Raw genomic sequence first — 57,149 nt, 5'->3', positions numbered from 1 at the left:
CGGGCACGATCTGCTCCGGGTCGCGGGCAGGCCCGACCGGCTCTGGGTGACCACCGGATCCGCCGTGCTCCAGTACTCCACGACCCGGCGGGCGTTCGTGCAGGACTTCGCGGGCGCCCGGGAGGTCAGCCGCGCGAACGTCAAAGCGGTCGGCAACGATCCGCTGACGGGGGGCGTGGTGTCCACCGCGCCCGAGAGGGGGCTGGCCGAGACGTGGTGGACGCAGAGGGTGACCGTCCACCGGCCCGACGGCAGTCGGCACTTCTTCCGGCTGGTCGACGGCGGGGTCTACAAGGCCCGGTGGTGGCTACCGGCACCCGTGTGACGGGCCGGCCCGTCGCCGGCCGGACCCGCCCGTGACGGGCCGGCCCGTCACGCCGACGCGGTGCGGCGGCGCACATCGGGTCGTGGGGTCCCGCAGGGGTTCTGCGCAGCCCGTCCGTCAGGCCGTGGGTCCCGCCGCCGTCCCCCTCAGCCGTCGGTCCAGCGCCATCGACAGTTCCGCGTCCACGACGCTCTTGGCGAGGGGGCGCAGCCGGGTGATGTCCTCCCCTGCGGCGTGTGCGTGCAGCAGATCGGCGAACAGGTCGGCCAGTGCCTCCGCGTGGTCGCGCACCTGCCGGCCCGCCGCCAGTACGGCCGAGAGCGGCACGCCTTCCTTGACCAGCACGGCGGACACGTCCAACAGTCTCCGGCTGATGTGGACGATCTCGTCTCCGTCGGTGGCGACGTAGCCGAGTTCGAGCGCGGCAGTGAGGTTCCCGGGGGTGACCTCGCCCTCGAAGTAGTCGGCGAGCGCCTCCGGGGTCAGACGGACCGGGGTCTCCTCCGACGGTTCGCCGAGCCCCAGCACTTCGCCGACGTCCCGGCCGCTGTCGAAGGCGGACGCGAGGTCGGCGATGCCGCTGAGGGTGTGCCCGCGTTCCAGCAGGGCGGCGATGGTGCGCAGCCGGGCGAGGTGGTGGTCGTCGTACCAGGCGATGCGACCCTCCCGGCGCGGTGGCGGGATCAGACCGCGCTCGCGGTAGAAGCGCAGTGTGCGCACGGTGATGCCGGCCTCCTTCGCCAGTTCCTCCATGCGGTACTCGCGGCCCCTGCTGCGTTCGTCCGTCACGTCCGCAAGCCTATGGTGTACCGCCGGTAACTTGTGGGGTCGGACCTCTATCGCTCGGTTGGTGGAGGCTCTACCCTCCCAACCGTGCCAGTGTTTGCTGGCAATGTCTGGTCGTCCGGTACGGGGCGCCCGGCAGGAGTCTGCGAAAGGCGGCGTCATGGGCCGGCAGCACGAGCACGTGCGGGTGGCGGTGATCGGATCCGGGTTCGGCGGCCTCGGCGCTGCGGTCCGGCTGCGCCGTGAGGGGATCACCGACTTCGTCGTCCTGGAACGGGCCGACTCGGTCGGCGGGACCTGGCGGGACAACAGCTACCCCGGGTGCGCCTGTGACGTGCCGTCCCACCTCTACTCCTTCTCCTTCGCCCCCAATCCCGACTGGCCGCGCACCTTCTCGGGCCACGAACACATCCGTGCCTACTTGGAGCACGTCACCGACACCTTCGGGATCCGTCCGCACGTCCGCTTCCGGCACGAGGTACGGATGATGCGCTGGGACGCGGAGTCGCTGTACTGGCGGATCGAGACCTCCCAGGGCACGCTCACCGCCGACGTGGTGGTGTCCGCGGTAGGACCGCTCTCCGACCCGAAGGTCCCCGAGGTGCCCGGGCTCGCCGGATTCCCCGGCAAGGTCTTCCACTCCGCCCGCTGGGACCACGAGTACGACCTGCGCGGCAAGCGGGTCGCGATGATCGGGACCGGTGCGTCCGCGATCCAGATCGTGCCGGCGATCCAGCCCGAGGCCGGTCGGCTGACCCTGTTCCAGCGGACCCCGCCGTGGGTGATGCCCCGTACGGACCGTCGGATCACCGCGCTCGAGCGCCGCCTGCACCGTCACCTGCCGTTCACCCAGGCGGTGCGGCGCGGGGTGCTCTGGGGCATCAGGGAGCTGCAGGTCAGCGCCTTCACCAAACGCCCGGGCCGGCTCGGGCTGGTGGAGTCCCTCGCGAAGGCCAACATGGCGAAGTCCGTCAAGGACCCGGCGCTGCGGGCCAAGCTGACGCCCTCGTACCGCATCGGCTGCAAGCGGATCCTGCTGTCCAGCGACTACTACCCGGCACTGGTCGAGCCCAACGTGGACGTGATCGCCTCGGGGCTGGCAGAGGTACGCGGCTCGACCCTCGTCGCCGACGACGGTACCGAGACCGAGGCAGACGCCATCGTCTTCGGCACCGGGTTCCACGTCACCGACTCGCCGATCGGCGAGCGGGTGGTGGGCGCGGAGGGCACCACGCTCGCCGAGGCGTGGAAGGACGGCATGGAGGGACTGCGCGGGGCGACGGTCGCGGGCTTCCCCAACTGGATGACGATCATCGGCCCCAATACCGGCCTCGGGAACAGCTCGATGATCCTCATGATCGAGTCCCAGCTGAACTACATGGCCGACTACCTGCGGCAGTTGCACGTGCTCGGGGGCAGGGTCGCGCTGGGCGCGCGGCCCTCGGCCGTGGCGGCCTGGAACAGGCGGGTGCAGGACCGCATGCGGCGCACGGTCTGGAACACCGGCGGCTGCACCAGCTGGTACCTGGACGCGAGCGGCCGCAACACGGTCGTCTGGCCGGGGACGACGGGCGAGTTCCGGCGCGAGACGCGCGCGGTCGACCTCGCCGAGTACGAGGTGGTCCGCCCGCCGCGCGGCCCTCGGGCGGCTCCTGCGGCCGGCAACGGGGCGGCAGCGACGGCAGCGACGGCGGGACCGGGTACCTCGGCGGGGGCCGGCACCACCACGCCCACGACGACGGACACGCCATCGGACGGGGGCACGGAGCTGCCGCCGGAGGCCGCTGCGGAGGAGACAGCCGGCGCGACGCGGCGGGCGAAGGCCGCGCCGAGGGAGCAGCCCGCGCAGAACGCGGCAGAGCCACCGGGGCCCACTCCCGGGGCATCGGCCGGGACCGCCGCCGCGACCGGCGGGGCACCCGCTCAGGGGACCGCCCGGGAGGTGGGCGCGTGAGCCGCCTGATGAAGCGCTCCGGGCGCTCCGTCGCACCTCCCGTAGCCCTGCACGAGCTCACCGCCGTCTCCGCCGACGGCACGCGCCTCCACGTCGAACTGCACGGTCCAAAGGACGCGCCCGCCGTGGTCCTCGCCCACGGTTGGACCTGCTCCACCCAGTTCTGGGCGGCCCAGATACGCGATCTGGCCGCCGATCACCGCGTGATCGCGTACGACCAGCGCGGCCACGGGCGCACCTCCGCAGCCGCGAAGGCCGGTCACAGCACCCGCGCCCTCGCCGACGACCTGGAGGCGGTGCTCACCGCCGCCTTGGAGCCGGGCCGGAAGGCCGTGCTCGCCGGGCACTCCATGGGCGGGATGACGCTCATGGCCGCCTCCGCGCGACCGGCGTTCACGGAGCACGCGGCGGCCGTACTGCTGTGCAGTACCGGAAGCTCCCGGCTCATCGACCGGTCGCTGGTGGTGCCCGTGCGGCCCGGGCGGGCAAGGACCCGGATCACCCGGGCCGTCCTGGCCTCCCGGGCCCCGCTCGGACCGGTGACGGCGCTCTCGAAGCAGATCCTCCGCTACGCCACGATGGGGCCGGGCTCGGCGCCGGAGAAGGTCGCGGAGTGCGCCCGCATCGTGCACGCCTGCCCGCGCGCGACCAGGGTGGCCTGGGCGCACGTGCTCGCCGCGCTGGACCTCGACTCCGGCGTGAAGGAGCTGGCCGTTCCCGCCGCGGTGCTCTCGGGCACCGCGGACCGGCTCACCCCGATCGTGCACGCACGTGTGCTCGCCGCCGCGCTACCCGACTGCGTGGACCTCGTGGAGCTGACCGGCGCGGGGCACATGACCCCCGTCGAGGCCCCTGAGGCGGTCACCGGTCGGATCCGGTGGCTGGCGGACGTATACCTGAAGACGGAGAAGGAACAGCAGAAGGAGGGTGTGGCGTGAGCAGGGTCGGACTCGAAGGACAGGTCGCCGTGGTCACGGGAGCGGCACGCGGTGTCGGGGAACTGCTGGCCCGCAAGCTGTCGGCGCGCGGCGCGAAGGTCGCGCTCGTCGGCCTCGAGCCCGACGAGCTCAAGCGGGTGGCCGACAGGTTGCACGCCGACTGCGACCACTGGCACGCCGACGTGACCGACCACGAGGCGATGGCGCAGGTCGCGCGGGAGGTCAAGGAACGCTTCGGCAAGGTCGACATCGTCGTCGCCAACGCGGGCGTCGCCTCGGGCGGGCCGTTCGCCGACTCAGACCCGGACGCCTGGCGGCGCGTGATCGAGGTCAACCTGATCGGCAGTGCCGTGACCTGCCGTGCGTTCCTGCCCGTCCTGATGGAGAGCCGGGGCTACTTCCTGCAGATCGCCTCGCTGGCCGCGGTCACCCCCGCACCGATGATGACCGCCTACTGCGCTTCCAAATCGGGCGTGGAGGCATTCGCACACAGCCTGCGCGCCGAAGTCGGTTACCGGGGCGTCACCGTGGGCGTCGGGTATCTGTCCTGGACGGACACCGACATGGTCCGCGGCGCCGACCAGGACGACGTGATGAGGGAGTTGAGGCAGCGGCTGCCCTGGCCGGGGAACCGCACGTACCCGCTCGGGCCCGCCGTGGACCGGATCGTCGCGGGCATCGAACGGCGCTCCGCGCACGTGTACGCCCAGTGGTGGCTGCGCGGGATGCAGCCGCTGCGTGGAGCCCTGCCGGGTCTCGTCGCGCTCGCGGGACAGCGGGAGATGCGGCGCGTTGCACCGCGTCTCGGGAAGGTGGCCAGGGGGCTGGTCGGCGCGGGCGGCGCGGCCGACGAGAAGGAGCGCGCCAGGCACCTCTGATCGAAGTGTGGGTGATGTCCTTGCGTGCCGGGCTGGTCGGGGCTTGGCCCCGGGGCCGGTGATCCGGCGGCCCCGGGACCGGGACGACCACCCGTCCGTCCCGCAGTGACCCGGGCCGCGGTGCCGGACACCCGCGGTCCGCGGGAAGGGGCGCACTCCGCACACGGGCTGCGCGCCCTTCGGTGTTCGGCCGGTCCTCGACGGCGGGCCGGTCGTGTTCAGGTCCGGGGTGGCAGTTTCGGGCGCCGCAGGTCCGGGACGTCGTCGTAGCAGGGAGAGGTCGCCGGGGGCTGCTCGTCGAGCCGGTCGAGGGCGACCTGGACCGCGGCCTCCAGGTCGGTGCGTTTGCCCTCGGCCCAGTGGAGCGGCGGCCGCTCGGCGAAGATGTCGGGTTCGACGCCGTGGTTCTCGATCGACCAGCCGTAGGCCTCGAACCAGGCGGCGTTCATCGGCACGGTGATCACCGTGCCGTCGCCGAGTCGGTGCCGTCCCGTCATCCCGACCACGCCGCCCCAGGTGCGCTGGCCCACCACCGGGCCGAGCTGAAGCAGTTTGAACGCGGCCGTGATCATGTCGCCGTCGGACGATGTGGCTTCGTCGGCGAGCGCCACCACCGGCCCGCGCGGGGCGTTCGACATGTACGAAACCGCCTGGGCGTTGCGGGTCAGGTCCCAGCCCAGGATCGTGCGGGTCAACTGCTCGATCACCAGCTCGCTGATGTGTCCGCCCGCGTTGCCGCGGACGTCGACGATCAGGGCGGGACGGGACATCTCCATCCGCAGGTCGCGGTTGAACTGCGCCCAACCGGATCCGCCCATGTCCGGGATGTGGAGGTAGCCGCACGTGCCGCCGCTCAACTCCCGTACGACGGCTCGGCGTTTGGCGACCCAGTCCTGGTACCGCAGCGGGCGTTCGTCCACGAGGGGCACGATCGCGACCCGGCGGGCGTGCCCTCCGGCCGCACCCGCGTCGTCGGCAGGGCCGGCCGGGTCGTTCCCGGACGTACCGGGCGGCAGGAAGGTCAGCTCCACCGTCGTGCCACCCGCCGCCGACAGCAGCGGGTACGGGCCGGCCACCGGGTCCACCGGCCGGCCGTCCACGTGGGTGAGGACGGACCCGTCGCGGATTCCGGTACCGGCGAGCGGCGAACGGGCCTTGGAGTCCGAGGAATCGCCCAGCAGGATCCGTTGGACGGCCCAACCCTCCTCCCTGTGAACGAAGTTGGTGCCCAGTAGGCCGATGGCGCGCTGGTAGTGCGGCGGCCCCTCGTTGCGTCGGGCGGGTGTGACGTAGGCATGGGAGGTGCCGAGCTCGCCGAGCACTTCCCGGAGCAGGTCGGCGAACTCGTCGGGGGAGGCGACCCGTTCGACCAGGGGGCGGTACTGCTGCAGCACCGCGTCCCAGTCGATGCCGCACATGTCCGGCTCCCAGAAGTACGCGCGGATGAGGCGGCCCGCCTCCTCGTACGCCCCGCGCCACTCGGCGGCGGGATCCACCTCGTGCAGGATCCGGCGCAGGTCGAGGTAGACGGTCGAGTCGCTGTCGCCCGATTCGGTCGCGGGGAGCGCGCGCAGCTCGCCCTCGTCCACGACCACCAGCCGGGTCCCGTCGCCGCTGACGGCGAACCCGTCGAGGTGCTGGACGAGTTCGGTCTTGCGGGCCTTGGTGATGTCGAAGTGCTCCAGCGTGGGCCGCGGTGACGGGTCGGCGGGGTTGGCGAACGTCTCCCCGAGGGCTCCCGAGATCGGCCAGCGCAGCCAGACGAGGCCGCCGCCGCTGACCGGGTACAGCGCGGAGTACTTGGACGCCGCCACGGGGAACGGGGTGACGCGGTTCTCCAGCCCTTCCACCTCGACCATGGCGGTGCCTTCCCCGGGGTCCGTCTCGTCGGGGTCGAGACCGCCGGCCGCCGGCCGTCCGTCCGGCAGCAGTGCGAACGGCGAGGGGATCGCCGACGTCAGCGGTACGAGATAGGGGCGGCACCCCAGCGGGAACGAGAGGTCCCCGGTGTGCACGTCGTACACCGGGTCGAAGCCGCGCCAGGAGAGGAAGGCCAGATATCGGCCGTCGCGGGTGAAGACGGGATTCTCGTCCTCGAAGCGGCCGTTGGTGACGTCGATGACCGTGCGGGGCTCCGGACCGGTGATCCGGGCCATCTTGATCTGCCGCAGTGAGCGTCCGATGCCGGGGTGCGACCAGGTCAGCCAGTTCCCGTGCGGGGAGAAGGCGAGGTCGCGCACCGGCCCGTTGTCGGAACGGGCCACTTCCGTCACGTCGTTGTCGGAGTCCTCGGTCGCGTCGAGCAGGAGCAGCCTTCCGTCGTGCGAGGCGATCGCGAGGCGTTCGCCCCTCGGATCCGACTTCAGCTCCAGGACCCGTCCGAGCCGTCCGGAGGCGAGCCGCCGGGGCTCCCGTTCGCCGGTCGCCCGCGGCAGGTACGCGACCTCGACCGCGTCGTCGCCGTCGGCGTCCGTGACGTAGGCGACCTGCCCGCTGCCACCGAGCATTTCCGGCAGCCGCACCCGCACCCCCGGCGTGTCCGCGATGGTCCGTGCAGGGCCGTCGCGGTGCGTGAGCCAGTACAGGCTGCCGCGTACGGAGACGGCGCTGGCACGGCCCGTCGTGTCGACGCTGAGTCCCGCGACGTGGTTGGAGGCGGGAACCTGGTAGGGGCGCCGCCCGGCGCGCGGGCCGCCGAGCCTCACCTGCAGCTTGCGCGGCTCAGCGCCCGGCGCCAGGTCCTCGACGATCCACAGGTCGCCGGCGCACTGGTACACGACCCGGCGCCCGTCGCTCGACGCGTGCCGGGCGTAGAACGCGTCGTGGTCGGTGTGGCGGCGCAGGTCGGTGCCGTCGGGAAGGCAGGAGTAGAGGTTGCCCACGCCTTCGTGGTCGGACAGGAAGGCGATGCGGTCGCCCACGAACATGCAGCAGTCCAGATGGCCGCCGATGTCCGGCAGCAGCCGTTCGCCGTGCAGGTAGAGCCGCCCCGTCGCACCGCCCCTGTACCGCTTCCACCCGGCCGGTTCGTGCGGTGGCTTCCCGGTGAGCAGAAGCGTGCGGTGCTGCCCGTCCGCGTCGGCCACCGCGATGTCCGAGACGGGCCCCCAGGGCAGGCGCTTGCCGGGGTCTCCCTCCGTGCCCACCTTGTAGGCCCAGGAGAAGTAGGAGAACGGCTGGCCGTGCGAGGAGACCGCGAGGATGTTGCCGTCCGGGTCCCAGCCGCAGACCCGGGTGTCGGTCGATCCCCAGTAGCTGAGCCGCCGACCGGGACCGCCGTCCACGGGCGCCAGGTGGATCTCGGGATCGAGGCTGCGCCAGGTCGTGTACGCGATGTGATGCCCGTCGGGCGAGAAGCGGGGGTGGCCGACCCGGGTCCGGTCGACGGTCAGGCGCCAGGCGCGGCCCGGCTGGTGGCCTTCGGGAACGAGCGGCGCGATCCACAGGTCGTCTTCGGAGGCGAAGCACAGCAAGTCGTCGTGCAGATGCGGAAATCGGAGGTACGCGACGTCTTCACTCACCTTCCAATGCTTTCCGGGTCGGGAGGGCGTGGCAACTCGTGGGAGGGGGCGCCTCGGAGCGGAGGCTCCACACTGTGGCCCAAGCCACGTACGAAACGGTTTCGTTTCGCTGGAGCGGGGGGTATCTTCGTACTGTACGAAACCGTTTCGTTCGGGAGGTCGGTATGGCAATGGCACGCACCAGGCTCACGCCGGAGCGCGAGGCCGAGCTGTACAACGCGGTGCTCGACCTGCTGCGCGAGGTCGGCTACGACGCCCTGACCATGGACGCCGTGGCTGCACGGACCCGCTCCAGCAAAGCCACCCTCTACCGCCAGTGGGGGAGCAAGCCGGAGCTGGTCGCCATGTCGCTGCGCCACAGCAAGCCGGTTGACGTCTCCCAGATCGACACCGGCAGCCTGCGCGGCGACTTCCACGAGATGGTGAGGCTCTCCGACGACTGCCAGATGGAACGGGACACCGCGCTGATGCGGGGCCTCGCCCGGGCGGTCCACGAGAACGACGATCTGCTGCAGGCGCTGCGCGAGCTGTTCATCGAGCCGGAGATCACCGGTCTCGACGCCCTGCTGCAGCGGGCGATCGCCCGCGGTGAGATCGCCGCGGACAACCCCGCGCTGAAGTTCCTGTCGCACATGCTGGTCGGCGCGTTCGTGGCCCACCCGCTGATCCAGGACGAGCCCTTGAGCCAGGGCTTCCTGGGCGACTACCTGGACGCCGTCGTGCTCCCCGCGCTGGGTCTCCCCGCCCACGGCGCCTGATCTCCCCGTACCGCCGACCGTCTCCCCGTACCACCCCAGAGAAGCCCCCACCTGACGCGCACCGCTCACGTCGTCGGGCTGGTCCTGCCTGCCCCAAATCGTCCCAACGACCTGACCGGGAGTCCGTACTCGTGGCTACGTTCCTGTACAAACTCGGGCGGTTCGCCTTCCGGCGCCGCCGATTCGTCGCCCTCGTGTGGGTGGCCCTGCTGGCGCTGGCCGGTGTCGCCGCGTCCTCCGCGTCCACCGCCACCTCCAACTCCTTCTCCATCCCCGGGACCGAGGCCCAGAAGGCCTTCGACCTGCTGGACGAGCGCTTCCCCGGCACGAGTGCCCACGGCGCCACCGCGCGCGTCGTGTTCAAGGCGCCGGCTGGTCAGAAGATGACCGACCCGGCGAACAAGGCCGAGGTGCAGAAGGTCGTCGCCGAGCTGAAGTCCGGCTCGAAGCAGGTCGCCTCGGTCGTCGACCCGTACGCCGCAAAGGCCGTCAGCCGGGACGGCTCCGTCGCCTACACCCAGGTCTCGTACAAGGTCAGCGGCATGGAGCTGACCGACGAGGACCGCGAGGCATTGACCGGCGCCGGCGAGAAGGCCGAGGGCTCCGGGCTCACCGTCGAGATCGGCGGCGACGCGCTGCAGGCCGCGCCCGAAACCGGTGCCTCCGAGGTCATCGGCGTCGCCATCGCCGCCGTCGTGCTGCTGATCACCTTCGGTTCGCTGGTGGCGGCAGGGCTGCCGCTGGTCACCGCCATCATCGGCGTCGGCATCGGCGTCTCCACCATCACCGCCCTCGCGAACGTCCTCGACCTCGGCTCCACCACCGCCACGCTGGCGACGATGATCGGTCTCGCGGTCGGCATCGACTACGCCCTGTTCATCGTCTCCCGCTACCGTGCCGAACTCGCCGAGGGGCGCGAGCGCGAGGACGCGGCGGGGCGGGCCGTCGGCACCGCCGGCTCTGCCGTGGTCTTCGCCGGGTTGACCGTCGTCATCGCCCTCGTCGGCCTCGCCGTCGTCAACATCCCGATGCTCAGCAAGATGGGCTTCGCCGCGGCGGGGACGGTCGCGATCGCCGTGCTCATCGCGCTCACCCTGATACCGGCGCTGCTCGGCTTCGCAGGTAGGCAGGTCCTCGGCCGCAAGGTCCGCAAGGACAAGGCCGTCGACGGCGACAAGCCCAACATGGGCACCCGCTGGGCGGGCTTCGTGCTGCGCCGGCCGGTCGTCGTGCTGCTCCTCGGGGTCCTCGGCCTCGGTGCGGTCGCCGTCCCCGCCGCGTCGCTGGAGATGGGCCTGCCGGACGACGGCTCCCAGCCCACCAGCACCACCCAGCGCAAGGCGTACGACCTCCTGTCCGACGGGTTCGGCCCGGGCTTCAACGGCCCCCTGCTCATCGTCGTCGACGGCGGCAAGGCTGCGGCGGACCGTACGACCAAGGACATCCGGAAGCTCGACGACGTCGCGGCAGTGATGCCCGCGACGATGAACCGGGCCGGCGACACGGCGATGATCACCGTGATCCCGAAGGACCGGCCGAGTTCCACGGAGACCGAGGACCTCGTCCACACCATCAGGGACACCAGCGGCGACGACGTCTACGTCACCGGCACCACGGCGATGAACATCGACTTCTCGCAGCGCATGAACGACGCCCTCGTGCCCTACCTGGCACTCGTCGTCGGGCTCGCCTTCCTGCTGCTCATGGTCGTCTTCCGTTCGGTGCTCGTCCCGCTCAAGGCGGCGCTCGGCTTCCTGCTGTCGGTGGTCGCCGCCCTCGGTGCGGTCGTCGCGGTCTTCCAGTGGGGCTGGCTCGGCTCCCTGTTCGGCGTCGAGCAGACCGGCCCGATCATGTCGATGATGCCGATCTTCATGGTCGGCGTGGTCTTCGGGCTGGCCATGGACTACGAGGTCTTCCTGGTCACGCGGATGCGTGAGGCATTCGTCCACGGTGAGGGGTCGGGCCAGGCGATCGTCACCGGCTTCCGGCATGGTGCCCGGGTGGTCACCGCCGCCGCGGTGATCATGATCGCGGTCTTCTCCGGCTTCATCGGCTCCAGCGAGCAGATGGTGAAGATGATCGGCTTCGGTCTGGCGATCGCGGTCTTCTTCGACGCCTTCGTGGTGCGGATGGCGATCGTGCCGGCGGTGCTGGCGCTGCTGGGCAAGCGGGCCTGGTGGCTGCCGCGCTGGCTGGACCGGGTGCTGCCGAGCGTGGACGTCGAGGGGGAGGCGTTGCAGGCGAAGGACCTGGCCGCGGACCACGCGGAAGGGGAGCGCGAACTCGTGCGCGCTTGACCGCGCCTCACCGCCGGGGGAGCCCCTGGCGGACCGGTGGCCGTGCCCGTCAGCTCTTCGTGGCGGGCGCGGCCGCTTCCGTGTACGTGCGGCGCAGGAAGCGGACGAGGACGCGGGCGTCGAACTGGACCACGGCGACGCTGTCAGGATCGTGGCACTCGAACACGACCTGGGCCCGTCCGCACGGCCAGACCGTGATCCTGCCGCTGCGGGCGGGGACGCGCAGTCCCGTCTCCAGCAGCTCACGGGGGAACGACCACACGGTGCCGCTCGGGTAGACGAAACGGACGGTCCCGGTGCCCTCGTCGGGCTCGTAGCGCAGGGCCACCGGCACGGACCGGAAATGAGGGGCGTCGTTGACGATCCGGGCCTTCGCGTGCTCTTCGACGGAGGGGCTTTCGACTGCTGGGGACATCGGCCAGCTCCTCACATTTGGTGCTGTTTGTTATCTAATGTCGCATATTTTCGGCGGTGGCCCCCAGCGGGTGGCTCGCTCCTGGCAGAGGAGCGCTCTTGCAACTTGTTCGCAACAAGGAGCATCATCGGACGGTTGCCAGCCGAGGCCCGAGCGGGGCCTGACCCCGGAAGCGGAGCCGCCATGCACGTCCCCGACGGATTCATCGACCTGACCGTGTCCGCAGCTGCCGGAGTTGTCGCCGCAGGTGCGGTGGCGGTCAGCCTGCGGGGCGCGCGACGGGAACTCGGGGGCGACACCCACGCCGGTGGCCTCGGCGGAGACCGCACGGCCCCGCTCGCGGGTCTCGTCGCCGCCTTCATCTTCGCCGTCCAGATGCTCAACTTCCCGGTCGCGGCCGGCACCAGCGGGCACCTCCTGGGCGGCGCGCTCGCGGCGATACTCGTCGGGCCCTATACGGGCGTCCTGTGCATGGCCGTCGTCCTGCTGCTCCAGGGCGTCCTCTTCGCGGACGGCGGGCTCACCGCGCTGGGCGTGAACATCACCGTCATGGGCGTGGTCACGGTCGTCGTCGCCTACACGGTCTTCCGCGGCCTGGTGAAGGTCCTGCCCCGGCGCCGACGCTCGGTGTCCGTTGCCTCCTTCGTCGCGGCGCTGGTGTCCGTGCCGGCCGCAGCAGTCGCCTTCACCCTCATCTACGCGGTCGGCGGCACCACCGACGTCCCGGTCCGCACGGTCCTCGGCGCGATGGTCGGCGTGCACGTCCTGATCGGCATCGGCGAGGCCGTCATCACCGCCGCGACGGTCACCGCCGTGATCGCCGTGCGGCCGGACCTGGTCCACGGGGCCCGCGGGCTGTCCGCACCGCTCAAGCTCCGTGTCGGCGGCGAGCTGGTGGACGCCGCCCCCGCCGCCGCGCCCGCTCCCGTCTCGTCCCGCCCGGTCTGGATCGCGGGCCTGGTCACCTCGCTCGTACTGGCCGGATTCGTTTCCTTCTACGCCTCCGCCAGCCCCGACGGGCTGGAGAAGGTCGCCGCCGACAAGGGCATCGACCAAAGGGTCGAGGAGCACGCGGCAGCCGACTCCCCGCTCGCCGACTACGGCGTCAAGGACGTCCAGAACGTCCGGCTCTCCGGCGGCCTCGCCGGAGTGATCGGCGTCGGCGCCACCGCCGTGGTGGGCAGCGGTGTCTTCTGGACGGTCAAGCGCCGCCGCCGCGACGAGCCCGCGACCCCGACCGCCGTCCCCGAGGAGACCGTCTGACATGGGCGCGGGTCACTCCCACAAGCTCTACCGGGACGAGAGGTCGCCGGTCCACGCGCTGCCCCCGCACTGCAAGATCGCCGCGACGCTCTGCTTCGTGCTCGTGGTGGTCTCCACCCCGAGGGAGGCGGTCTGGGCCTTCGGCCTCTACGCCGCGCTGCTGGCCGCCGTCGCCGCGGTGGCGCGCATCCCCGCGGGCTTTCTGCTGCGCCGCATGCTGATCGAGATCCCGTTCGTGGCGTTCGCGCTGATCATGCCGTTCGTGGTGCCGGGCGGGCGGATCGAACTGCTCGGGATCTCCCTCTCCGTCCCCGGGCTCTGGGGCGCCTGGAACATCCTCGCCAAGGGGACGCTGGGCGTCGCCGCGTCCGTCCTGCTCGCCTCGACGACCGAGCTGCGCTCCTTGCTGCTCGGTCTGCAACGCCTCAAACTGCCACCGCTGATGGTGCAGATCGCTTCCTTCATGATCCGCTACGGAGACGTCATCACGGACGAGATGCGACGGATGTCCGTCGCGCGGCGTTCGCGCGGCTTCGAGGCGCGCGGCGTCCGCCACTGGGGCGTCCTCGCCAAATCCGCGGGTGCGCTCTTCATCCGCTCCTACGAGCGCGGGGAGCGGGTACACCTGGCCATGGTCAGCCGCGGATACGCGGGCAGGATGCCGGTGATCGACGAAGTGGCCGCGTCCCGCGCGCAGTGGGCGTACGCCGCCGCACTCCCGTTCTCGGCACTCGCCGTCTGTCTGCTTGGGTGGACCCTATGACTGCCCCCGCACCGTCGTCCCCCTCGCTCGACGTCCGTGGCCTCGCGTACGCCTATCCCGACGGCCACCAGGCCCTGTTCGGCGTCGACCTGACGGTCGCCCGCGGCGAACGGGTCGCCCTGCTCGGCCCCAACGGCGCGGGCAAGACGACGCTCGTCCTCCACCTCAACGGCATCCTCACCGGCGGCGCCGGGACGGTCACGGTCGCCGGGCTCCCGGTCGGCGCCCAGCACATGGCCGAGATCCGCCGCCGGGTCGGCATCGTCTTCCAAGACCCGGACGACCAGCTCTTCATGCCGACCGTGCGGGAGGACGTGGCGTTCGGCCCGGCGGCGGCCGGAATGCGCGGTGCGGAGCTCGAGGCGCGGGTGCGCAGCGCGCTCGCACGGGTCGGCATGGAGGAGTACCTGGAACGCCCCCCGCACCACCTGTCCTTCGGCCAGCGCCGCCGTGTGGCCGTCGCCACCGTGCTCGCGATGGAGCCGGAGATTCTCGTGCTCGACGAGCCCTCGTCCAATCTCGACCCCGCCTCGCGCCGTGAACTCGCCGACATCCTACGTTCGTTGGACGTGACCGTCCTGATGGTGACGCACGATCTGCCCTACGCGTTGGAGCTGTGCCCCCGCTCGGTGGTCCTCAGCGAGGGGGTGATCGCGGCCGACGGCCGGACCCAGGATCTGCTCGGTGACGCCGAACTGATGCGTGCGCACCGGCTGGAGCTGCCGTACGGCTTCGACCCCCGTGCCGTGACGACGGGCGCGTGAACGACGGGAGGACGCCCCGCCCCGAGCCCCTGGGTGACGCTGCTGCTCGGGGACCGGTTGTCGTTCGCGCCGTATGCGGCGCAGCGCGCGGTCACCACCGGCCGGCCGCTCCTCGACGGAACGTGGCCTCGCACCTTCGGCTCCACCGCCTGTAGCGCCCGGCGATGCTGTGCTGGGGAGCGCGGCCAGGTCCCCGTGAAGGAGCTGACCTCGGCGCTGCGGCTGGACTGCGGCACGGCCCCGCCACTGCCTCGACGGGGAGCGGCCGGGTGTGAGCCCCCGTCCGCGGCCCGGAACCCCCGGACTCCAGCCGGGCGGTGCCAGGAATGCCCGAATGCCGGAATTCCCCAACGCCGGCCGGACGGCGTCCGGTGCCGGGACGCCACGCACCCGGTGGACCCGTATCCCCATGCCGCCCGCGGCACCATCGACGTCTCGATCATGATGGGTTGATCGCGTCCGCGCCCCGCGAGCGTCCCGTCCCGACCCGGAATCCGGTCCGCCGCGACCACGTTGCACCATGGAGGAGGACGGGCGGTCGAGGCAGCGCGACGGCGACCCGCGGGAGCGCTGGAGAACGCCGGAGAACTCCGAGGAACAGGGAGCGTGGGACGTGGACGTCCAGGGCACGGTGGCGGAAGGCTTCGAGCCGGTCCGGGACGCCTTCGTACGCAACTTCGAGCAGCGCGGCGAGCGTGGAGCGGCCGTCGCCGTCTACCGCGACGGCCGCAAGGTCGTCGACCTGTGGGCGGGCACCAAGGACATGGACGGCACCGACCCGTGGGCCGTGGACACGGCCCAGACCGTCCGCTCGGCCACGAAGGGCGTCGCCGCCGCCGTGCCGCTGCTGCTCCACCAGCGCGGCCAGCTCGACCTGGACGCGCCGGTCGGGACGTACTGGCCGGAGTTCAAGGCCGCGGGCAAGGAGCGGGCGCTCGTGCGCCACCTGTTGTCGCACCGCGCCGGAGTCCCCGCACTCGACCGTCCCCTCAGCGTCGAGGAGGCCGTGGACGGCAGGTCCGGAGCGCTCGCGGTCGCGGCGCAGCCCCCCGCCTGGGAGCCGGGCACGGACCACGGCTACCACGCACAGACCTACAGCTGGTTGCTCGGCGAGCTCGTGCGTCGGGTGACCGGACGCAGCCTGGGCCGTTGGATCGCCGAAGAGATCGCCCGCCCCCTGGGACTCGACTTCTGGGTGGGTCTCCCCGACGACGAAGCCCACCGCGTCGGCCGGCTGGGTCCGGTGGAGGACCCCCCCGCGGCCACCGGAGGCGGGCTGAAGCTGCGGCCCAAGCGGTCCGTGGCCGAGGCGTACCGGGACCCCGACTCCCTCACCCGCCGTGCGTTCGGCGCCATCGACCCGTTGCCCGACGAGAACGCCCCGCTCTACCGGTCCGCCGAACTCGCCGCCTCCAACGGCATATCCACGGCACGGGCGCTGGCGCGCTTCTACGCGGCGACCGTCGGCGAGGTGGACGGTCACCGTCTCTTTGCCCCGGCCACCCTCACCGTGGCCCGCACCGAAGAGTCCAACGGCCCCGACCGGGTCCTGGTCGTCGGGACCCGCTTCGGCCTCGGCTACATGCTGCACGGTCCGGCGTCGCCGCTGCTGGCCCCCGGCTCGTTCGGCCACCCGGGGCGCGGAGGGTCGTTGGGCTTCGCCGACCCCGAATCCGGTGTGGCGCTCGGCTACGTCACCAACGGCATGCGCAAGGGCGTCACCGCCGATCCGCGCGCACAGGCCCTGGTGAGGGCGGTCCGTTCGGTGCTCTGACCGGCCGTGTGCGTCCGGGGCCGGAGCTGCCGGTGCGGTGGCGGTGCGTAGCCCGCTGCGGCACTGCGGTCCGACCGCAGTACCGCGGTGTGGGGCCGGCGGCGGCACGAACCCGGGTCAGCCCGCGCGCAGCATCAGCCCGATGCCCACCGCCGGCGGCCCCGCCGCCACGATGCGGGGCCCGCCGAAGCGTTCCCTGAAGACGAGAGCCCCCCGCCCCACACACGGGTGTGCCGTGCCGGTGCTACCGGGGGTCGGCTCAGCGACCCGCGAAGGCCGCATGGCCGGGGCCATGAGCCAGCAGGGATGCCGCACCTTCCTGCAGGTCCTGAGAGGCGACGATCTCGCCGGCGAGTGCGGGCATGGCTGTGTCCGCCGCGCCGACACCGCCGTCCGCAGCGAGGCCGATGAGCCGCTTGGTGGCGGCGAGAGCCCTGGTGGGACCCGCGGCAATCCGCTGGACGTAGCGCACTGACTTCTCCTGCAGGTCCTCCGGGGGGAGGAGGCGGTTGACGACGCCCCATTCGTACATGCGGGAGGCTGGATAGACGTTCCCGCCGTAGACGGCCTCCCTCGCCCGGGCGACGCCGACGCGTGCGGCCAGGCGCTGGGCTCCTCCAGCGAAGGGGAATCCGCCGATCGTGGCCTCGATAAGGCCGAACTGGGCGCCTTCGGCAGCCCAGACCATGTCACAGCTCAGGGCCAGCTCCATCCCGCCCGCCAGGCAGAGCCCGTTGACCGTCGCCAGTGTGGGCACCGGAAGTCGCTCGAGGCGTGTGAATGTCGGCAGATTCTCCAGGATGGCTGCCTGCGCCTGCTCGGCGGAGAGCCCCTGGAAGATCCGGACGTCCGCACCCGCCGAGAAGTGCTCGCCATTGCTGCTCACCAGGAGGGCGCGCATGGGTGTGTCGGCCGAAACCGCCTTCTCGGCCGCCGTGACCGCCTTGGTGAGATCGGCGACCAGTTCGGGACCGAGGAGATTGAGGGGGCCATCGTCGAGAACGATCCGGCCGACGTCACCGCTCTGTTCGAAGTGCACTTTCACGCGATCTCCATTCTGAGTCCTGAAACAGGACTCAGTTATAACTGGGTCCTGTTTCAGGATGCAAGGGGTAGCATCGAGGTCATGCGATCCACAGGCATCGGCACGGAGCCGTGCTCCATCGCGCGTTCAGTAGCACTGCTCGGGGACCGGTGGACACTGATCGTGCTGCGTCAAGCGTTTCTCGGGATCCGTCGCTTCGAGGACTTCAGGTCCAGTCTCGGCGTCAGTCGCACACTGCTCTCGCAACGTCTCGGCGCTCTCGTCGAGGAGGGGATCCTCGAACGCCGGGCGTACCGGGACGCCCGGCGCACCCGGGAGGAATATCGGCTGACCGAGAAGGGACTGGATCTGTACCCGGTGCTCATGGCCCTGCGCACATGGGGGGACAGGTACCTGGCTCCGGACGGTGCACCCGTTGTGTACCAGCACCGCGACTGCGGGGGGACAGCGGAGATCCGCCACGTCTGCAACGATTGCGGTCAGGACCTGACGGCGCGGGACGTCGCCCCTCTGCCCGGTCCGGGCAACACTCACGGAGCAGCAGACGAAACCGCCGGTGGAGGTGTGGACCGGAGCCGATCCCCGGCTCCGACTCGCGCATCGGGGTGAAGTCCACTTCCCGCTTCAGGTCGTACTCCTCCGGCCGGATGCCCAGCTCGTCCGTGGAGTACTCGCCGAACCGGTCGGTGTGCTTCGTCGCCGTGTCACGGAAGCCGAGCCAGAACCGGAACTCGTGGAGAGAGCCGCGACGGTCACGCGGGGGAGTCGTCGCCAGTGGGGGAACTACCGGCAAGGGTCCAGAACAGCACTGCTGTGACGGTGCAGAATGCCGCACCGACGGCGACGCTCAACTGGCTGGCTCGGATGAAGTCCTCCTTGGCCGCCGCCACGATGGCCTCCCGCTGGCCGGGAGCGGGCGCGGGCAGCGGCCTGCCCGGCCCGACCTCGGCGACGTAGGCGAACGGGTTGGCCTCCTGGATGATGCGGTCGGTGACCGCCTGACGCGCCCGTGTCTCTGGGACCGCCCCGCGCAGTGCGGCGTCAAGGGTGCCTCCCAGCCAGACGGCCAGGATGGTGCCGAGGACCGCGAAGCCGAACGTTGAACCGATGGCCCGCTGGGCACTGAAGATGCCGGAGGCCATTCCGGCCCTGTCCGGCGAGACCGACCCCACGGCCAGAGTGGTGATCGGAATGACGAGCAGAGCGGTGCCTGCGCCTGTGACGAACAAACCGGCTGCGACCAGGTACACCGAGACCGGCATGCTCAGAGCGATGATGGCCAGCCCCGCGACCAGCAGGAGTTGACCGATCCTGGCGATCGGCAACGCCTCGAACCGTGCGACCAGCCGGCCCGTAACCGGTGACAACACCATGAGGGTGAAAGCGAACGGCAAAATCAGCAGCCCGGCCAGTTCAGGCGAATAGTCCTCGACGTTCTGGACGTACTGCGTGACCACCAGCAGCATGCCGTACACGCCGAAGAACGCGGAGAAGGCTGTGACGATGGCCACGGTGTAGGTGCGGTTTTCGAACAGCCTCACGTCCATCATCGGGTTCGGCAGCCCGTACTCGTACCGACCGAAGACTGCGAACCCGGCCACACCAACGGTCAGCAACGCCAGGACAAGAGGCGACGTCCAGCCGAAGTTCTGGCCCTGGATGAGAGCGTATGCCAGTGCACCGACGGACACGGCGAACAGCATCTGCCCGCCCCAGTCGAAGCCACGGGTCTGCTCCGCACGGGACTCGCCGACGTATCCGAAGGTCAGGGCGAGTGCCAGCACGCCAACAGGGACATTGACCAGGAAGACAGCCCGCCAGCTGATGGCCTCGGTGAGGAAGCCACCGAGCGTGGGCCCCAGAGGTGAGGCAATGGTGGCCACGCCGGTCCACAGCCCAATGGCCTTCGCCCGGTCGCCTTTGTCAGGGAAGGCGGAGCTCACCAGGGCGAGCGAGCTCACGTTCACAGCCGCCGCGGCAACGCCCTGGAAAAATCGGGCGACCGCCATGACTCCGAGGTCCGGAGCCAGGCCGGCAACCACGGAGCAGGCGGTGAAAACCGAGATCCCCACGACGTAGACGAGACGGCGGCCGAAGCGGTCGGCGAAGGTGGCGGCGGCCATGACGAACACGGACAATCCGATGGAGTACGCCGTGACCACCCACTGCAGACCCGACTCGCCCACACCGAAGTCCCGCTGGATGTCGGGCAGGGCCACGTTCGCGATCAGCACGTCGAGAGCCACCAGAAAGACACCCAGCCCGGTCGCGACGACCGTCAGGATCTGGCGCGTGTGCAACTGTTGTGCGGGAAGAGCCGAGCCCGCTCCGTGACCGCCATGACGCCACGGATGACGCGGACTGGGCACGTGTCTCCCTCTGTCTCCCCCCGCAAGGGGCGCCGACCCGCAACCTGCCTTGGGCCTGACGGACGCGGACTCACGGAGAGTTGGAGCAGGTCCGAAAGGTTGAGGAAGGTTCCGGCAAATCCCGAAGGGCTCTTGCAAGTTTGATGTTGTATCAGTCAACCGGCGGGAAGTCCTTCCGCCGCGCCGCCGAAGTCTGCCACGAGGGCGGCGCACGACGGGAGGGGGACGGGCGCGTCCCCGGCCGGGCCCGCCGGACGCCGGGTGAGCTCAGCGTGCCTTGAGGACCGACGCCACCACCGGCCCCGCCGCGTCCCCGCCGTGCCCACCGGCCTGCACCACGGCGGCCGCCGCCAGATCGTCGGCGAACCCGGTGAACCAGCTGTTGGACGCGCCTTGGTCCGCCACCTCCGCGGACCCCGTCTTCGCGCCCTTGTCCTGCGTGCCGACACCGGACATCGCCGCGGCGCCGGTGCCCCATTTCGCCGTGGCCCGCATCATGTCCCGCAGCTGGCTCCAGACCCCGCCGGACAGCTGACGGTTCGCCGTGGCCAGTTCGCGGTCGTCCAGTGCGCGCGGCACGATGACGGGTTGCCGGAATCCGCCGTTCTTCGCCGTGGCCGTGAGGGATGCGATGTTGAGCGCGTTCATCTCAACCGTTCCCTGCCCGATGTACTGGGCCGCGGCCTCGCCGCCCTGTGCCTCGGGAACGCGGCCGTCGAACGTCGTGACACCGGTCTTCCATTCCAGCCCGATGCCGAACACGTCCCGGGAGAGCTTCGCGAGCGCGGTGTCGTCGTGCACGTCGTCGATCTTCTTGATGAAGGCGGTGTTGCAGGACTGCGCGAAGCTCCGCGTGAACGTGCCGTCGGCTATGGCGAAGTGGTCCAGGTTGTGGAAGGTCCGACCCTGCCACATCGCCTCCTTGGGGCACTCCACCTTCCGGTCCGCGGCCACCAGCCCCTTGTCCAGCAGGAGCGCGGCTGTTGCGATCTTCATCGTCGAACCGGGCGCCTGCCTGCCCTGGAATGCCGCGTTGAACCCGTCCTTGCGGTTGTTGGCGACGGCGCGGATTTCGCCCGTGCTCGGCTTGATCGCGACGACCGAGGACTCCGCGAAGCGCTTCACCGCCGTTTCGGCCGCGGCCTGGACGTCCGCGTCCAGCGTGGTCTCCAGCTTCCCGGGCTCGCCCTCGGCGAGCGTCACCAGCGTCGTGTCCGGCGCTTGGCCGGCGGAGCGCACCACCAGTTCCACCCCCGGCTTGCCGCCGGCCTTCTCACCGTACTTCTTCCGCAGTTCGTCCAGCACCGGCCCGAGCGAGGGGTACTTCTCCTTCGTCAGCTCCTTGCCGTGGCGGTCCACCGCCTTGATCGGCGGAGCCTCCGCGAGGCCCGTCACGAGCTGCGCGTCCTTGCCGAGCTTCGGGTGGATGACGGAGGGCTTCCAGTCGACCAGCGGCCTGCCCGTGGTGAGCCCGCGCACGACGGTGAGTTCGGAGGCGTACGTCCAGGGCTTGCTCTCCCCTTCGTAGGAGATCACCCCCGTCACCGTGAACGGCACCTTCGTGCCGACCGCTTGCCCCTGTTCCATCTTCACGCCCGTCACGTGCGCGCTCTGCCGGTACGCGGCGATGACGGGCTCGGCCTCCGCGGCGTTGTTGGTGAGCTGTGCGGCCCCCGGCGCCTTACCCGCCGCCCACGCGGCGAGGAAGTCCTTCGCGGTGGTGCTGACCTCATCCCGACTCGGCGGCCCCGATCTCTTCGTCTCGACCTTGGGTTCCGCCGTGCCGGGGCTCTCGCCGCCCAGCATGGTGTACGCGCCGTACCCCACGCCCCCCGCGACCATGACGAACACCCCGCCGACGACGGCGACCTTCGCTCCGCTGCGCACTTCTGAGTCCTCCCCGTATCCCCGAAACCACTCAGCGTAGGCTCGCGCAGTGGCAGATGGGACGGGTGTTATCGGACCGTGCCGCGGAAGGGGTGGGTCCGTCACCATGGACGATGTGCGTGCCCTCGAGAACACCCGTCCCGCGAATCCGGCGTCCGACCAGGTCTGGTACGCCGCCTACGGTTCCAACATGCACCTGGACCGGCTTGCGGCCTACCTCGCGGGGGGTCGCCCGCCGGGGGCGCTGCGGAGCTGTCCCGGCTGCCGGGACCACCGCGCCCCGGCGGCATCCGTCCCCGTCGAACTCCCGGGCGCCCTCTACTTCGCCACCCGTTCGCCGGTGTGGCTCGGCGGTAGGGCCTTCTACGACCCCGACGCGCAGGGCCGGGTGCGCGCCCGGGCCCATCTGGTCACGGTCGGGCAGTTCTCCGACATCGCGGCACAGGAGATGTACCGGGCACCGGGGGCGGACCTCGACCTCGGCGAGGTGCTGGACCGAGGCTCGGCGGTGCTCGGTGACGGGCGCTACGAACGGCTCGTGTGCCCCGGCACCCTCGACGGCGTACCGCTGCTCACCTTCACGGCCCCCTGGGGGCTTGACGACGTGCCGTGGGAGAGGCCGTCCGCGGCGTACGTGCGGCACCTGGCGAGCGGGCTGTCGGAGGCCGGTGCCTGGGACGTCCTGGACATCGCGGACTACCTGGCCCGTTGCCCGGGGGCTGCGGGGCGGTGGAGCGTGCCGGAGGTGGTCGCCCTTCTCCGTGAGTAGGACCCGGTGGGCGCCGGAACTGATCCTGCACGGCTCTGCGCGCACGGCTCTGCGCGCACGGCTCTGCGCGCACGGCTCTTCCTGCACGGAGCAACGGCCCGGAACTCGTGTGGTCCGGGCCGTTGCAGCGGCCGTGCGGGTCCGTGTGCGGACCCGGCGGCTCAGGTCCCCGGCTTGCGGCCGTAGACGAAGACCTCGTCCCCGTTGCGGAGCAGGCTCCAGTACCTGGCCGCGTCCCCCTTGGTCATGTTGACGCAGCCGTGCGAACCGGGCGGTGCCCAGACGCTGATGCCCACCGAGTGGAAGGCCTGGCCGCCGTCGAAGAACTGGCTGTACGGCATCGGCACGTCGTACAGGCTCGACACGTGGTCGATGTCGCGCCAGTAGATCTTCTTCAGACCGGTGCGGGTCGCGTGGCCCTTGCGGCCGGTGCGGACCGCGACCGGCCCGTACACCAGCCGACTGCCGTCCTGGATCCAGCTGAGCTGCAACGTCAGGTCGACACAGGCGATGCGTCCCTTGTTCACGGGGCACTTGCCGGACTTGTTCGGATTCTTCCCGACGGCCTTCTGCTTGTTCATCAGATCCGTGACGCCCCACGTCACGGGGCCCGCCAGCCCGACGTTCGGGCTGATCGAGTGCTTCGTCTGGAAGGCCTGGATCGCCTTGCAGTCGGCGGCCGACTGCTTGCCGTCGACCGGGCGGCCGAGGAACCTCTCGACCTGCTTCTGGTACGGCCCGGTCTGCGTGGTGCACGTCGCCGCCTGCGCGGTCGTGCCCCCCACGGCCAGAGTGAGCGGGGCCACCAGTGCGGTGAGCCCGAGTGCGACGAGTGCTCGCCGGCGTATGTCCCCCACGGCTGTCGACTCCCTTTGCGTGTGTGGTGCGAGTTCCGCACGGTAGACGGCCGGGGGGCGGGGCCAGTTGTACGACGCAGGCGACGTTTCCGTAACAGCCGCACGGAGGTGGCCGGTACCTCGCCGGGTGCGGGCGCACGACGGCGGGAGGGCGGCCTCGAAGAAGACCCACGGCAGGGCGGCCCGGAGCAGCGCCGCGGCCATCGAGACCAGCGGCGAACTGTGCGACGACGGCATCGGGGAAGGGCCCTGCCCCGCACCGTGCGGGCGTCGCGTAGGGCCTTGCCGTCCACGGCGGCCACGGGCGGCGGGCCGGGCGGCGCCAGGTGCTCAGTCGCGTGCTGGGCGACTCGCCGCTCCTCGAGCTCCGCGGGGCCCCGGTCTGCCACTTTCGGCGTGTGCCCTCGGTCGGGTGTGGGTCCTGGGCCGGGTGTTGGTCCTCGGTCAGGTGTCGGCAAGGGCGGGCTCCATCGGACGGTCTTCGGCGTGTTGGTGGGGTGCCCGTCGTCCTGCAAGGCGGCAGCCGAGGCAGTCGGGGTGGCCGTTGCGGGCGCTGTGGTCCCTGACTCGGTAGTCCCACTGGGCGATGGGGCGGGGGCCGCTCGGCTTGCCCCAGCCTGCCAGGTGGAGCATCCACGTGGTCAGCGGCGCCAGGATGAGCACTGCCGCACCCGCGAGCATGAAGGGGCCTGATGCAGCTGCTACTCCGAGGCCGCACAGTGCGAAGCCCAGCGATGCCATGCCCGTGCCGGTCCAGCCTGCAACGGTGTGGCCCATGTCGTAGTCGTCGTCACCGTGGATGAACATGATCGGGGTCCTTGAGAGCTGTGAGGATGGAGCAGTCCTCCGAGATGTTTTATCTCGCGAGCTAAGTAACTTAGATGCTAAGGGGATATGGTGAGTGCTCGCAAGGCGCGCCCGGCCGCGACGGCCGACCAGGCGCTCTACGCCATGGATCGGATGATCGCCACCGCCCAGTTCGGGCAACAGGACATCGCTCGAAGGCTCGGTCTCAATGTCACGGACCTCACCTGCCTGGGCTTCCTCATCGAGGCGTCCACGGCAGGCGAGTCACTGGTCGCCGGCGATCTCGCAGAACGGGCCAGACTGACCACGGGAGCGGTCACGGGAGTGCTGAACCGCCTGGAGAAGGCCGGCTACATCCGGCGCACCGCCGACCCTGACGATCGTCGACGCGTGTATGTGGTCATGGAGGAGACGGCCCAGGAACGCATCCTCGAGGTGTACGGTCCCTTCTACCAGCGTCTGGCCACCCTCTTCGGCGACTACGAAGCCGATGAGGTCGCCGTGTTGACGGACTGGTTCACCCGCGCTCGCGCCCTGTTCGACGAGGCGTTGCACGAAATCCGGCAGGCGGTGGAGGCCTCCCCGCCGGCGGGTGGATCCCGCCCTCGCCGAGACTGACCGTCGCGCTCCACCCGGCTCCGGGATGGGCATGGCTCAGGCCGTGCAGCCATCACGCCGCGCGCAACAGGGACTTCGGGCGAGTTCACCCCGACGAGCCGACGTCAGTAGAACGGTGTGCTCTAATCCCCCCGGACGGCACCGGATGAGTGCCGACTACCAGGGGGGCAAGCCATGAACACCCGGATCGTGCGCGCCGCCGGCATGGCCATCATGGTCGTGACCGTGCCGCTGGCCGGCTGCAGCGAAGGCAACAGCGTTGACAACGCGCAACCCAAAGCAACTGTCGCCGAGACCGCAAGGAAGTTTCAGCAGGCCGTGCTCGAGAGGCAATGGAAAACCGCCTGCGAGGCCCGGACCGAACTCCTGCGGGGAGGCACCGTTGCCGAGTGCGTGCAGAAGACCGCCCTCCCCAGCGTTCACGACTTCTCGGATGCCCGGTTGACCACGGGTGATCCATTTGCAGTGGACGCCTATGGAAAGCACCCGGCAGGCATGGGTCTGCTCCTGTCCGTCGAGGCCGACCCAGCACGGGGCCTTCGCTGGCACACCGCCGTGCGGCTAGTTCCCGACGCCGATGGAAAATGGCTCGTCGACCAATTGGTCCACCTCAGCGATGAACCCGAGCCCCCCGACACAGAGACCGTACTCGCCGCACTGCGCGAGCGAGGCTAACAGGTGACCCGCAAATGACATTGGACCGCGGCCCACGAGTTCGGACTGATAGGTGATAACCGTTTTTGCTTTGCGGCCTGCGTGAATCTCCTGGTCAGCCGCTGACGGTCGTGCAGATCGAGGACTGGTCCGGGGGGATGGTCGCGCTTCATGCTCGGTTCGCGGAAAATTGACGGCAGGGCAGCGCGGCGACTCGCCGCAGTTCGAGCCGGTGCTGGAGAAGGTCCGCGTGCCCCGCATCGGACCGGGCCGGCCACGCGTTCGCCCCGATCGCGTGCGGGCAGACAGGGCGTACCCCTCCCGCAGAAACCGCGCCTACCTGCGCCGCCGCGGGATCCGCTGCACCATCCCCAACAAGGCCGACCAGGCCCGCAACCGCAGAAAGCTCGGCTCCCGCGGTGGACGGCCGCCGCGCTTCGACCCGGTCGACTACCGCGAGCGCCACGCGGTCGAGTGCGGGATCAACCGTCTCAAGAGACACCGGGCTGTGGCCACCCGCTACGACAAACTCGCCGTCCGCTATGAAGCAACGGTGCTGGTCGCAGCCATCAATGAGTGGCTGTGACCAGCACGTCAGCAGCAGGCTCTATCCGACGCGATCGATCTCGTAGGAGATCGTGAACGTCGTGTCCGCCTCACAGCTCCAGACACGAGCGGTGCCGGAGCCCTTCGGCTCGATCCACTCACTCTGGCCGTGGTTGCAGATCGCGTCGTTCTTGCCGATGGGGTCATGGTCCCAGAGATTCACGTGGAACCGCCATCCGGCGTGCTTGGAGTTCTCGTTGTTGCGGATCGTGAGAGGGGGGAGCTTCTTCCACTGCTTTCGGTTGGGGCGCAGGTGGCCGACCTGAGTTCCCTCGTTCAGCGGCCGGTTCGGCTCGCACACCTCCACAGGCTCGTCCTCGCGTGCCCGGAAGTAGTCGAACGGAAGCTTGAACCCGTCCTTTTCGCCTGCCCAGACGCTTAGGTGACCGAAGACATCCGCACAGGCGTCGTAGTCGATCTTGCCTTGGATATCCACGATCCAGGCGTCGGTGATGGTGAGCCTGTACGTGGCGTTCGCGGGCTTGGCTTGAGCGGCAGCGGGCGGCAGAGCGGCGAGCATCAACGTGCAGCCGGCGGCAAGGGAGGCCCAGCGGCGGATCTTCGACATCGTTTCCTTGATTCAGTCGTCTCGTGAAACGGAAGGACTCGTGCGTCCTTCCGTGTGGAAACGAGTGCGACGGAGGGCAGTAACTTGACCACACTCTCCGAACGATCATTCGCCGGCGTCGCTGTACCGAGCCGCACCATCCGGCGGCAAGACGTCCACTTTCGACACACGCCCTCTAGACCCGGACTTCGCGGTCCGGGTCTAGACCCAGGTGTCCAGCCACATCCGGTTGCGCCAGTCGTCCATCGGGATCGCCTGGCCCGTGTACAGCGGCCAGAAGTAGATGAAGTTCCAGGCGATGAGCAGCACCAATACGCCCGCCGCCACCGCGCCGAACGCCCTGCGGCGTTCGTCCGATCCCGGTGGCCCGATGATCGCGCCGATCATCATCGTGACCGCGAGGCACAGGAACGGCACGAAGACCACGGCGTAGAACAGGAAGATCGTGCGCTCCTGGTAGAGGAACCAGGGCAGCCAGCCCGCCGCCACCCCGCAGGCGATCGCGCCCGCCCGCCAGTCGCGCCGGAACGCCCAGCGCCACAGCACGTAGACCAGGGCGAAGCACGCCGCCCACCACAGCAGCGGGGTTCCGATCGCCAGGACCTCGCGGGCGCAGTTCTCGGCCTCCGTGGCGGGACAGCCCGCCGTGCCGGGCGTGGGGTCCTCGTAGAAGTAGGAGACCGGACGCCCGAGGACGATCCAGCTCCACGGGTTGGACTGGTAGGTGTGGCCCGAGGTGAGGTTGACGTGGAAGCTGTACACCTCGGTCTCGTAGTGCCACAGGCTGCGCAGCCAGTCGGGCAACCAGGTCCAGGACCCGCCGCGCCCGTCCAACTGTGCCCAGTCCCGGAAGTAGCCCTTGTCGGTGACGATCCAGCCGGTCCACGAGGCGATGTAGGTTCCGATCGCGACCGGCACCGTCGAGACGAACGCCGGCAGGACGTCGTTCCGCAGGACCGCCCGGTAGGGCTGGAGCGCGCCCGCGGTGCGCCGGGCACCCACGTCCCACAGGACCGTCAGCAGTCCGAACGCCACCAGGATGTACAGACCGTTCCACTTGGTGGCGGACGCCAGCCCGAGCATGAGCCCGGCCGCGATCCGCCACGGCCGCCAGCCCAGGCGCAGGGTCCGTGCGGTCCGGGCGTCCGGGCGCAGCACGCCCTGCTCGTCGACGGGGAGGGCGTCCGCCAGCTTCCGGCGCGCCCAGTCACGGTCGACCAGGAGGCAGCCGAATGCCGCGAGGACGAAGAACATCAGTACCTGGTCGAGCAGCGCGGTGCGGCTCATCACGAAGTGGAGGCCGTCCACGGCGAGCAGCGCACCCGCCAGGCATCCGAGGAACGTCGAGCGGAACAGCCGCCTCCCGATCCGGCACAGCAGCAGTACGGACAGCGTGCCGACCACGAACACCATGAAGCGCCAGCCGAACGGGGTGAAGCCGAACAACTGCTCGCCGAGTCCGATGACCCACTTGCCGACCGGAGGGTGCACCACGTAGCCCGGTTCGACCGGGATCGGGACCGTGTCCGGGTTCGCCAGGATCGCCTTGTCGACGTCCTTCGGCCAGGAACCCTCGTACCCCTGGTTGACCAGCGCCCAGGCGTCCTTCGCGTAGTACGTCTCGTCGAATATCACCGCCTTGGGGCTGCCCAGGTGCCAGAACCGCAGCAGTCCCGCGACCAGCGCCACCATGACCGGCCCGCCCCAGGCGGCCATCCGCTCCATCCGCTGCGCCGCGCCCGGCGGCACGCCGACGACGGACCACAGCCGGTCGGAGGGGCGGGTGTACGGCGGGACGAGCCGCTCGCGCAGACCGATGACGGGCCGCGGTACATGGCCGAATCTGCGCAGGCGCTGCTGCCAGGAGGGCGGCTGTTCAGCGGCGTCCTGGCCCGGCAGGACCCGTGGGGCAGTACTGGTCACCGCGCCATCGTAGGGAACGCACCTGTGCGGAGGGGGTGCCCCGCCCTGGGAGGATGGCTCCTGTGACTGGATCGGTGACTGGAACGCTCGTACTCGCAGGGACGCCCATCGGCGACGTGGCGGACGCGCCGCCACGGCTGGCCGCCGAGTTGGAGACCGCCGACGTGGTCGCCGCGGAGGACACCCGGCGGCTGCGCCGGCTCACCCAGGCCCTCGGGGTGCACACCGGCGGCCGGGTCGTGTCGTACTTCGAGGGCAACGAGGCGGCGCGCACCCCCGAGCTGGTCGAGGCGCTGGAGGGCGGGGCCCGGGTGCTGCTGGTGACCGACGCCGGGATGCCCTCCGTGTCCGACCCCGGCTACCGGCTGGTCGCGGCGGCCGTCGAGAGGGACATCCGGGTCACCGCGGTGCCCGGCCCGTCCGCGGTGCTCACCGCGCTCGCCCTGTCCGGGCTGCCCGTGGACCGCTTCTGCTTCGAGGGTTTCCTGCCGCGCAAGGCGGGAGAGCGGCTCGGCCGGCTCCGCGAGGTCGCGGACGAGCGCCGCACCCTCGTCTACTTCGAGGCGCCGCACCGACTCGACGACACGCTGGCGGCGATGGCCGAGGTGTTCGGCGCGGACCGCAGGGCCGCCGTGTGCCGGGAGCTGACCAAGACCTATGAGGAGGTGAGGCGCGGCGGACTCGGCGAGCTGGCGGAGTGGGCCGCCGAGGGTGTGCGCGGCGAGATCACCGTCGTCGTGGAGGGTGCCCCGGCCCCCGGCCCCGCCGAGCTGGACGCGGACGAGCTGGTGCGCCGGGTGCGGGTGCGCGAGGAGGCCGGCGAGCGACGCAAGGAAGCCATCGCGGCTGTCGCCACCGAAGCAGGTCTACCCAAGAGAGAGGTCTTCGACGCCGTCGTCGCGGCAAAGAACGCGGCAGGAACAGGTCCCTCGGACGGTAAAGGTCTATCGTGAAAGGCAAAGCTCAGACCGCGTAGGAGCACCTTCCGGAATAAGCCGGCCAAATCCTCGCCAATTCACCGGAAGGTCCGATGCGCTCCCGCCGCGAGAGGCGTCCACTGGGAGACGTGCCCCCGGATCGTCAGGGGGACGTGGACAGGAGGAGCTGGCATGAGTGATATAGCGGGCACCCCGAGTGGCGCACGACCCGCCCCGACCGAGGCACTCGAAATCGTGCAGGAGTCGTATTCCTTCGCCTGCATGAGGTGTGGCCACGGGTGGGAGCAGACCTATGACATCGAGCACCACGTGGACGGCAGCGGCCAGCCCGTCTTCGTGTACCGCGCACAGGGGCAGCCCGTGCCCTCGCCGTTGAACCGGGTCGCCTGCCTCAACTGCGGCGGCCACCAGGTCCGCATCATGCGTGCAGGACAGGTCTCGGACCTTGCGGAGTCGCTGCGACGCCAGCACGTCCCGCCGCCGAACTTCGCCACCGCGGGGCCCATCCCCGCTTCGGTCACCGAGCCGAAGAGCCCGAAGCCGCCGCGCGACAGCGGTCACCAGGCAGGGCGGTTCCGGCGCCTGGGAGAGGTTCTGCGAGGGCGCCAGCGTCACGCGTAGCCCGCGGGCCGCAGGGCGCCTGCCGCTCCGCGTGCGATAGCCGCGGACGGCCCCGCCCGCAGGGTGGTACACGGTGTGCGCCACCACGGCCCCCGCCGGCACTCGGGCGGCACCCCCGCCGCACCTGGGCGCACGGCCCTCCCCCGGGGGGCCGGCCCACGTGCGAGCACGCGCCCAGCCGTGGGCGCCCGCCGGGCAGCAAGGCAGCGGCGGCGGTCCTCGTACGATCGTGGTCATGAGTGCCAAGCCCAACGACATGCCCCCGCCGCCGCCCGCCCCGCTACGGGTACCGGTCGCCGATTCGCATACCCACCTGGACATGCAGAGCGGCACCGTCGCCGAGGCCCTGGAGAAGGCTGCCTCGGTCGGGGTGGAGACCGTGGTGCAGGTGGGGTGCGACATCAAGGGTTCCCGTTGGGCGGCGGAGACAGCAGCCGCGTACGAGAACGTGCACGCCGCGGTGGCACTTCACCCCAATGAGGCACCGCGGATCGTGCACGGCGAGCCCGGGAGCACCTCCCAGCCCCCAGGGGCAGGGGGAGGCCGGTCGCGGCAGGGGACGAGGGAGGGTGGTGGGGACGCGGCCCTGGACGAGGCGCTGGCCGAGATCGACCGGCTGGCCGCCCTGGACCACGTGCGGGCCGTCGGCGAGACCGGGCTCGACCACTTCCGTACGGGTCCCGAGGGCATCGCCGCCCAGGAGCGTTCCTTCCGCGCCCACATCGAGATCGCCAAGCGCCGCGGCAAGACCCTGGTGATCCACGACCGCGACGCACACGCCGACGTGCTGCGCATCCTCGCCGAGGAAGGCGCCCCCGAGCGGACCGTCTTCCACTGCTACTCCGGTGATGAGGACATGGCGAGGACCTGCGCCGAAGCCGGGTACTTCATGTCGTTCGCGGGCAACGTGACCTTCAAGAACGCCCAGCCGCTGCGGGACGCGCTCGCGGTCGCCCCGCTGGAGCTCGTCCTGGTGGAGACCGACGCCCCCTTCCTCACGCCGGCGCCGTACCGGGGGAGGCCCAACGCGCCCTACCTGATCCCCGTGACGGTCCGCGCCATGGCCGCGGTGCGGGGCATCGACGAGGACGCCATGGCGGCCGCGATCGCCACGAACACCGCACGAGCGTTCGGCTACTGATTCGATCGCCGAACGGTTTGCGCCGGACGCAGTACCCCGGCGATCGCATAAGCGTGCGATGGGACGCTCCGTGGTCGAGTCGCTTTGGAGAGTGACGGCGGCTCGATTAGGGTCCCGGCCTCGTGAGCACTTCACAGGGCAGTCACCGTGCCGGGCACGGCGGTCGCCGGGTGGAGCCCCTGCCACCCCCGGCCGAACCCAACGCCGACGCGCCGAAGGCCGTGGCGCCGGGCGCCGTCGCGTCGGACATCGACGCGCCGGACGTCCCCGACGGAACCCGCCCGCCGCCGGGCCGCGCGGCGGACGACCGTACCGGGCCCCGTCGGCGTCACCGCGGCACACGCCGCCCCCTCCGGAGCGACGGGCTGCGCCGCCTCCTCCCCCAGGCCCTCGTCATCGCCGTCCTCGCCGGTGGCACGTCGGCGTTTCTCGTCGCCGACAAGGCCGTACGGCTCAGCATCGACGGTGTCCCCCGAACCCTGCACACCTTCGCCGGCGACGTGGGGGAACTGCTTGCCGACGAGGGCGTGGCCGTGGGCGCGCACGACATCGTCGCCCCCGCACTGGGCGCCGCCCTCGCCGACGGGGACGAGGTGGTCGTCCGCTACGGCCGCCCCGTCACCCTCACCCTCGACGGTCAGCGCCGCCGGGTGTGGACCACCGCGCGCACCGTCGAGGGGACACTGCGCCAATTCGGGGTGCGCGCGGAGGGCGCCGCGCTGTCGGCGTCCCGCTCCCAGCCGATCTCCCGCCGGGGCCTCACCCTCGACGTGCGCACGGAGCGCACCCTGACACTGCGGGCCGACGGCCGTCGGCGCACGGTCCGTACGACGGCGGCGACCGTACGGGAGCTCCTCGGCGAGGCCGGTGTCGTCCTGCACGGCAACGACACCACCTCCGTTCCGCCCGGCAGCTTTCCGCGCGACGGTCAGACCGTCACCGTCCTGCGGATCACCGTGACCCGGCAGGTCCGCGACGAGGCCGTCCCCTACCGCGTCGTGCGGATCCCGGACCCGCGGCTGGCACCGGGAACCGAAGCCGTCGACGAGCCGGGCCGGAAGGGAGTCCGCCGGGTGGTCCGGACCGTGCGCACCGTCAACGGTGTCGCCCGGGCACCCGAGAAGGTCTCTGAGGAGCTCATCCGGGCGCCGCGGACGCGCAGGGTCCGGGTCGGCACCGAAGCGCCGTCCGCGCCGCCCTCCGGCACGGGCCGTCTGAACTGGGGCGCGCTCGCCCGGTGCGAGTCCGGCGGCCGGCCGGACGCCGTGGACCCCTCGGGGACGTACGGCGGGCTGTACCAGTTCGACACCCGCACCTGGCACGCGGTCGGCGGCAGCGGAAGACCGCAGGACGCCCCCGCGGCGGAACAGACCTACCGGGCGAAGAAGCTCTACGCGCAGCGGGGGCCGAGCCCGTGGCCGACGTGCGGCCGTAGGCTGTACCGGTGAGCACCACCGATCCCGAAGCCCTCCTGGGCCCCGCCGACATCCGTGAACTGGCCGCAGCGCTTGGCGTACGCCCCACCAAGCAGCGCGGCCAGAACTTCGTCATCGACGCCAACACGGTCCGCCGGATCGTCCGGACCGCCGAGGTGCGCCCCGACGACGTGGTGGTGGAGGTCGGCCCCGGACTCGGCTCGCTCACCCTCGCGCTGCTCGAGGCAGCGGACCGGGTGACGGCCGTCGAGATCGACGACGTCCTCGCGGCGGCGCTGCCGAGCACGATCGCCGCCCGCATGCCTGCGAAGGCCGACCGCTTCGCCCTCGTCCACTCGGACGCCATGCACGTCCAGGAACTGCCGGGGCCGGCGCCCAGCGCGCTCGTCGCCAACCTCCCGTACAACGTGGCGGTGCCCGTGCTGCTGCACATGCTGGACCGCTTCCCGACCATCGAACGCACCCTGGTCATGGTGCAGTCCGAGGTCGCCGACCGGCTGGCCGCAGGGCCCGGCAACAAGGTCTACGGCGTGCCGTCCGTCAAGGCCAACTGGTACGCGGAGGTCAAGCGTGCCGGGGCCATCGGCCGCAATGTCTTCTGGCCCGCGCCGAACGTCGACTCGGGCCTGGTCTCCCTGGTGCGCCGGACCGAACCGGTGAAGACCACCGCTTCCAAGGACGAGGTCTTCGCCGTCGTCGACGCCGCCTTCGCCCAGCGCCGCAAGACGCTGCGGGCCGCACTGGCCGGCTGGGCGGGCTCCCCGGCACGGGCCGAAGCCGCACTCGTGGCCGCGGGGATCTCGCCGCAGGCGCGGGGCGAGGCGCTGACGGTGGAAGAATTCGCGCGGATCGCCGAGCACAAGACCGCGTACGAGGGAGAGACCGGCACGTGAGCGTCACGGTACGGGTACCGGCCAAGGTCAACGTCCAACTGGCTGTCGGGGGTGTCCGCGACGACGGCTACCACGACCTGGCCAACGTGTTCCTGGCCGTCGGGCTCTACGACGAGGTCACGGTCACCCCGGCCGACGAGCTGCGCATCACCTGCACGGGTCCGGACGCGGACCAGGTGCCGCTGGACCGCACGAACCTCGCAGCGCGAGCCGCGGAACTGCTCGCCGCCCGTCGCGGCATCGACCCGGCCGTCCACATCCACATCGCCAAGGACATCCCCGTCGCGGGTGGCATGGCCGGCGGTAGCGCCGACGGGGCGGGTGCCCTGCTGGCGTGCGACGCGCTGTGGGCCGCCCGGGCCACGCGGGCGGAGCTCCTGGGCATCTGCGCGGAACTCGGCAGCGACGTGCCGTTCAGCCTCGTCGGCGGGGCGGCCCTGGGCACCGGTCGCGGGGAACGGCTCACCGAACTCGACGTCGGCGGCGCGTTCCACTGGGTGTTCGCCGTTGCCGACGGCGGGCTGTCCACGCCCGCGGTGTACCGGGAGTTCGACCGGCTGAACGAGGGCACGGACGTCCCCGCACCCACCGCTTCACCGCAGCTCCTCGACGGCCTGCGCACCGGGGACGCGGGCACGCTCGCCGGTGCCCTGGTGAACGACCTCCAGCCCGCCGCGCTGTCGCTGCGCCCGTCGCTCGCGGACACGCTGACGGCCGGTATCGAGGCGGGCGCCCTCGCCGGACTCGTCTCCGGGTCCGGGCCGACGACCGCGTTCCTCACCAAGGACGCCGAGGCGGCGCAGCTCGTCGCCGACTCCCTGATCGCCTCGGGGACCTGCCGTACGGCGCGGGTCGCGTCGGCTCCCGCCGGCGGTGCCACCGTGCTCTAGCCGGCTCCGGTTCGTTCCGGTCCGGCCCAGATCGGTTCGTTCCGGTCTGGCCGAGGACGGTCCGCTCCGGCCCGTGGAGTCCGGTCCGGCGGAGAGACGCCTTCGCGTCCCCGGCGGGGCGGACGCGCGGTGGGACGCGGAAGTGCCCCGAGCCTGAGCAGGTCGCCTGGCTGCGCGCCGGGCCCCGGGGGGGCTTTCCGCTCGGGGGCTACCGCTCCGGACGTCGACGGGCCGGGCGCGTGGCCCGTCCCCGTGGCTCCGCCGGCGAGCGGGAACACGACGCAGAGCGCGCCCGGACCCCGCTCCGGAGGGGCACCCGCCGGAGCGGGTACTCAGAAGGAAAGTGAGTACGGGAGCGCTGACGCCGGGAGCCGCGGCGGCGCGACGGTAACCGCATGGGATCACGTGTTCGCGCGCTCGCCGACGCCACCCCGGACACCCGGGACCGCTACGTCGACCTGCTGAGGGTCGCCTCGCTCGGTACGGTCGTCCTCGGCCACTGGCTCATGGCCGCCGTCACGGCCGACGGCGTCGGCAACCTGCTCGCCGTCGTGCCGGAGCTGCAACTCCTCACCTGGGCACTGCAGGTCATGCCGGTGTTCTTCTACGTCGGGGGCTTCTCGCACGCCCTCTCCTACCGTTCGCTGCGCCGCAGGCAGGAGGCGGGCACGGGAACAGCGGTGTACGCCGCGTTCCTGCGGGCCAGGCTGCGCCGGCTGCTGCGGCCCACCATGGTCTTCATCGGGGTGTGGGGCATCGCGGCGCTCGTGGTCCAGCTCGCGGGCGGGGGAGCGGGACTCACCGGGGTTGCGCTCCGCCTGGTGGCGCAGCCGTTGTGGTTCATCGGCATCTACCTGGCGATGGTGGCCTTCACCCCGCCCTTGGTGAGGCTGCACGAGCGGTACGGCTGGGGCGCGTTCGGGGCCCTCGTGGGGGGTGCTCTCGCGGTGGACGTGCTGCGCTTCGCCCTCGGCGTCCCCTACGTGGAGTTCCTGAACTTCGCGTTCGTCTGGCTCGCCGTGCACCAGTCGGGCTTCCTGCGCGCGGACGGCATGCTGCGGCGCCCTTCCGCGCTCGCGGTGACGGGGCTGACGGCCGCGGCGGCGCTGGTGGCCTTCGGCCCGTACCCGCTGTCCATGGTCGGCATGCCGGGTGAGGAGGTCTCGAACATGGCGCCGCCCACCCTGGCGCTCCTGTGCCACGGCCTGTGGGTGGTCGGGGCGGTGGAGCTGTTGCGCGGGCCCGGGGGCCGGCTGGTGGCCCGGCCGGGGGTCTGGCGGACCGTCGTCGCGGCCAACGGCGTCGCCATGACCGCATTCCTCTGGCACCTCTCCGCGATGCTCGGCGTGTACGGGGCACTGCTCACGCTGCACGTCCCGCTGCCCGAACCCGCCTCGGCCGGCTGGTGGGTGCAGACCCCGTTCCGGATCGCGGCGGCAACCCTACTGACCGCACTGCTGATCGCCGCGTTCCGGTCGGCAGAACGTCCTTCCCCCGCGCCGGTGGTGCCCGGATCCGGTCCGTTCGCGGCTCTCGGCATCACGCTCTGCCTGCTCGGGGTGCTCGGTCTGTCGGCGGTCGGTTTCGGCGGACTGCTGGAAGGCCGGACGGCGGTGCTGATCGCATTCCCCGTGACCGCCCCGGCCGCCGTCGTGATGACCTCGGTCGGCTGGCTCATGGTGGAGCGGACGTCCCGGGTGCCGCGCGTGAGCTGAACGACCCGAGAGCCGAACCCGGACGCCCGGAACGTCCTCTCCTCCAGCGGCCCGCACCCTCGGTGGCCGTGCGGGGACGCCGTGTGCCCGTCGGCCCCCGTTCTCCGGCCTGGGACGGGCCACCTCCGGCGGCGACTAGGCTGGGAGGCCGTCCGAACCCCTCATCTGGAGCGTTGATGGCCGTCAACCTGGTCAATGTCGAGGCAGTCAGCAAGGTGTACGGCACCCGTGCCCTGCTCGACGGTGTGTCACTCGGCGTGTCCGAGGGGGACCGCATCGGCGTCGTCGGACGCAACGGCGACGGCAAGACCACCCTGATCCGCATGCTCGCCAAACTGGAGGAGGCCGACACCGGTCGCGTCACCCACAGCGGAGGGCTACGGCTCGGCGTCCTCACCCAGCACGACTCCCTGGATCCCGCCGCCACCATCCGGCACGAGGTCATCGGCGACCTCGCCGACCACGAGTGGGCCGGCAGCGCCAAGATCCGCGACGTGCTCACCGGGCTCTTCGGCGGCCTCGACCTGCCCGGTTTCCCGCAGGGCCTCGATACCGTCATCGCCCCGCTCTCCGGCGGCGAGCGACGCCGTATCGCCCTCGCCAAGCTCCTCATCGGCGAGCCCGACCTGATCGTCCTCGACGAGCCGACGAACCACCTCGACGTCGAGGGCATCGCCTGGCTCGCCCGGCACCTCCAGGCGCGCCGGTCCGCCCTCGTCTGCGTCACCCACGACCGCTGGTTCCTCGACCAGGTCTGCACCCGCATGTGGGACGTCCAGCGCGGCACCGTGTACGAGTACGAGGGCGGCTACTCGGACTACGTCTTCGCCCGAGCCGAGCGCGAGCGCATCGCGGCCACCGAGGAGACCAAGCGGCAGAACCTGGTCCGCAAGGAACTGGCCTGGTTGCGCCGCGGCGCCCCCGCGCGCACGTCCAAGCCGCGGTTCCGCGTCGAGGCCGCCAACGAGCTCATCAAGGACGTACCGCCGCCGCGCGACACCTCCGAACTGATGCGCTTCGCCTCCTCCCGACTCGGCAAGATGGTCTTCGACCTGGAGAACGTGACGGTCCAGGCGGGGCCGAAGGTGTTGTTGAAGCACCTGACCTGGCAGCTCGGCCCCGGCGACCGCATCGGACTCGTCGGTGTGAACGGCGCGGGCAAGACCTCCCTGCTGAGGGCCATGGCAGAGGCGGCACGCAGCGACGGGGAGAAGCAGCCGAGTGCCGGGCGGATCGTCACGGGCAAGACGGTGAAGCTGGCCTACCTCTCGCAGGAGGTCGTCGAACTCGACCCGGGCATCAGGGTGTTGGAGGCAGTGCAGCAGGTGCGTGACCGCGTCGACCTCGGCAAGGGTCGGGAGATGACGGCAGGTCAACTGTGCGAGCAGTTCGGTTTCTCCAAGGAGAAGCAGTGGACCCCGGTCGGCGACCTGTCCGGTGGCGAGCGGCGCAGGCTCCAACTGCTCCGGTTGCTGATGGACGAGCCGAACGTCCTCTTCCTCGACGAGCCGACCAACGACCTGGACATCGAGACCCTGACCCAGCTGGAGGACCTCCTCGACGGTTGGCCGGGATCGATGGTCGTCATCTCCCACGACCGGTTCTTCGTCGAGCGGACAACCGACCGGGTGTACGCCCTGCTCGGTGATGCGGCCCTGCGGATGCTGCCGCGCGGCATCGACGAGTACTTGGAGCGCCGGGAGCGGATGGTCGAGGCCACGGCTCCGGCTCCGGCGCCCGCCGCGGTCCCCGAGAAGTCCGCCGCCGACGCGCGCGCAGCGAAGAAGGAACTGCAGAGGATCGAGCGTCAGTTGGACAAGGTCTCCGAGAAGGAGGCCAAGCTGCACTCGCAAATCGCCGAAAACGCCACCGACTTCGAGAAGGTGGCGAAGCTCGATGCCGAGTTGAGGGAACTGGCGGGGGAGCGCGAGGAGTTGGAGATGCGCTGGCTCGAGCTCGCCGAAGACGCGTAGACGGCCCGCGCGGAAGCGGTAACAACGGCATCACGGGCCGGTCCGCCCTTGGGTACAGGGGCGTACCGGCCCCTCTTTTGTCATGACCCAGGTGATAGAAAGAAGCCCCGCTCAATGACGTGAAACTGCGCAATCCATGTCCGATTCGCTCCTTTCCTTTCGGCAAGTGCCCGGGGGAATCGCGGGGGAGGCCGGTCGGATGGTGGACCGCATGAAGGGGGACGCGCTGATGAGTCAGCCGCCCAGCCAGCAACCGTCACAGGGGGGCCAGGGGGCGTCTCCGCAACCACCGGAGCAGCCGCCGGTCCCGCCGCAGGAACCGCCGGCCCAGCCGCCCACCCCACCCCAGGCCCCGGCACCGCCGGCCGGTCCGCCGGAGTCGGGGTACGGGTATCCGCAGACGCCGCCGGCCGGTCCGCCGCAGCCCGGCTACGGTGCCCCGGTACAGCCGGGCCCGTACCAGCAGCCCGGTCCGTACGGCCAGCAGCCGGGCCCGTACGGCCAGCAGCCGGGTCCGTACGGTCAGCCGGGTCCGTACGGTCAGCAGCCGCCGGGTCCGTACGGCCAGCCGCAGGGCGGCTACGGCTATCCCGCACCGCCGCAGTACCCGTACCCCGGAGCCCCCACACCGCCTCCTTCCGGCGGCCGTGGCAACCCCTTCAAGGGCAAGCCGGGCGCCGTCATCGCCGCGGCCGTGGCGGGCCTCCTCGTCATCGGCGGCGGCACCTGGTTCGCGTTGAGCGGCAGTGACGACGACTCCAAGCCCACGGCCAAGAACAGCAGCGGCCCGCAGCCGACCGGTTCGCAGTCCGTCGACGAGGGTGACGGCAAGGGCGACGGCCGCAAGGAGGTCGACGACCTCAACGCCGGCCGCAAGGACGGTGAGTCGAAGGTCCTGTGGCTGACGAAGAACGACGTGGACCTGCCGCGCAACGGCGCCACCGTGTACGGCCCCTGGATCGTCGGCGACACCGTCGTCAAGGGCATGTACAAGGAACTCGTCGGCTTCTCGGCCTCCGACGGCACCAAGAAGTGGTCACTGCCGTTCCCCGCCCAGCTCTGCGCGGCGCCCGTCCGCAGCACCCAGGACGGCAAGATCGTCATCGGTTACAAGGACTCGACGACGGACAAGGCCAAGTGCACCCAGCTCCAGCAGGTCGACCTCAAGACCGGCAAGCCGGGCTGGAAGAAGACGATCACGAAGAAGGGCCTCTTCGACCTGCTCTCCGACATCACCCTCGCGATCAGCGGCGACACGGTGACCGCCGCCCGCACGGGCAACGCCGAGGCCTTCCGCGTCAGCGACGGCAAGCCGCTGTTCGGCAAACTGCCGGGCAACTGCCAACCGCAGGCGTTCGCCGGAGGGCCCAAGCTGATCGCCGCGGAGAGCTGCACCACCGGTGACTACAACAAGCGCCAGGAACAGCTCCAGGAACTCGACCCGACGACCGGCAAGGTCAAGTGGACGTTCAAGCTCCCGGCCGACTGGGAGGTCGACAAGGTCTACTCGGTGAGTCCGCTGGTCGTCTCGGCCCAGCAACGCGACCAGAAGAAGTGGAGCGTCGTCGCCCTCACCGACAACGGAAAGCTCCGCTCGCAGATCCAGGGCGGCACGGACCGCTTCCAGCCGCGCTGCGGCGGCAGCTTCGTCGTCTTCGGCCAGAACCTGGAAGGCTGCACGGGCGTCGCCGCCGACGCCAACACCCTCTACATGGCGACCGAAGCCAAGGCGGGCGGTGCCGCCCGCACCAACTCCGTCGTCGCGTTCGACCTCGCCACCGGAAAGCGCAAGTGGCGCGCCAACGCGCCCGCCGACCGCATCGTCGTACCGCTGCGCATGGAGGGCGCCGACGTCCTGCTGTACATGGAGCCGGCGTACGACGCGGGTGGCGCGGTGGCGACGCTGGCTCCGACCGGTGGAAGCCCGAAGGTGATCCTGCAGAACCCGGCGAGCACATCCACGATCGAGAGGACCTTCTGGTCGCCGAAGGTGGAGTACCGGGGAGGCCGCTTCCTGATCCTGAGCGGCAGGGTCAGTGCCTCCAACGACAAGGAAGAGAAAGAAACGAAGACCATGATGGCCTTCGGCAAGTGACGGCCGGCCGCATCCGATGACTCATCCCATGCATTCCTCACCGCCGCCCGTCCCCGGACAGCCGGACGCGGCGGGGCCGCCGCAGGGTCCGTACGGCACGCTGAACCCGTACGGCGGTGCCCCCGTGTCGCCGCCCGGGCCATCCGATGGCCCGGGCGCCCCGGGAAGTCCGGGGCGCCGGCGCTTCACGGGCAGCGCCGGCGCGCTGATCGCCGCTGGTCTCGCGGCGCTGCTCGTGGTAGCCGGCGGCACCTGGTACGCCCTCGGCCGTGACGGCGGGCGCGGCAGCGGGCCGGCGTCCGGGGCGAGTTCCCGCCCGCCCGCCGAGAAGGTCACAGGTCCGGGTTCGACCGCGCCGGACGCCGAGGAGAAGGCCCGCGTCAACGCCGCCCGCAAGCAGGGCGACGCGAAGCTGCTGTGGCTGCGCAAGAACGACGTGGACCTCCCGGGCAGTGGTGCCGACATGGTCGGCCCCTGGGTGGTCGACGGCACCGTCGTCACGGCGACGTACCGCACCGTCACCGCCCATTCGTTGACCGACGGCACGCTCAAGTGGAGCCTGCCGCTCGGCACCGAGGTCTGCCGGGGGACCCAGAACGCCTCCGACGACGGCAAGGTCGTCCTCGCACTGTCCGAACATCCGGGCAAGAGGGGGGACGACTGCCGGCAGATGCAGATGGTGGACCTGCGCACCGGGAAGGCCGGCTGGCGGCAGAAGATCGCCGAGGGCGGCCTCTTCGACATGTTCACCGACTACTCGATGGTGATCGTGGGGAACACCGTCACCGCGGGCCGCTTCGCACACTCCACGGCGTACCGGTTGAGCGACGGCGAGCCCATTCCCGGCTTCGGCGACGGGCAGAAGAGCTGCAAGCCCTACGCGTACGCCGCGGGCACCAAGCTGATCGCCGCCGTCAACTGCCCGCACGCCGACCCGGCCAAGGAACGGGAGGAGGTTCACGAAGTCGATCCGGCGACCGGGAAATCCCGCTGGTCCTTCCCGCTGAAAGCCGGATACAAGGTCGCGCACGTCTTCTCCGTCGACCCGCTGGTCGTCTCGGTCTTCAACACAAGACTGGGCAAACGTGGCGTCGTGGCCCTCACCGACAAGGGAACGAAGCGCTCGGTGCTGATCGGCAACGGGAACGAGGGGTACCTCGACGCCTGCGGCGAGCGGGCGGCGGACGAGAAGATGCTCCAGGGCTGCCAGGTCGTCGCCGACGCCCGCACCCTCTACTTCGCCACGGAGCGCCCCGGCACGAAGCAGGGCAACGCGATCGTCGCGTTCGACCTCGACACGGGCAGGCCGAAGTGGCGAAGTGCCGCGCCGGGGACGCATCTGATGACGCCGGTCCGCCTCTCGGCGGACGGGCTGCTGGTACGGATCGAGCAGACGCGGGGGCAGGCGGGAGCGCTCGCCCTGATACCCCCGGGCGGAGGTGCTCCGAAGGTGCTGGTCCAGCAGCCGTTGGCGAGCCGCGACGCCGAGGTGAGGCTCGGCTGGCCGAGGGCGTTCTACGAAAACGGGCGTTTCGTGCTGGTGGCGACCGCCGTGCTGACGGGCGCGGACGACGAGGAGAAAACGTTGGAGACGATGATGGCCTTCGGCGAGTGACCGCGTCCCACCGGACGCACCGGACCCCGACCGACTTCCTTCTTCACAGAGGTACGTACGCATGACGCAGCCGCCGCAGCCGCCGCAGCCGCCCCATCAGCCCCCGCAACAGCCGGATCAGTCGGCGCAGGCTCCGAACGGGCCGTCCCCACAGTCGGATCGCCTCGCGAAGACGCCCGAGCAGCCTGCGCCGCAAGGCCCCGGGACGCCCCACCCACCGGGTCCCCAGGCTCCACAAGGAACTTTCGGCGCGCCCCAGGAGCCCGCACCCGGCTTCGGCGCACCGACCCAGCCGCCGCAGCCCGGCTACGGCTACCCGCAGACGCCCCCGCCGGGCCAACCCGCCGGCTACGGCTACCCGCAGACCGCTCCGCCCGGCTACGGCTACCCCCAGGCCCCCGGCCAGCCGCCGACCCAACCGATGGGGCAGCAGCCGTACGGCCACGGCTACCCGACCCGGCCCGGGCAGCCCACGTACGCGCCGCCCCAGGGCGGATCCGGCGGCAAGAAGCTCAGCACGCAGGCGCAGATCGTCATCGCCGCGGTGGTCGCGGTGGTCCTCATCGTTGCGGGCGGCGTGTGGTTCGCGGCGAGCAAGGACGACGACCCCAAGAAGGACGAGGCCACGGGCTCGACCGCGGGTACGGACGGGGACGACGGCAAAACCGCCGCCGACGGCCCCGGAAAGGAGAAGGCGCCCAACGACCCGGCGTCGAAGGTTGCCTTCCAGTTGCCGCAGCCGAAGGTCACGGACGTCACGGACGTCGCCGGCTCCTGGGTCACCGACAGCACGTACGTCAAGACCGGGATCAACTCGGTGGTGGGGTACGACCTCGCCAAGGGAACGGTGAAGTGGACCATTCCGCTCCCCGGCCAGGTGTGCGCCGCATCGCGCCACACCACGAAGGACAACAAGACCGCGATCGCCTTCGAGGCCGCCAAGGCCGTCCCGCCGAAGAACTACCAGCCGTGCACCGAGGTCGGTGCCATCGACCTGAACACGGGCAAGCTCCTGTGGACGAAGTCCAGCACGGGCACCGGTGACGGGAAGGTCCGCTACAACGAGGTGACGGTCAGCGGGAACACCGTGGCGGGCGGCGGAACCGAGGGCGGCGTCGCCTACGACCTCGCCACGGGTGCGGTCCGCTGGAAGCCCCAGGCCGACACCGAGGGCTGCTACGACATGGGTTACGGCGGCGGCGAGGCCCTCGTCGCCGCGCGCAAGTGCGGTCAGTACGGCAGCCGGTACGTCGTCATCCAGCCGCTGAACCCGCAGACCGGCGCGCCGCTGTCCTCGTTCAAGATGCCGACGGGCGTCGAGTACGCGAGCATCGTCTCCACCAAGCCCCTCGTCGTCGCCGCCGACGTCGGTGACACCGCGGGCGACGGCAGCGGGATCTCCGACTTCTTCGTCATCGACGAGAAGACCGGCAAACTGAAGGTCAAGATCGCCGCGGACGCCGACCGCTACGCCGCACGCTGTGCCTCGACCGAGGTCGAGTCGTGCCAGCGCGCCGTCGTCGGCAACGGCCGCCTGTACCTGCCCACCGAGGAGCACGACGGCTCGCAGGACACGAGCGACACCAACGAGATCGTCTCGTTCGACCTGAACACCGGCAAGGCCACGACCGACAAGGCGGAGGCCGGCGACGACTACACGATCCAGCCGCTGCGCATGGACGGCGGGAACATCATCGCCTACAAGCGTCCCCCGTACGACAAGGGCGGCCAGATCGTCAGCATCGACGGTGCCACCTTCAAGCAGACGGTCCTGATGGAGAACCCCGCTGACGAAGCGGTCCGCAAGGCGGAGACCGGCTTCAGCCAGGACTACGCGGAGATCCGGTACGCCGCCGGCCGCTTGTTCATCTCCGAGACGATGCTGAGCAAGCCGAGCGGGATCGGCTCGAATGATCCGGAGTACCTGGTGCTCTCCTACGCGACCGACTGAGCCGGACCCCAACCATGACCAGGAGGTCCTCCGCCCGTCGGTGGGGGACCTCCTTCGTCCGCCAACTTGCCCCGAACGACACGCATTTCGCCGATCCGAGGGATTTCTGATGCGTAGGGCAAGCGCAACGTCGAACAAGCGTGTAGCTTGCCGGGGCAGTAGGGCTGGGGGGCCGGGGGGCCGACTCCAGGGGTTTGGGGGGTTTGCTCGATGGGTGTGCGGCTCATGGTGGTCGACGATCACCGACTGCTGGCGGAAGCGCTGGCTTCGGCATTGAAGCTGCGTGGGCACCGGGTGCTCGCTGCGGCCGCGCCGACCGCGGGAGCGGCCGATCTCGTGGTGAGCAGGGCGCCCGAGGTGTGCCTGTTGGGTACGGCGGCGCCGGCCGAGCCCGGTGCGTTCGACCCGGTCGTGCGCATCAAGCGGGAGCGACCCCACATAGCCGTGGTGGTGCTCGGGCCCGTACCGTCGCCGCGGGGTATCGCCGCGGCCTTCGCGGCCGGTGCGTCCGGCTACGTACGCCACGACGAGCGGATCGAAGGCGTCGAGCGGGCCATGGTCAAGGCAAGGGCGGGCGAGGCGGCAGTGGCACCGAGCCTGCTGCAGGGCGCGTTCACCGAGCTGCTGAACCCGGCTGCACAGCCGGACGACGAGGGGCAGCGGTTGCTCCAGATGCTCACCCCGCGGGAAGTGGAGGTGCTCGTCCGGGTCGCCGAGGGAGAGGACACCCGGCTGATCGCGGCTGGCATGGGGATCGCTCCCAGCACGGCGCGGACCCACGTCCAGCGGGTGTTGATGAAGCTCGGCGTCGGTTCCCGGCTGGAGGCCGCGGCCCTGGCCGCGCGCACCGGGCTGCTGGACCGCGCCCCGATCCCGCCGGCCGTACGCTCCACCGACGCGGGCTAGCCGCACATCGCTTCCCCGCCGCGCCCGCGCCCAAGGCCGCAGATGTCGACGGCATCCTTGAGCGTGAACTTCACGACGGCCTCCAGGTCGTGCCGGAGGGCGAACACCGGGTGGCTTTGTGCCGTACACCCCCGCACTGGCCGCAAGAGGTCCACCCACCTCCCGCGCTCCGTCCCGGACCTGCGGGAAGTCCCCGGTGCCGCGCACAGAGTTCCCACAGGTCAGTCTGGAACGCTTGAAGCGCTTCGACCGGATCGTCGGCACGGACCAGCCGCCGACACCGTTCGTCTCCGCACGGCGCCAGGCACCGTTCGGCGACGGCGACGGCGTCGGCGGGCTCGGGCGGGATGTCGCCCTGCACCTGGAGCTCTGAGCCGTCCGTCGCACTCCGGACGAGCGGCCTCGCCGGGACCGAGTCCGGCAGGGGCGTGTTCATCAACGACGTGCCGCCGGAGGACGCGGCCCGGCGACTGCGAGAGGTGGCGAGCGCGTGAGCAGGTACCTGGTGACGGGCGGGGCGGGTTACGTCGGCGGCGTGGTGGCTGCGCACCTGCTGGAGGCGGGCCACCGGGTGACCGTGCTCGACGACCTGTCCACGGGCTTTCGTGAAGGGGTCCCCGACGGAGCCGCGTTCATCGAGGGACGTGTCCAGGACGCCGCCCGCTGGCTCGACGCCTCCTACGACGGCGTCCTGCACTTCGCCGCGTTCTCGCAGGTCGGCGAGTCCGTGGCGAACCCGGAGAAGTACTGGGTGAACAACGTGGGCGGGACGACGGCCCTGCTCGCCGCGATGCGCGGGGCAGGGGTGCGGCGGCTGGTCTTCTCGTCGACCGCCGCGACCTACGGCGAGCCGCTCTCCACCCCGGTCACCGAAGCCGCCGCGGCGGCCCCCACCAGCCCGTACGGGGCGTCCAAACTCGCCGTCGACCACATGATCACCGGCGAGTGCACGGCGCACGGCCTGGCCGCGGCCTCCCTGCGGTACTTCAACGTCGCAGGGGCGTCCGGCCCGTACGGCGAGCGTCACGACCCCGAGTCGCACCTCATCCCGCTCGTCCTGCAGGTCGCCCTCGGTACCCGCGGTGCCGTCTCCGTGTACGGGGACGACTACCCGACCCCCGACGGCACCTGCGTCCGCGACTACATCCACGTCGCCGACCTCGCGGAGGCACACCTGCTCGCGCTGGACCGGGTCGTCGCCGGCGAGCACCTGATCTGCAACCTCGGCAACGGCAACGGCTTCTCGGTGCGGGAGGTCATCGAGACCGTCCGCAAGGTCACCGGGCATCCCGTGCCCGAGATCCGGGCGCCGCGCCGGGCCGGCGACCCGGCCGTGCTGGTGGCCTCCGCCACGACGGCCCACGAGCGCCTCGGCTGGGCACCTTCGCGGGCGGACCTCGCGGACATCGTGGCCGATGCCTGGGCGTTCGCCCGGTCCCGCCGGCGCGGGGTGTGAGCGACGCGGAGCGCGACCGGCGCGGGGCGTACCTGTCCGGGCGCAGCACGCGCTCCGCACGGCGCGTGCGCCCGGTGGCGCGCTGCGTGCGAGGCGGGCGCGCGGGCGCCGGGCGTACGCACGCTGCGCGAAGTCGACCACGCACACATGCTCGACGTCCCGGCCCGGCTTGGCGAAGGAACGGTTCGCCATGCGGTGCGGCACGTCGTGACGGAGGAGCCATCGCGTCCTGCGGACCGTCGTCCAGCCGGAAGCGGACGCCTTCCACGGCGTGGCCCTGGTCCTCTCCGAGAGGAACGCATCCCCGCAGGACGGTCTCCGGGGCTCCTGTCCGGAACTGGACCCCGTCGTCTCCGCGGCCCGGACCGCGGGCGCGTCGGGCGCCCCGGTCGACGAGCGGCGGCGTCGGTGGCTCGTCCGTCCCGGCAGGGCCGTCAGCCCAGTTTCTTCGCCAGGATGAACTCGGTCACCCCCGGCGGGTAGTCGGGCACCTGGCCGACGACCCCGTACCCGTGCCTGGCGTAGAAACGGGGTGCTTGGAAGTCCCAGGTCTCCAGGCGTGCATGGGTGCAGCCGCGGCCGATCCGGGCCTCCCGCTCCGCCGCGGTGAGGAGTTGGGACCCGAGGCCCGCGCCCCGGTGCCGTTCGTCGACCCAGAGCAAGTCGATGTGGAGCCAGCGGGCCCAGGTGCGACCCGTCAGGCCGGCGGCGAGGTCACCGGACTCCTCGTCCAGCGCCCACACCTGCAGCGGGACCTCGTCCTCGTGCCGGGTGCCGGCCAGTGCCCGCAACTGCGGGGAGCGTCGCTCGTTGGAGGCGTGGAGTCGTTCGCCGAGCAGAGTCCGCCGATCCTTGTCGACTTCTGTCTCAAATCGAAACATGAGACTCACCCTAAACACCCAGGCCAACCAGTTCTGCAAATAGTCTTCCGCTTCCAGCGCCCGGCCTTACGCTGATGCACAGCACTGGTGGGGGCCGGTGCTGTTCTAGGGGGCGGGACGGTTGGGTACGACGCCTGGGGCGGGGTAGCAGTAACACGGCGGCAGCCGTGATTCGCACACCACGTTCCTCCCGGGTGCCGTGCCCTCGTTTCATGACTTCCGCCGGAAAACGCAGCCTGGGGGTGTCAGTGGTTCGTATCCGGGTCCTCGTGGTCGACGACCACCGAATCTTCGCCGAGTCCCTCGCCGCGGCGCTGGCCGCCGAGCCCGACGTCGAGGTCGCCGCGGCGGGCAGCGGCCCGGCCGCGCTGCGCTGCCTCGAACGGGCCTCGGCCGACGGCCGGAGGTTCGACGTGATGCTCGTCGACGCCGATCTGGGTGTCGCGGCGCCGGGGGGCACGGTCGTCGCCCGTGCCGTCCCCGACAACGGGGACGGATTCGTCGACGGCATCTCCCTGGTCGCAGGGGTCCGTTCCGCCCGGCCTTCGGTCCGGACGGTGGTCCTCGCCGAGAAGGACGACCCGCGCCGGGCCGCGCTCGCGCTCCAGGCCGGGGCCTCGGGCTGGGTGGCCAAGGACTGCTCGTTGCAGCGTCTCCTCACGGTGATCCGCGGGGTACTACGCGACGAGACGCACCTGCCGCCCGCGCTGTTGACCGATGTGCTGCGGGAGATGACGGCGGCCCGCAAGCACCGTACGGAGAGCGAGCGGCTCGTCGAGTCGCTCACCCCGCGCGAACGCGAAGTGCTGCGCTGCATGGTCGCGGGTCTGGGTCGCAAGGCCGTCGCCGAACGCCTCTTCCTCTCCCCGCACACGGTCCGCACGCACATGCAGAACGTGCTGGGCAAGCTGGGCGTGCACTCCACCCTCGCAGCGGTGGCGCTGGCGCGTCGGGCCGGGGTCGGGCCCGCCGAGCTAGCCGGGGACGTTGTCGAACGGGGCGGTCAACTGGCGTAGCAGGCCGGCCAGTTCGCCGCGCTGCGTGCGGGAAAGCTCCGCGAGGATGGCGCGCTCCTGGGCGAGCAGCCCGGCGAGCGCCTGATCGGCACGGTCGCGTCCCTCGGCGGTGAGCCGTACCAGCACGCCGCGGCGGTCGCTCGGGTCGGGCAGCCGCTCGACCAGCCCCTTCTTCGCCAGCCGGTCGATACGGTTGGTCATCGTGCCCGAGGTCACCAGTGTCTGGGTGAGTAGCTGGCCGGGGGAGAGCTGGTAGGGCGCGCCCGCGCGCCGCAGCGACGTCAGGACGTCGAACTCCCAGGGCTCCAGATTGTGCTCGGAGAAGGCGAGCCGGCGCGCGCGGTCGAGGTGCCGCGCCAGTCTCGAGACGCGGCTGAGCACCTCGAGCGGTTCCACGTCGAGGTCCGGGCGCTCGCGGCGCCATGCTGCGACCAGTCGGTCGACCTCGTCCTCCATGGCGATCAGTGTAGAGGGTCTGTCGACATGAAGTCTCTTGACGTCAAGATATACTTCACTGGACCATTGGGCATGAGCGGGCCGGAACCCTGTTCCGGTTCCGGAAGTCGTTCCAGCAAGGGGGCTCGAACATGCATTCCGTTCCCGTATGGGATCCGCAACAGTACCTACGCCACTCAGGGCATCGCACCCGCCCGTTCCTCGATCTACTCGGCCGCATACCCGAGCTGCCAGTGGGCAGCTCCCGCACCGAAACCCCGGGCGGCGGCCGACGCCCCGCCCGCATCGCCGACCTCGGCTGCGGCCCGGGCAACGTTACCGTCCTGCTGGCCGACCGCTGGCCGGACGCCCACATCACCGGCTTCGACCTCTCACCCGAAATGCTCGCACGCGCCGAGGAGGAGTACGCGGGCACCACCAAGGGCGGCGGCTGGCTCGACTTCCGGCTCGCCGACGCCGCGCACTGGACCCCGGACGAGCCGTACGACCTCATCGTCTCCAACGCGGCCCTCCAGTGGGTGCCCAATCACCCCGAGTCCTTCGCGACCTGGATCGACGGTCTGCTCCCCGGCGGAACCCTGGCCTTCCAGGTGCCCGGCAACTTCACCTCGCCCAGCCACGCCCTCCTCGGGGAGCTGTGCGACACGCCGCAGTGGCGCGACCGCCTCGGCGACCAGGGCCGCCGCTTCGTCCACGTCCTCGAACCGGCCGACTACCTGCTCCGACTCGCCGATCTCGGCTGCACCACCGAGACCTGGGAAACCACGTACAACCAACTGCTGCCCGGCGAAGACCCCGTCCTCGACTGGGTGAAGGGCACCGCGCTGCGCCCGGTCCTCACAGCCCTGGACGGGGACGACGAGGCAATCGAGGAGTTCCTCGGGCAGTACCGCGACCTGCTGCGCAAGGCCTACCCGCCGGGGCCGCACGGCACGATCTTCCCGTTCCGTCGGATCTTCGCCGTCGCCCGCAAGCCGCTGTGACCGCGGACGCCGAGTCCACCACTCCGACCACTCAAGGGGGAACCTGCATGCTGACCGCCCTGGACCACGTCCAACTCGCCGCCCCGCCGGGATCCGAGGACGCGCTGCGCGCCTTCTACACCGGCGCCCTCGGAATGACCGAGATCCCGAAGCCACCGGTCCTCGCCGCCCGCGGGGGGTGCTGGTTCGCCACCGGCCCCGTCCAGCTGCACCTCGGCATCGAGGAGGACTTCCGCCCCGCCAGGAAGGCCCACCCCGGTCTGCGCGTCACCGGCATCGACGCATGCGCCAAGCGCCTGGAAGACCACGGCGCCAAGGTCATCTGGGACGACAACCTCCCAGGTCACCGGCGCTTCTACGCCGAAGATCCGGTCGGCAACAGGCTGGAGTTCCTGGAGCCGGGGCGGTGACCGGCTTACTTCCGGTCGGCGGTTCCGCCCCCAGCGGAAGGGACCGCCGACCGGGCCATCGTTCTGCTCAGGTGCCGCCTGCTCGTGCGGGGAGGACGGGCAGGCGGTTCCACCGGGCAGCCGGCGCTCCCGTGGCGTCGAGGTGTCGCTCGCGATGGGGCGATCACGGGGCCTGACACGGCTCCCGTCCACACGGGCAGTCAGTTCTTGCGGTGGCCTATCAGGCGCGGCCTCTGCTCCAGCCCGTCCAGACCGTGCCACGCCAGGTTCACCAGGTGCGCCGCGACCTCCGCCTTCTTCGGCTTGCGGACGTCCAGCCACCACTGCCCGGTCAGCGCGACCATCCCGACCAGGGCCTGTGCGTACAGCGGGGCCAGCTTCGGATCGAAGCCGCGGGCCTTGAACTCCAGGCCCAGGATGTCCTCGACCTGGGTGGCGATGTCGCTGATCAACGAGGCGAACGTGCCCGTCGACTGGGCGACCGGGGAGTCACGGACCAGGATCCGGAAACCGTCCGTGAACGTTTCGATGTAGTCGAGCAGGGCGAAAGCGGCCTGCTCCAGGAGCTCACGCGGATGCCCGGCGGTCAGCGCGCCGGTCACCATGTCCAGCAGCTGGCGCATCTCCCGGTCCACCACGACGGCGTACAGCCCCTCCTTGCCCCCGAAGTGCTCGTACACCACCGGCTTGGAGACTCCGGCCTTCGCCGCGATCTCCTCCACGGATGTGCCCTCGAAGCCCTTCTCCGCGAAGAGCGCGCGGCCGATGTCGAGCAGCTGCTGGCGGCGCTCCGCCCCGGTCATCCGTACCCTGCGTCCACGCCGGGGTTTCTCGCTGCTGATGCCACTGCCGTCGATCGCCACGTCGTCCATCATGCCGCCTCCGCGGCCTCCGTCCTGCGCCGGGCTTCGATCCGGTCCGCACTCGGCCAGCGCACGTCATAGGCCCAGCCCAGCAACTCGCACCAGCGGATCAGCCGGGCGCTGGAGTCGATCTGCCCGCGCATCACACCGTGCCGGGCGCTGGTCGGATCGGCGTGGTGCAGGTTGTGCCACGACTCGCCGCACGACAGGACCGCCAGCCACCACACGTTGCCCGAGCGGTCACGGGACTTGAACGGGCGCTTGCCGACCGCGTGGCAGATCGAGTTGATCGACCACGTGACGTGGTGCAGGAGCGCGACCCGGACCAGCGAACCCCAGAAGAAGGCCGTGAAGGCGCCCCACCACGACATCGTCACCAGACCGCCCACCAGTGGCGGGATCGCCAGCGAGACCACCGTCCACAGCGCGAACTGGCGAGAGATCGCCCGCAGCGTGGGGTCCTTGACCAGGTCCGGTGCGTACTTGCCCTGGGGTGTCTGCTCCTCGTCGAACATCCAGCCGATGTGGGCCCACCACAGGCCCTTGACCAGCGCGGGGACGGTCTCGCCGTAGCGCCACGGCGAATGCGGGTCCCCCTCGGCGTCGGAGAACTTGTGATGTCTGCGGTGGTCCGCCACCCAGCGGACGAGCGGCCCCTCGACGGCCAGCGAACCCATGATCGCCAGCGCGATCTTCAGCGGTCGCTTCGCCTTGAACGAGCCATGGGTGAAGTGGCGGTGGAAGCCGATGGTGATGCCGTGGCAGCCGACGTAGTACATCACCACCAGTAGGCCGAGATCCAGCCAGCTGACCCCCCAGCCCCAGGCCAGCGGCACCGCCGCGAGCAGGGCGAGGAAGGGCACCGTGATGAACAGCAACAGGGCGATCTGCTCGATCGAACGCTTGCTGTCTCCGCCGAGCGTGGCGGAGACGGGATCGGTTTCCGACGTCTTCCGGGCGTCGTCGATCACATCGGGGCTTGTGGTCATGGGGTGTCCCCCGGGGGGTGAGGAGTGCGAGTGACCCGTGGCTACGGATCCGTAACCTACGGCGTCGTAAGTATGGCAGTGGGGAGCCTCGCGGCAAGAGGGCCGCGGACGGCGGCGCGTGCACGGCGACCTATCCTGGGTGCGTCGGACAGCGTGGTCCGCAAGCCTCCAGAAACCTCCAGACGTGCTCAAACACTGCAAGGAGCCGCACCTGTGAGCAGTGCCGACCAGACCACATCCGCCAGCGCGGAGCTGCGCTCCGACATCCGCCGACTGGGCGATCTCCTCGGCGAGACCCTCGTACGGCAGGAGGGCCCCGAGCTCCTCGACCTCGTCGAGCGCGTGCGCGCTCTCACCCGTACGGACGGCGAAGCCGCCGCCGAGCTGCTCGGGGACACCGACCTGGAGACCGCAGCGAAGCTCGTACGCGCGTTCTCCACTTACTTCCATCTTGCCAATGTGAGCGAACAGGTGCACCGCGGCCGTGAGCTGCGGGAACGCCGTGCCGCTGAGGGCGGGCTGCTGTCCCGCACCGCCGACATGCTCAAGGACGCCGACCCCCAGCACCTGCGGGACACCGTGCGGAACCTCAACGTCCGACCCGTCTTCACGGCACACCCCACCGAAGCCGCCCGCCGGTCCGTGCTCAACAAGCTCCGGCGCATCGCGGAGCTGCTGGAAACCCCGGTCATCTCCGCCGACCGGCGTCGGCACGACCTGCGGCTCGCCGAGAGCATCGATCTGATCTGGCAGACCGACGAGCTCAGGGTCGTCCGCCCGGAACCGGCCGACGAAGCCCGCAATGCCATTTACTACCTCGACGAACTCCACGCCAACGCCGTCGGCGACGTCCTGGAGGACCTCGCCGCCGAGCTCGAGCGTGTCGGCGTCGAGCTGCCCCCCGGCACCCGGCCCCTCACCTTCGGCACCTGGATCGGCGGTGACCGCGACGGCAACCCCAACGTCACCCCCGAGGTCACCCGCGAAGTGCTGATCCTCCAGCACGAGCACGGCATCACCGACGCCCTCGAGGCCATCGACGCGCTCCGCGCACTGCTGTCCAACTCCATCCGCTACGCCGGAGCCACCGAGGAACTCCTCGAGTCCCTCCAGACCGACCTGGAGCGCCTCCCCGAGATCAGCCCCCGCTACAAGCGGCTCAACGCAGAAGAGCCCTACCGGCTCAAGGCCACCTGCATCCGCCAGAAGCTCGTCAACACCCGCCAGCGTCTCGCCAAGGGCACCGCGCACCAGGGGGGACGGGACTACCTCGGCACGGCGGAAATGCTCCACGACCTGGAACTGATCCAGACCTCGCTCCGAGCGCACCGCGGCGCACTGTTCGCCGACGGCCGCCTCGACCGCACCATCCGCACGCTCGCCGCGTTCGGCCTCCAGCTCGCCACGATGGACGTACGGGAACACGCCGACGCCCACCACCACGCCCTCGGTCAACTATTCGATCGACTCGGTGAGGAATCGTGGCGCTACGCGGACATGCCCCGCGACTACCGGCAGAAGCTGCTGGCCAAGGAACTCCGCTCGCGCAGGCCGCTCGCCCCGACCCCGGCGCCACTGGACGCCGCAGGGGCCAAGACCCTCGGCGTCTTCCACACCGTCAAGGACGCCTTCGAGAGGTTCGGACCCGAGGTCATCGAGTCCTACATCATCTCGATGTGCCAGGGTGCGGACGACGTCTTCGCCGCCGCCGTGCTCGCCCGCGAAGCCGGACTCGTCGACCTCCACGCCGGCTGGGCGAAGATCGGCATCGTGCCCCTGCTGGAGACCACGGACGAGCTCAAGGCCGCCGACGTCATCCTCGACGGCATGCTCGCCGATCCCTCCTACCGCCGTCTCGTCTCGCTCCGCGGCGATGTGCAGGAGGTCATGCTCGGGTACTCCGACTCGTCCAAGTTCGGCGGCATCACCACCTCCCAGTGGGAGATCCACCGCGCCCAGCGCCGGCTCCGTGACGTCGCCCACCGGTACGGCGTCCGGCTGCGGCTCTTCCACGGCCGCGGCGGCACCGTCGGGCGCGGCGGCGGCCCCACGCACGAGGCCATCCTCGCCCAGCCCTGGGGCACGCTCGAAGGCGAGATCAAGGTGACCGAGCAGGGCGAGGTCATCTCCGACAAGTACCTCATCCCCTCCCTGGCCAGGGAGAACCTGGAGCTGACCGTCGCGGCGACCCTGCAGGCGTCCGCACTGCACACCGCACCGCGCCAGTCCGACGAGGCGCTCGCCAGCTGGGACGCCGCCATGGACACCGTCTCCGACGCGGCGCACGCCGCCTACCGACGGCTCGTCGAGGATCCGGACCTGCCCGCCTACTTCTTCGCTTCCACGCCCGTCGACCAGCTCGCCGACCTCCACCTGGGCTCCCGCCCGTCGCGCCGCCCCGACAGCGGAGCCGGCCTCGACGGTCTCCGGGCCATCCCGTGGGTCTTCGGCTGGACCCAGTCGCGGCAGATCGTGCCCGGCTGGTTCGGCGTCGGCTCCGGCTTGACGGCACTGCGCGAAGCCGGCCTCGACTCCGTACTCGAAGAAATGTACGGAAAGTGGCACTTCTTCCGGAACTTCATCTCGAACGTGGAGATGACGCTCGCCAAGACCGACCTGCGGATCGCCCGGCACTACGTGGACACCCTGGTCCCGCAGGAGCTCAAGCACGTCTTCTCCACCATCGAGGCCGAGCACGAGCTGACGGTCCAGCAGGTACTTCGGGTCACCGGCGGTGAGAAGCTCCTCGATTCCCACCCGGTGCTCCAGCAGACCTTCGCGATCCGGGACGCCTACCTGGACCCGATCTCCTACCTGCAGGTTTCGCTCCTGGCCCGCCAGCGGGCCGCCGCCGCACGCGGCGAGGCAGCCGACCCCCTCCTGTCACGCGCCCTGCTCCTGACCGTCAACGGCGTGGCGGCGGGCCTGCGTAACACCGGCTGACACACAGCCGTCCCCGGCACGGCACTGCCCGGCACCCCGTGGTGCCGGGCAGTGCCCGTCGGCCCGAGCCGCCCGAGCCGCTCAGAACCCTCCCGGGTCAGGCCCGCCGGCCGGACCGGCGTCGGTGCACCGCGAGCCAGCCGCCCGCGACCAGCAACGCCGCTGCCACAGCGGACAGCGGACCAACAGGGGCCGCACTCCCGGTCTCGGCCAGGTCGCCGGGCACGGACGGCTCCGCACCCGGAACCGTCTCGGCAGGCACGGAGGCGGGCGGCGCAGACGGCACGGACGGCACGGACGTGGACGGCGCGGGCTCCACGGACGGCGCGGACGGACGAGCATCGGGCGTTCCGCCCGGCTCGTCACCCGGCGTTCCGCCCGGCTCGTCACCCGGCGTTCCGCCCGGCTCCCCGTCCTCCCCCGGCGGAGTATCCGACTCCTCGTCACACTCCGCCCAGAAGACCTTGTGCTTCGCCCGCCCCCGCTCGCCGCCGAACGTCCAGAACAACGTGTAGTGGCCGTCGGGGAGGGAAAGGTCGACGGTCCTGCCATGGCCCGAGGCGTCCAGCACCACAGAACCGGACGTCACCTCCCGGCCCTTGACCTCCGCGGTCGGCGCCCATGCCTCGATGCGCCAGTCGACGGCCTGGCCGCCGTCGAAGCCGAACGCGTCAAGGTAGAAGGAGCAGACGTGCGGTTCGTTCCTGCGGAGTTCCTCGCCGGTCGCGGCGTCGTGGATCTTCACAGTGCCGTTGTCACCGTGCGGAGTGGCGAGCGCCGAGGGGGCGAACAGCAGCGAACAGGCCGCGGCCGCAACCACCGCACCGGTGGAAGTGAGCATGCGCATGGGCAATCCAACATGAGTGAGAGGAGATGCCGTGGGGGGCGGCTCAGCTTCCTGCGAACCCGTCCGACCGTCAACGAGTGCACCAGCCCCATCCGCACCAAGTGCGGCCACTTGCGCCAATGGTCCGCATAACGATCGGGTGAACCCGCGGGACCGCAACACCACCCGATGGTCCGGGGGCGACCGGAAGGCGCTCAGATTCCTTCCGGGCGACCGCACGACCGCAGGCGGCTCAGCACCCGGACGCAGAACACCGTCACGACACCTCCGCCACGAGAACACACCGACGCAGGGCCGGGTCCGTCAGAGGGCGAAGAACGCACCCACCAGGAGCGCACCGCCCACCACCGCCGTAGCCCACCCCGTACGCGCCATCCCCAGCCCACCGCCGATCACCAGCGCCGCGAGCAGCAACGCACCCCCCAGCGGAAGCCAGGAGTGCAAAGCCCCCGCCCAGCCCGTACGGACCACCTCGTCCGTGCCCGGCTTGACCACCACCGGCAGCCGCGCCCCCGTGGACACCGCCACCGAATGCTCGATCGTCATCCCCGCACGCGCCACAGCAGGACCCTCCGGATCGAACGGCCCCGTGCACGTCTTCTCACCACAGCTCGTCACCGTCAGCACCCCGTGCTCACGGCCCTTGCCCAACAGCACGTGCTGCGCCGAGCCCCAGGACGACCAGACGCCGGCCACCACCAGCAGCACGGCGACGAGGAACATGGCCGCACGGCGACCGTGATCGAGTATCCGGCCGGAGGACTTCCGCTTCATGTGCCGCGATACTTCGGCAACCGTAGCGCTGGGTCAACTCTTGCCCAGTGCTTCGTCCTGGTTGTCAGGAGTTGTACGCGCCCTGCGCCCGCTCCAGACCCTCCGTCACCAAACACTCCACCGCATCTGCAGCACGGTCCACGAAGTAGTCCAGCTCCTTGCGCTCCGCCGAGGAGAAGTCCTTCAACACGAAGTCCGCGACCTGCATCCGGCCCGGAGGACGACCGATACCGAAACGCACCCGGTGGTAGTCCGCCCCCATCGCCTTCGTCATCGACTTCAGGCCGTTGTGCCCGTTGTCACCGCCGCCCAGCTTCAACCGCAGCGTCCCGTAGTCGATGTCCAACTCGTCGTGGATCGCGACGACGTGCGCCGTCGGCACCTTGTAGAAGTCCCGCAACGCCGTCACCGGACCGCCCGACAGGTTCATGTACGACATCGGCTTCGCCAGGACCACCCGCCGGCTCGCCGGCCCCGGCGGACCGATCCGGCCCTCCACGACCTGCGCCTGCGCCTTCGCCGCCCGCTTGAACGACCCACCCATGCGCCCCACCAGCAGATCGGCGACCATGAACCCCACGTTGTGGCGGTTCCCCGCGTAGCCCGGCCCCGGATTCCCGAGCCCCACGACCAGCCAGGGCGCGCCCCCGTCGTCCATCGTCATGTCCGTCCCGTCCTCCTCGCGCACGTACAGGGAAACGGGGTGGGGGGGGGGGGGGGGCGCCCCCCCCCCCAACAAAAAAGACAAACACAAACTCCGCACCCCCCGACGCCCCCACCGCCCCCCCCTCTTTTTTCCCCCCCGCAACCCGATCCCC

The 57,149-nt window shown here is 70.9% G+C and carries 50 protein-coding genes and 1 pseudogene (1 of these 51 running past the window's edge); 33 read left to right on the top strand and 18 right to left on the bottom strand.

Annotation, left to right across the window (positions count from 1 at the left end; translation table 11 throughout):
- Positions 1-325 carry the final stretch of a DUF6528 family protein gene (locus ACFXOM_RS27550; RefSeq protein ID WP_385039736.1) on the top strand. Its footprint begins 737 nt before the window's first position, so the window shows 325 of its 1,062 coding nt (coding positions 738-1,062); its start codon lies off the left edge, out of view; it ends in the stop codon at positions 323-325.
- A gap of 117 nt (positions 326-442) precedes the next feature.
- On the opposite strand, the gene ACFXOM_RS27545 is transcribed toward ACFXOM_RS27550, so the two are convergent.
- Positions 443-1,078: a MerR family transcriptional regulator gene (locus ACFXOM_RS27545; protein WP_384939068.1), complete on the bottom strand. Its 636-nt coding sequence runs from the start codon at positions 1,076-1,078 to the stop codon at positions 443-445.
- Between the two features lie 193 nt (positions 1,079-1,271).
- On the opposite strand from ACFXOM_RS27545, the gene ACFXOM_RS27540 reads away from it, so the two are divergent.
- Genes ACFXOM_RS27540 through ACFXOM_RS27530 form a run of 3 tightly spaced genes read left to right on the top strand, consistent with a single transcriptional unit; the run spans position 1,272 to position 4,881 of the window.
- Positions 1,272-3,065, top strand: coding sequence for a flavin-containing monooxygenase (locus tag ACFXOM_RS27540; protein WP_384938962.1), 1,794 nt, complete (start codon positions 1,272-1,274; stop codon positions 3,063-3,065).
- On the top strand, positions 3,062-4,003 hold the full coding sequence (locus ACFXOM_RS27535) for an alpha/beta fold hydrolase (RefSeq protein WP_384948317.1): 942 nt from the start codon (positions 3,062-3,064) through the stop codon (positions 4,001-4,003). The genes ACFXOM_RS27540 and ACFXOM_RS27535 overlap by 4 nt, the downstream gene beginning before the upstream one ends.
- Positions 4,000-4,881 carry an SDR family oxidoreductase gene (locus ACFXOM_RS27530; protein WP_384948315.1) on the top strand — a complete coding sequence of 294 codons (882 nt, stop codon included), beginning with the start codon at positions 4,000-4,002 and terminating at the stop codon, positions 4,879-4,881. The genes ACFXOM_RS27535 and ACFXOM_RS27530 overlap by 4 nt, the downstream gene beginning before the upstream one ends.
- Before the next feature lie 218 nt (positions 4,882-5,099).
- On the opposite strand, the gene ACFXOM_RS27525 is transcribed toward ACFXOM_RS27530, so the two are convergent.
- The gene (locus ACFXOM_RS27525) at positions 5,100-8,402 is read right to left on the bottom strand and encodes a S41 family peptidase (RefSeq protein ID WP_384938966.1); all 3,303 of its coding nucleotides are present in this window, start codon (positions 8,400-8,402) and stop codon (positions 5,100-5,102) included.
- A gap of 170 nt (positions 8,403-8,572) precedes the next feature.
- Here ACFXOM_RS27525 and ACFXOM_RS27520 point away from each other — a divergent pair, with 170 nt between their 5' ends.
- Together ACFXOM_RS27520 and ACFXOM_RS27515 are read left to right on the top strand one after the other, a co-directional pair.
- Positions 8,573-9,160, top strand: a complete 588-nt coding sequence (locus ACFXOM_RS27520; RefSeq protein ID WP_384939072.1) for a TetR/AcrR family transcriptional regulator — start codon at positions 8,573-8,575, stop codon at positions 9,158-9,160.
- Between the two features lie 131 nt (positions 9,161-9,291).
- On the top strand, positions 9,292-11,457 hold the full coding sequence (locus tag ACFXOM_RS27515; protein WP_385039733.1) for an MMPL family transporter: 2,166 nt from the start codon (positions 9,292-9,294) through the stop codon (positions 11,455-11,457).
- A 49-nt stretch (positions 11,458-11,506) separates the two neighbouring features.
- Here the strand turns inward: ACFXOM_RS27515 and ACFXOM_RS27510 are convergent, their stop codons facing one another.
- Positions 11,507-11,872, bottom strand: a complete 366-nt coding sequence (locus ACFXOM_RS27510; protein WP_384948310.1) for an SsgA family sporulation/cell division regulator — start codon at positions 11,870-11,872, stop codon at positions 11,507-11,509.
- A gap of 183 nt (positions 11,873-12,055) precedes the next feature.
- On the opposite strand from ACFXOM_RS27510, the gene ACFXOM_RS27505 reads away from it, so the two are divergent.
- From ACFXOM_RS27505 to ACFXOM_RS27490, 4 genes are all read left to right on the top strand, one after another.
- The gene (locus ACFXOM_RS27505; protein ID WP_384938972.1) at positions 12,056-13,135 is read left to right on the top strand and encodes an energy-coupling factor ABC transporter permease; all 1,080 of its coding nucleotides are present in this window, start codon (positions 12,056-12,058) and stop codon (positions 13,133-13,135) included.
- A 1-nt stretch (position 13,136) separates the two neighbouring features.
- Entirely contained in the window at positions 13,137-13,898 is a 762-nt protein-coding gene (cbiQ, locus tag ACFXOM_RS27500) for a cobalt ECF transporter T component CbiQ (protein ID WP_384938974.1), read from the top strand.
- A complete protein-coding gene (locus tag ACFXOM_RS27495; protein ID WP_384938976.1) occupies positions 13,895-14,662 on the top strand; it encodes an energy-coupling factor ABC transporter ATP-binding protein in 768 nt (255 codons plus the stop codon). Before cbiQ ends, ACFXOM_RS27495 begins: the two co-directional genes overlap by 4 nt.
- Positions 14,663-15,275: 613 nt before the next feature.
- Complete coding sequence (locus tag ACFXOM_RS27490; protein WP_385039855.1) at positions 15,276-16,436, top strand: serine hydrolase domain-containing protein; 1,161 nt, start codon at positions 15,276-15,278, stop codon at positions 16,434-16,436.
- 117 nt (positions 16,437-16,553) lie between these two features.
- On the opposite strand, the pseudogene ACFXOM_RS27485 reads toward ACFXOM_RS27490, so the two are convergent.
- A pseudogene (locus tag ACFXOM_RS27485) lies at positions 16,554-16,649 on the bottom strand (EamA family transporter); the annotation flags it as partial.
- Between the two features lie 46 nt (positions 16,650-16,695).
- Positions 16,696-17,481 carry an enoyl-CoA hydratase/isomerase family protein gene (locus tag ACFXOM_RS27480; protein ID WP_385039730.1) on the bottom strand — a complete coding sequence of 262 codons (786 nt, stop codon included), beginning with the start codon at positions 17,479-17,481 and terminating at the stop codon, positions 16,696-16,698.
- Between the two features lie 81 nt (positions 17,482-17,562).
- Here ACFXOM_RS27480 and ACFXOM_RS27475 point away from each other — a divergent pair, with 81 nt between their 5' ends.
- Positions 17,563-18,090 carry a winged helix-turn-helix transcriptional regulator gene (locus ACFXOM_RS27475; protein WP_384938980.1) on the top strand — a complete coding sequence of 176 codons (528 nt, stop codon included), beginning with the start codon at positions 17,563-17,565 and terminating at the stop codon, positions 18,088-18,090.
- Between the two features lie 143 nt (positions 18,091-18,233).
- On the opposite strand, the gene ACFXOM_RS27470 is transcribed toward ACFXOM_RS27475, so the two are convergent.
- The gene (locus ACFXOM_RS27470) at positions 18,234-19,781 is read right to left on the bottom strand and encodes a DHA2 family efflux MFS transporter permease subunit (protein WP_384938982.1); all 1,548 of its coding nucleotides are present in this window, start codon (positions 19,779-19,781) and stop codon (positions 18,234-18,236) included.
- A gap of 336 nt (positions 19,782-20,117) precedes the next feature.
- Positions 20,118-21,737: a penicillin-binding transpeptidase domain-containing protein gene (locus ACFXOM_RS27465; protein WP_384938984.1), complete on the bottom strand. Its 1,620-nt coding sequence runs from the start codon at positions 21,735-21,737 to the stop codon at positions 20,118-20,120.
- Positions 21,738-21,843: 106 nt separating this feature from the next.
- On the opposite strand from ACFXOM_RS27465, the gene ACFXOM_RS27460 reads away from it, so the two are divergent.
- Positions 21,844-22,506, top strand: a complete 663-nt coding sequence (locus ACFXOM_RS27460) for a histone deacetylase (RefSeq protein ID WP_384948309.1) — start codon at positions 21,844-21,846, stop codon at positions 22,504-22,506.
- Positions 22,507-22,667: 161 nt separating this feature from the next.
- Here the strand turns inward: ACFXOM_RS27460 and ACFXOM_RS27455 are convergent, their stop codons facing one another.
- Together ACFXOM_RS27455 and ACFXOM_RS27450 are read right to left on the bottom strand one after the other, a co-directional pair.
- Positions 22,668-23,363: a L,D-transpeptidase gene (locus tag ACFXOM_RS27455; RefSeq protein ID WP_384938988.1), complete on the bottom strand. Its 696-nt coding sequence runs from the start codon at positions 23,361-23,363 to the stop codon at positions 22,668-22,670.
- 444 nt (positions 23,364-23,807) lie between these two features.
- Positions 23,808-24,170 carry an HGxxPAAW family protein gene (locus ACFXOM_RS27450; protein ID WP_384938990.1) on the bottom strand — a complete coding sequence of 121 codons (363 nt, stop codon included), beginning with the start codon at positions 24,168-24,170 and terminating at the stop codon, positions 23,808-23,810.
- A gap of 144 nt (positions 24,171-24,314) precedes the next feature.
- Here ACFXOM_RS27450 and ACFXOM_RS27445 point away from each other — a divergent pair, with 144 nt between their 5' ends.
- The 3 genes from ACFXOM_RS27445 (at position 24,315) to ACFXOM_RS27435 (ending at position 26,028) form a co-directional block, all read left to right on the top strand.
- A complete protein-coding gene (locus tag ACFXOM_RS27445; RefSeq protein WP_384939076.1) occupies positions 24,315-24,788 on the top strand; it encodes a MarR family transcriptional regulator in 474 nt (157 codons plus the stop codon).
- A gap of 174 nt (positions 24,789-24,962) precedes the next feature.
- The gene (locus tag ACFXOM_RS27440) at positions 24,963-25,463 is read left to right on the top strand and encodes a hypothetical protein (RefSeq protein WP_384938992.1); all 501 of its coding nucleotides are present in this window, start codon (positions 24,963-24,965) and stop codon (positions 25,461-25,463) included.
- Between the two features lie 169 nt (positions 25,464-25,632).
- Positions 25,633-26,028, top strand: a complete 396-nt coding sequence (locus ACFXOM_RS27435; protein WP_384938994.1) for a transposase — start codon at positions 25,633-25,635, stop codon at positions 26,026-26,028.
- A gap of 21 nt (positions 26,029-26,049) precedes the next feature.
- Here the strand turns inward: ACFXOM_RS27435 and ACFXOM_RS27430 are convergent, their stop codons facing one another.
- Entirely contained in the window at positions 26,050-26,616 is a 567-nt protein-coding gene (locus ACFXOM_RS27430; RefSeq protein ID WP_385039727.1) for a hypothetical protein, read from the bottom strand.
- 201 nt (positions 26,617-26,817) lie between these two features.
- Positions 26,818-28,539, bottom strand: coding sequence for a dolichyl-phosphate-mannose--protein mannosyltransferase (locus ACFXOM_RS27425; RefSeq protein ID WP_384938998.1), 1,722 nt, complete (start codon positions 28,537-28,539; stop codon positions 26,818-26,820).
- Positions 28,540-28,613: 74 nt separating this feature from the next.
- Between ACFXOM_RS27425 and rsmI the strand changes: the two genes are divergently transcribed.
- The 14 genes from rsmI to galE all read left to right on the top strand — a co-directional run bounded on the left by rsmI (position 28,614) and on the right by galE (position 46,169).
- Positions 28,614-29,492, top strand: coding sequence for a 16S rRNA (cytidine(1402)-2'-O)-methyltransferase (rsmI, locus tag ACFXOM_RS27420; RefSeq protein ID WP_384939000.1), 879 nt, complete (start codon positions 28,614-28,616; stop codon positions 29,490-29,492).
- Between the two features lie 156 nt (positions 29,493-29,648).
- The gene (locus ACFXOM_RS27415) at positions 29,649-30,098 is read left to right on the top strand and encodes a hypothetical protein (RefSeq protein WP_384939001.1); all 450 of its coding nucleotides are present in this window, start codon (positions 29,649-29,651) and stop codon (positions 30,096-30,098) included.
- Between the two features lie 235 nt (positions 30,099-30,333).
- Positions 30,334-31,239, top strand: coding sequence for a TatD family hydrolase (locus ACFXOM_RS27410; protein ID WP_385039726.1), 906 nt, complete (start codon positions 30,334-30,336; stop codon positions 31,237-31,239).
- 122 nt (positions 31,240-31,361) lie between these two features.
- Complete coding sequence (locus ACFXOM_RS27405) at positions 31,362-32,687, top strand: ubiquitin-like domain-containing protein (protein ID WP_384939004.1); 1,326 nt, start codon at positions 31,362-31,364, stop codon at positions 32,685-32,687.
- Positions 32,684-33,568: a 16S rRNA (adenine(1518)-N(6)/adenine(1519)-N(6))-dimethyltransferase RsmA gene (gene rsmA, locus ACFXOM_RS27400; protein WP_384939006.1), complete on the top strand. Its 885-nt coding sequence runs from the start codon at positions 32,684-32,686 to the stop codon at positions 33,566-33,568. Before ACFXOM_RS27405 ends, rsmA begins: the two co-directional genes overlap by 4 nt.
- Complete coding sequence (locus tag ACFXOM_RS27395; protein WP_384939008.1) at positions 33,565-34,458, top strand: 4-(cytidine 5'-diphospho)-2-C-methyl-D-erythritol kinase; 894 nt, start codon at positions 33,565-33,567, stop codon at positions 34,456-34,458. The genes rsmA and ACFXOM_RS27395 overlap by 4 nt, the downstream gene beginning before the upstream one ends.
- A gap of 395 nt (positions 34,459-34,853) precedes the next feature.
- Positions 34,854-36,173 (top strand): acyltransferase, encoded by a 1,320-nt coding sequence (locus tag ACFXOM_RS27390; protein WP_385039723.1) that lies wholly within the window; start codon positions 34,854-34,856, stop codon positions 36,171-36,173.
- 176 nt (positions 36,174-36,349) lie between these two features.
- Positions 36,350-38,146, top strand: coding sequence for an ABC-F family ATP-binding cassette domain-containing protein (locus tag ACFXOM_RS27385; RefSeq protein WP_385039720.1), 1,797 nt, complete (start codon positions 36,350-36,352; stop codon positions 38,144-38,146).
- Positions 38,147-38,375: 229 nt separating this feature from the next.
- Positions 38,376-40,241, top strand: a complete 1,866-nt coding sequence (locus ACFXOM_RS27380) for a PQQ-binding-like beta-propeller repeat protein (RefSeq protein WP_384939078.1) — start codon at positions 38,376-38,378, stop codon at positions 40,239-40,241.
- A gap of 28 nt (positions 40,242-40,269) precedes the next feature.
- The gene (locus ACFXOM_RS27375) at positions 40,270-41,856 is read left to right on the top strand and encodes a PQQ-binding-like beta-propeller repeat protein (protein WP_385039717.1); all 1,587 of its coding nucleotides are present in this window, start codon (positions 40,270-40,272) and stop codon (positions 41,854-41,856) included.
- Between the two features lie 61 nt (positions 41,857-41,917).
- Positions 41,918-43,807, top strand: a complete 1,890-nt coding sequence (locus ACFXOM_RS27370; RefSeq protein ID WP_385039714.1) for a PQQ-binding-like beta-propeller repeat protein — start codon at positions 41,918-41,920, stop codon at positions 43,805-43,807.
- Between the two features lie 210 nt (positions 43,808-44,017).
- The gene (locus ACFXOM_RS27365; RefSeq protein WP_384939017.1) at positions 44,018-44,713 is read left to right on the top strand and encodes a LuxR C-terminal-related transcriptional regulator; all 696 of its coding nucleotides are present in this window, start codon (positions 44,018-44,020) and stop codon (positions 44,711-44,713) included.
- A 196-nt stretch (positions 44,714-44,909) separates the two neighbouring features.
- A complete protein-coding gene (locus tag ACFXOM_RS27360) occupies positions 44,910-45,086 on the top strand; it encodes a hypothetical protein (RefSeq protein ID WP_384939019.1) in 177 nt (58 codons plus the stop codon).
- A 117-nt stretch (positions 45,087-45,203) separates the two neighbouring features.
- Complete coding sequence (gene galE / locus ACFXOM_RS27355; RefSeq protein WP_385039711.1) at positions 45,204-46,169, top strand: UDP-glucose 4-epimerase GalE; 966 nt, start codon at positions 45,204-45,206, stop codon at positions 46,167-46,169.
- Positions 46,170-46,603: 434 nt separating this feature from the next.
- Here galE and ACFXOM_RS27350 read toward each other — a convergent pair whose 3' ends face one another.
- Entirely contained in the window at positions 46,604-47,050 is a 447-nt protein-coding gene (locus ACFXOM_RS27350) for a GNAT family N-acetyltransferase (RefSeq protein WP_384939023.1), read from the bottom strand.
- Positions 47,051-47,298: 248 nt separating this feature from the next.
- On the opposite strand from ACFXOM_RS27350, the gene ACFXOM_RS27345 reads away from it, so the two are divergent.
- Positions 47,299-48,066, top strand: a complete 768-nt coding sequence (locus tag ACFXOM_RS27345; protein WP_384939080.1) for a LuxR C-terminal-related transcriptional regulator — start codon at positions 47,299-47,301, stop codon at positions 48,064-48,066.
- On the opposite strand, the gene tamR is transcribed toward ACFXOM_RS27345, so the two are convergent.
- Positions 48,025-48,522, bottom strand: a complete 498-nt coding sequence (gene tamR, locus ACFXOM_RS27340; protein WP_384939025.1) for a MarR family transcriptional regulator TamR — start codon at positions 48,520-48,522, stop codon at positions 48,025-48,027. The genes ACFXOM_RS27345 and tamR overlap by 42 nt on opposite strands.
- Positions 48,523-48,653: 131 nt before the next feature.
- On the opposite strand from tamR, the gene ACFXOM_RS27335 reads away from it, so the two are divergent.
- On the top strand, positions 48,654-49,505 hold the full coding sequence (locus tag ACFXOM_RS27335) for a trans-aconitate 2-methyltransferase (protein ID WP_384939027.1): 852 nt from the start codon (positions 48,654-48,656) through the stop codon (positions 49,503-49,505).
- 47 nt (positions 49,506-49,552) lie between these two features.
- Positions 49,553-49,915, top strand: coding sequence for a VOC family protein (locus ACFXOM_RS27330; RefSeq protein ID WP_384939028.1), 363 nt, complete (start codon positions 49,553-49,555; stop codon positions 49,913-49,915).
- A gap of 200 nt (positions 49,916-50,115) precedes the next feature.
- Here ACFXOM_RS27330 and ACFXOM_RS27325 read toward each other — a convergent pair whose 3' ends face one another.
- Both ACFXOM_RS27325 and ACFXOM_RS27320 read right to left on the bottom strand, forming a co-directional pair.
- Positions 50,116-50,790 (bottom strand): TetR family transcriptional regulator, encoded by a 675-nt coding sequence (locus ACFXOM_RS27325; RefSeq protein WP_384939030.1) that lies wholly within the window; start codon positions 50,788-50,790, stop codon positions 50,116-50,118.
- The gene (locus ACFXOM_RS27320) at positions 50,787-51,767 is read right to left on the bottom strand and encodes an acyl-CoA desaturase (protein WP_384939032.1); all 981 of its coding nucleotides are present in this window, start codon (positions 51,765-51,767) and stop codon (positions 50,787-50,789) included. Before ACFXOM_RS27320 ends, ACFXOM_RS27325 begins: the two co-directional genes overlap by 4 nt.
- A 213-nt stretch (positions 51,768-51,980) precedes the next feature.
- Here ACFXOM_RS27320 and ppc point away from each other — a divergent pair, with 213 nt between their 5' ends.
- Positions 51,981-54,710, top strand: a complete 2,730-nt coding sequence (gene ppc, locus ACFXOM_RS27315; RefSeq protein ID WP_384948296.1) for a phosphoenolpyruvate carboxylase — start codon at positions 51,981-51,983, stop codon at positions 54,708-54,710.
- A 97-nt stretch (positions 54,711-54,807) separates the two neighbouring features.
- On the opposite strand, the gene ACFXOM_RS27310 is transcribed toward ppc, so the two are convergent.
- The 3 genes from ACFXOM_RS27310 to pth all read right to left on the bottom strand — a co-directional run bounded on the left by ACFXOM_RS27310 (position 54,808) and on the right by pth (position 56,995).
- Positions 54,808-55,557, bottom strand: coding sequence for a hypothetical protein (locus ACFXOM_RS27310; RefSeq protein WP_385039708.1), 750 nt, complete (start codon positions 55,555-55,557; stop codon positions 54,808-54,810).
- Between the two features lie 303 nt (positions 55,558-55,860).
- On the bottom strand, positions 55,861-56,331 hold the full coding sequence (locus tag ACFXOM_RS27305; protein WP_384948292.1) for a hypothetical protein: 471 nt from the start codon (positions 56,329-56,331) through the stop codon (positions 55,861-55,863).
- Positions 56,332-56,395: 64 nt separating this feature from the next.
- Positions 56,396-56,995, bottom strand: coding sequence for an aminoacyl-tRNA hydrolase (gene pth, locus ACFXOM_RS27300; RefSeq protein ID WP_384939082.1), 600 nt, complete (start codon positions 56,993-56,995; stop codon positions 56,396-56,398).
- Between the last annotated feature and the right edge of the window lie 154 nt (positions 56,996-57,149).

Origin of the sequence: Streptomyces sp. NPDC059169 (genome assembly GCF_042755225.1) — a bacterium.
In the GTDB taxonomy this organism is placed as follows: Bacteria; Actinomycetota; Actinomycetes; order Streptomycetales; family Streptomycetaceae; genus Streptomyces.
This window is presented reverse-complemented; position numbering and strand designations above follow the sequence as displayed.

Excerpts from the sequence above, each read along its gene's own strand:
- ACFXOM_RS27330 (WP_384939028.1), top strand. The coding sequence starts at position 49,553 with ATGCTGACCGCCCTGGACCACGTCCAACTCGCCGCCCCGCCGGGATCC.
- pth (WP_384939082.1), bottom strand. The coding sequence starts at position 56,995 with ATGACGATGGACGACGGGGGCGCGCCCTGGCTGGTCGTGGGGCTCGGG.
- ACFXOM_RS27510 (WP_384948310.1), bottom strand. The coding sequence starts at position 11,872 with ATGTCCCCAGCAGTCGAAAGCCCCTCCGTCGAAGAGCACGCGAAGGCC.
- ACFXOM_RS27520 (WP_384939072.1), top strand. The coding sequence starts at position 8,573 with ATGGCACGCACCAGGCTCACGCCGGAGCGCGAGGCCGAGCTGTACAAC.
- ACFXOM_RS27450 (WP_384938990.1), bottom strand. The coding sequence starts at position 24,170 with ATGTTCATCCACGGTGACGACGACTACGACATGGGCCACACCGTTGCA.
- ACFXOM_RS27305 (WP_384948292.1), bottom strand. The coding sequence starts at position 56,331 with ATGAAGCGGAAGTCCTCCGGCCGGATACTCGATCACGGTCGCCGTGCG.
- ACFXOM_RS27430 (WP_385039727.1), bottom strand. The coding sequence starts at position 26,616 with ATGTCGAAGATCCGCCGCTGGGCCTCCCTTGCCGCCGGCTGCACGTTG.
- ACFXOM_RS27540 (WP_384938962.1), top strand. The coding sequence starts at position 1,272 with ATGGGCCGGCAGCACGAGCACGTGCGGGTGGCGGTGATCGGATCCGGG.
- ACFXOM_RS27410 (WP_385039726.1), top strand. The coding sequence starts at position 30,334 with ATGAGTGCCAAGCCCAACGACATGCCCCCGCCGCCGCCCGCCCCGCTA.
- ACFXOM_RS27325 (WP_384939030.1), bottom strand. The coding sequence starts at position 50,790 with ATGATGGACGACGTGGCGATCGACGGCAGTGGCATCAGCAGCGAGAAA.
- ACFXOM_RS27320 (WP_384939032.1), bottom strand. The coding sequence starts at position 51,767 with ATGACCACAAGCCCCGATGTGATCGACGACGCCCGGAAGACGTCGGAA.
- ACFXOM_RS27545 (WP_384939068.1), bottom strand. The coding sequence starts at position 1,078 with ATGGAGGAACTGGCGAAGGAGGCCGGCATCACCGTGCGCACACTGCGC.
- ACFXOM_RS27445 (WP_384939076.1), top strand. The coding sequence starts at position 24,315 with ATGGATCGGATGATCGCCACCGCCCAGTTCGGGCAACAGGACATCGCT.
- ACFXOM_RS27505 (WP_384938972.1), top strand. The coding sequence starts at position 12,056 with ATGCACGTCCCCGACGGATTCATCGACCTGACCGTGTCCGCAGCTGCC.
- ACFXOM_RS27390 (WP_385039723.1), top strand. The coding sequence starts at position 34,854 with ATGGGATCACGTGTTCGCGCGCTCGCCGACGCCACCCCGGACACCCGG.
- ACFXOM_RS27440 (WP_384938992.1), top strand. The coding sequence starts at position 24,963 with ATGAACACCCGGATCGTGCGCGCCGCCGGCATGGCCATCATGGTCGTG.
- ACFXOM_RS27460 (WP_384948309.1), top strand. The coding sequence starts at position 21,844 with ATGGACGATGTGCGTGCCCTCGAGAACACCCGTCCCGCGAATCCGGCG.
- ACFXOM_RS27475 (WP_384938980.1), top strand. The coding sequence starts at position 17,563 with ATGCGATCCACAGGCATCGGCACGGAGCCGTGCTCCATCGCGCGTTCA.
- ACFXOM_RS27385 (WP_385039720.1), top strand. The coding sequence starts at position 36,350 with ATGGCCGTCAACCTGGTCAATGTCGAGGCAGTCAGCAAGGTGTACGGC.
- tamR (WP_384939025.1), bottom strand. The coding sequence starts at position 48,522 with ATGGAGGACGAGGTCGACCGACTGGTCGCAGCATGGCGCCGCGAGCGC.
- ACFXOM_RS27335 (WP_384939027.1), top strand. The coding sequence starts at position 48,654 with ATGCATTCCGTTCCCGTATGGGATCCGCAACAGTACCTACGCCACTCA.
- cbiQ (WP_384938974.1), top strand. The coding sequence starts at position 13,137 with ATGGGCGCGGGTCACTCCCACAAGCTCTACCGGGACGAGAGGTCGCCG.
- ACFXOM_RS27495 (WP_384938976.1), top strand. The coding sequence starts at position 13,895 with ATGACTGCCCCCGCACCGTCGTCCCCCTCGCTCGACGTCCGTGGCCTC.
- ACFXOM_RS27415 (WP_384939001.1), top strand. The coding sequence starts at position 29,649 with ATGAGTGATATAGCGGGCACCCCGAGTGGCGCACGACCCGCCCCGACC.
- ACFXOM_RS27350 (WP_384939023.1), bottom strand. The coding sequence starts at position 47,050 with ATGTTTCGATTTGAGACAGAAGTCGACAAGGATCGGCGGACTCTGCTC.
- ACFXOM_RS27375 (WP_385039717.1), top strand. The coding sequence starts at position 40,270 with ATGCATTCCTCACCGCCGCCCGTCCCCGGACAGCCGGACGCGGCGGGG.
- ACFXOM_RS27310 (WP_385039708.1), bottom strand. The coding sequence starts at position 55,557 with ATGCGCATGCTCACTTCCACCGGTGCGGTGGTTGCGGCCGCGGCCTGT.
- ACFXOM_RS27365 (WP_384939017.1), top strand. The coding sequence starts at position 44,018 with ATGGGTGTGCGGCTCATGGTGGTCGACGATCACCGACTGCTGGCGGAA.
- ACFXOM_RS27370 (WP_385039714.1), top strand. The coding sequence starts at position 41,918 with ATGACGCAGCCGCCGCAGCCGCCGCAGCCGCCCCATCAGCCCCCGCAA.
- ACFXOM_RS27380 (WP_384939078.1), top strand. The coding sequence starts at position 38,376 with ATGAGTCAGCCGCCCAGCCAGCAACCGTCACAGGGGGGCCAGGGGGCG.